A 57,671-nucleotide genomic window follows, 5' to 3' on the forward strand; every position below is an offset into this window, starting at 1 on the left:
TTTATTTTGATTAGGAAATTAAAGCCGGTAGTTCTTGGCAGTCTACAGCCCCGCTATCGCTTATAGTCCTCGCTACGCTGTGAGCTATTCCGCTCTATCGGGTTTAATTAACAAAGCCTGTTATTCTTTTGTACCTTGAGCGCTGCGCCATGCTGTTAAAACGCTAATAGCAGCAAACACTGACCATCTAAAGCCGACCGGAGCGAAAAACCCGCAGACCGAGGCACGAGGTTGAGGATTTGTAGCAAAGGGCGGGACTAAGCCCAAGCTACCAACTACTGGAACTGCTTTCCTAATCTTTTATTTAAGAATCACTCAGTTTGCGCTCTTAAAGATTAGAATCAGATTAAAATCACACAGTTAACCACTATATTTTACCAACATTTCATAAAAAAAATGTATTAAATTCTCCTCAGGTTTGGATTTATGCTTTAATTATAGCTTTATTTGCACAAAAACGTATTTCATGGCCAAAAATTTATTAATCGTCGAGTCACCCGCAAAAGCTAAAACTATAGAAGGCTACCTAGGCAAAGATTTCCTTGTGAAATCGAGCTATGGCCATATCCGGGATTTAGTGAAGGGAGATATGGCGATTGATATCAAAAATAATTTTGCCCAAACCTACGAAGTGCCCGCCGACAAGAAAAACATTGTCGCCGAGTTGAAAAAACTAGCCAAGGAAGCCGAAATGGTATGGCTAGCATCCGATGAGGACCGTGAGGGGGAAGCCATTTCCTGGCACTTATTCGAAACTTTAGGCCTAAAAGTGGAGAAAACAAAACGCATCGTTTTTCATGAAATTACCAAACCAGCAATTTTAAAAGCAATCGATAGCCCACGCGGCATTGATTATAACCTGGTAAATGCGCAACAGGCACGTCGCGTGTTGGATCGTTTGGTAGGTTTCGAACTTTCTCCTGTTTTATGGAAAAAAGTAAAACCATCGCTATCCGCAGGCCGTGTTCAATCTGTTGCGGTGCGTTTAATTGTTGATAGGGAAAGGGAAGTTTTAAACTTTAATGCCGCTGCTGCATATAAAATTACTGCCCAGTTTTCTACGGGTAAAGGAAAAGAAATGGTTAAGGCCGAATTGCCACAACGTTTCGAAAGCGAAGCTGATGCCGAAAAATATCTGCAGGATTGTGCAAATGCTAAATTCGACATTACCAGTTTAGAAACCCGTCCGGCAAAACGCAATCCTGCCGCACCGTTTACCACCTCGACCTTACAGCAGGAAGCTTCAAGAAAATTAGGTTTTTCGGTAGCCAGAACTATGCAGGTTGCACAAAGACTGTATGAAGCCGGTAAGATCACCTACATGAGAACAGACTCTGTAAACTTATCAGAAACGGCATTAAACGCCGCTGCTGCTGAGATTAAATCTGCTTATGGCGATAAATATCACCAGCACCGCGTGTATAAAACGAAATCGGCTGGTGCGCAAGAGGCCCACGAAGCCATCCGCCCTACTTATTTCGACAGACATAGCGTAGATGGCGATATTTCAGAAAAACGTTTATACGACCTGATCTGGAAACGTTCTATTGCATCACAAATGAGTGAGGCTTTATTCGAAAAAACAACGGCTCAAATTACCGCTTCAACCCGAAAAGAGCATTTAGTTGCTGAAGGTGAAGTATTAAAGTTCGATGGTTTCTTAAAAGTTTATTTAGAATCAACCGATGATGAAGAAAACGAAGAAAAAGAAGGTGGTGCAATTTTACCTCCTTTATCCAAAGGACAAGAATTATTCTTAAAAGAAATGCAGGCGACAGAACGTTATTCTCGTCCGCCAGCAAGATATACAGAGGCCAGTTTGGTTAAAAAACTAGAAGAACTGGGTATTGGTCGTCCGTCTACTTATGCACCAACCATTTCTACGGTCCAAAACCGTGGTTATGTGGTTAAAGAAGACAGAGACGGTAAAGCGCGTAAATTTACGGCGATTGTTTTGGCTGACGGCAAGGTTAGCAAAGACATCAAATCGGAAATTACTGGTGCCGAGAAACAAAAACTTTTCCCTACCGATATAGGTGAAGTAGTAAACGACTTCCTGGTTGAACACTTTAAAGGTATTGTAGATTTCAACTTCACGGCTAAAGTGGAGAAGGAATTTGATGAAATTGCACAGGGTTTACAAGAGTGGACTAAAATGTTGCACTCGTTCTATAGTCCTTTCCATACCGAAGTTGAAACCACTCTAGAAACTGCAGAACGTGCTACGGGCGAGCGTTTGTTGGGCCTAGACCCTGCAACAGGTAAAAATGTATACACCAAGGTGGGTAAATTTGGGCCATTGGTGCAGATCGGTGAGCTCGACGAGGAAGAAAAACCACGTTATGCCAGTTTAATGCGCAGCCAATCGGTAGCAACCATTACGCTTGATGATGCATTAGAGCTCTTTAAACTTCCTTTCCAACTTCCTGATTTTGAAGGCAAAGAGGTGATGATTGGGGTTGGCCGTTTCGGTCCGTATGTTAAATGGGGTGAGAGTTTTATTTCGCTTCCTAAAAATGAAGAACCTTTATCGGTAACGTATGATAGAGCGGTTGAAATCATCAAACAAAAAATGGATGATGATGCACCAATTGCACATTACGAAGGTTTAGGCGTAACCAAAGGTAAAGGCCGTTTTGGTCCGTTTATAAAATGGAATGATCTGTTTATCAATATACCTGCTAAAGGTTACGATTTTGATAATTTATCACAGGAAGATATCAATACCTTAATTGGCAAGAAAGTAGAAAAAGAAGCCAACCGCTTTATTAAAACCTGGGATGCTGAAAAAATTTCTATCGAAAATGGCCGTTGGGGACCGTTTATCCGTTTTGGTAAATTGATGCTTAAATTGCGATACAATGAAGCGACCAAACAAAAATATACACCCGAAGAATTGGTTGATATTGATCTGGAAGTGGTAAAGAAAATGATTGTAGAGCAGGTACCAAATGCTTTCGAAACAAAGAAAAAAGCACCGGCAAAGAAAAAAGCAGTCCCTGCGAAAAAGGCTGTGGCAAAGAAAAAATAAATGTGTAACGTCACTCTGAATTTATTTCAGAGTCTTTACCGAAAGATGCTGAAACAAGTTCAGCATGACGTCAAATATTGGTTATGAAATCAGATTTACCAGAAAATATAGTCGAAGATATTGCAATGGCCGTTGTGTTGATGGGCGAAACACCAGAAGTAACAAGCTGGACAGTTTATCTCGTCAACTTAAAAAATGAGCCCATAACCAATGTTTTAATTAGCTCTAAAGGTTACGGCGAAAAAGACGGCAAACAAGTTAAAACTTCAGTTTTACGTCACATGATTGGCAATATGGAGGCCAATTCTTTTGCCGGGGTAGAAGCCATTGATCCTGAAGTTTTTGGCTTAACCAACGAATATTGGTTGAGTTATTATATCGGTGGCACCATTTATGACAAAAAATTCATCTTCCTGCCTGAAAGCATCATCGACTCTAACCTGATTAAAATCCCATTGGTGAATAGGCCGGGAGTGATGATAAAATAGTCCGGAGTCATTTAGTCCGGAGTCCGAAGTCAATATCTTGGTTTAAAAATATCTCTATTGTGTTACACTCCAGTTGATGACGACCACTAATTGAGATCTGTTAATGGCAATTTATTTTAGCATCTACCAAACTAATCTTTATATAAGACTTAACCTGCAATCGCTAGTTAAAAGACTACCGACTGAGGACTTCAGACTAAGGACTAAACTAAGGCACTTTAACCGCCTGCCTGCCAAGCAACTTCCATCCCGATTTTTCTTTACTCCAAATTAATAAAATATATAATTTCACGTTTCCAGGAATGTTTTTATCGTTTGTTTTGGCATTAAGTGTGTGACGAACAAGTGCAGTCTTGTTCTGTATGATAACCGTTTGATCGGTTAAATTGATATCCACAAAATCAGATTCTCCAGAAAGTAACGAATGCAAGAATTCTTGTTTACTTTGAATCTTTCCACTCGAATGGCCGTAGCTTAAATTATTGAGGACTATTTTATCAAGAGCTAAACTATCAGGCGTAACCATCAATTTAGTTAATTTACTTACCGCATTTTCTACTTCCTTCTGCTGTGCAAAACAAAAACAGGTCGAAAATAATAGGACCGAAAAAATCAGGAGTTTCTTTATCATATCTGGTTGTATTGGGTTGATCCTGTAAACATATCCAAAACCCCGCAAATGAACAAAGCATTGGCTTTAATTTTCAACATTATTTATTTTAACGTGGATTTTAGTTAATTTTCAGATGAAATATAATGTTTTCGGTTTAACCAGGTCAATTACGGCACACCAATTGCTTTCACCGCAACATTATATTACCATTTATCTTAACGAATTTCATCCATGGAACAACCATCTACCTATCAATCATCCTCCAAAAAGAAATTTATCTTCATTGGCTTGCTCGCTGTTTCGATAGCTGCAATCGTATTTATTTATTTCAACCGAAAGAAAAAAAACCATGAAGAAAATCAGGCTTACGCAAAATATATCGAAGCCTATACTTCAGGAACCATTTCAAAAAAGAGTTTTATCAGGGTTCATCTGGCCAATGCTGCAACAGGCATGCAGGATCTGGGCAAAGCTGATTCACGTGAACTTTTCGACTTCTCCCCTTCTATCTCTGGTAAAACCTATTGGATAGATCCACAAACTGTTGAGTTTAGGCCCGACGAAAACCTCAAGCCTGGAAAAAATTACGAAGCTACCTTTAAACTATCAGAAGTTTCTGCTACAGAAAAGGGGCTTGAAGATTTCGATTTTGAATTTAAGGTCATTACGCCCGGGATTATGCTTTCTCAAAACGGACTGGTTTCGCAGAACAATACGGCTTTAGATTACATGAAATTAACTGGTGAGGTGGCCACCGCCGATGTTGAAGAAACCAGTAAGATAGAAAAAACCATATCGTTGGATTTCGACCAAAAGTTAAAGATAAAATGGCAGCACGATCCGGCAAAAAACACCTCAAAATTTACGATTGATAGCATTAAAAAAACAGGAAACGATCAAAACTTAAAAATAGACTGGGATGGCGACGCCATTGATGCCGAGCAAAAAGGATCGGTAGAAGTTCGTGTTCCGGCTATAAATAAGTTCGAAATACTAGACATAAAAGCCATTCAGGGCGAAGAAGATTTTGCACTGGTACAATTTTCGGAACCCATTGGCGTAGGACAGGATATGACGGGAATGATTTCACTTGGTAACCTTAGCGATTTAAGGTATACCATTGATGCCAGTCAGGTTAAAGTTTATGCTGCAGAAGAACTAAAAGGCAATTATAATTTAAGTGTAAACGCAGGAGTCGAAAACATCAATGCGAAAACACTTGCAAATGGCAAAGTAGCCAATCTCGTTTTTGAAGATAAATTGCCAGCGGTTACCATTGCAGGTAACGGAACCATTTTACCCAATTCGGGCAAACTGGTTTTACCTTTCGAAGCCATAAATTTAAAAGCTGTTGATGTAACCGTAATTAAAATTTACGAAAACAATATCCCACAGTTTTTTCAAACGAATAGTTATAAAGACGGGAATGAATTGCGCAGAGTGGCAAAACCAATTTTGCAAAAGACGGTACGTTTAGACGAAGACAAGGCGCTAAACCTCCATAAAAAGAATCGTTTTACGCTTGATCTGGATAAAATGATCCGTACAGAGCCTGGTGCAATGTACCGTGTTACCATTGCTTTCAGACAGGAATACAATGCCTACAATTGCAAAGCAGGAGCAGAAAAAGTTGGTGATGGTGAAGAAGAAAGCGAATATGGAGATTATGAAGGATACGGCGAAAAAATTGACGAAGACGACGATTTCTGGCAACGTTACAACAATTATTACCCATCAAATTACAGGTGGAATGATAAAGACAATCCATGTACACCTTCATTTTATACCAACCAACGCTGGGCCAGCAGAAACCTGATTGCTTCGAACATTGGCCTGGTAGCCAAACGTGGTAATGATAATAGCATGCTCATTGTGGCTACAGATTTATTAACCGCAAAACCATTAAGTGGTGTAAACCTGGAGTTAATGGATTACCAGAAACAGATCATTTTCACCACTAAAACCGATGGTGATGGTTTTGCCATTTTTGACCTGAAACGTCAACCTTTTTTATTGATCGCTAAAAACGGTTCAGAACGTGGTTACCTCAAATTAGACGATGGAAGCTCACTTCCGCTAAGTCGCTTCGATGTAGCAGGTGATGTAGTACAAAGCGGCTTAAAAGGCTTTATTTATGGCGAACGTGGTGTTTGGCGACCTGGAGATAGCTTATTCGTTTCTTTCGTTCTGGAAGATAAACTCAAAAAACTTCCTGCCAATTATCCGGTAACCATGGAGTTTTACAATCCAAAAGGTCAATTGTATAAAAGATTGATTAATGGAAAGCCTTTAAATGGTTTCTACGCCTTCAAAACGGCTACAGAAAGTGCTGCACCAACCGGTAACTGGATGGCAAAGGTTAAAGCAGGTGGTGCTACATTTACCAAAACGCTGAAAATTGAAACCGTAATGCCAAACCGCTTGAAAATTGATTTCAATGTTGGCAATAGACCATACTTGAGCGCAGGTACATCTGCCGCTACCCTATCGGCTAAATGGCTGTTTGGTGCCGTAGCCCAAAACTTAAAAGCAAAGGTTGATGTTAACCTGAATACTACCGAAACCAAATTTAAAGGCTTCGAGGGTTTTAGCTTCGATAACCCAACGGTCAATTTTGAATCGCAGGTTAAAACCATTTTCGAAGGCACTTTAAACCAGAGTGGTTCGGCTCAGATCAACACCAACTTAAACGAAAATAATACTGCACCAGGCGTTTTAAGGGCAAATTTCACTACAAAAGTTTTCGAACCTGGAGGTAACTTCAGCATCGATAATTTCAGTATCGCTTACCATGTTTACAAAAGCTATTTGGGCATCCGTCCGGAAAAAGGCGACCGTTTAAGCGGCATGTTGGTTACCGGAAAAGAACATAAAATTGAAATCGTAAATGTAAATACCGATGGCAAACTATTGAGTGGTACCAAAACCGTTCAGGTAGAATTATATAAAACACAATGGCGGTGGTGGTGGGAACAGGACGACCAAAACACCTACGCCAATTTTACCCAAAACCAGTACAACAAATTGGTAGAAACGCATCAGGTAAACTTATTCAATGGAAAAGGAAGCTGGAATTTACGTGTTGACGAACCAGAATGGGGCCGTTATTTAATTTTAGTACGTGATGTAAACGGTGGGCATGTTACTGGAAAATCAGTGTATGTAGACTGGCCAGGTTGGGCACAGCGCGAGCAAGGCAGCAACCCTACGGAGGCCTCAATGCTTTCTTTTACAGCGAATAAAGAGAAATTCACCGTTGGAGAAGACATTACCTTAACCATCCCAACAGGTAAAAACGGACGTGCATTAATTTCTATCGAAAATGGAAGCCGTGTATTAAAAACGTATTGGGTAGATACCAAAGCTGGCCAAACGCAATTTAAGTTTAAGGCTGAAAAGGAAATGGCGCCAAATGTTTTTGCCAACATTACCTTGTTGCAACCGCACGCACAAACCATTAACGACTTACCGATCAGGATGTACGGCGCTATTCCACTTTCGGTAGAAGATCCACAGACCATTTTAAAACCAATAATTAAAATGGCTGACAAAATTAAACCTGAAACCGAAAATACCATTACTGTTGGCGAGCAAAATGGGAAAGCCATGACCTACACGATTGCATTGGTTGACGAGGGTTTACTGGATTTAACCCGTTTTAAAACACCAGATCCACATGGTGCATTTTATGCACGAGAAGGTTTGGGTGTTAAAACATGGGATTTATTCGATTATGTTTTAGGTGCCTGGGGTGGAAACCTGGAACGCATTTTAAGTATAGGTGGTGATGGAAGCATCAACAAAAACCTAAACCCAGCAAAAGCAAACCGTTTTACAGCCGTAGTTAAGTTTATGGGACCTTTTGCCATTGGCAAGGGAGAAAGTAAAACACATAAGTTTAAATTACCGCAGTATATTGGTGCGGTTAGGGCCATGGTTATTGCCGGACAAGATGCAGCATATGGTTTTGCAGAGAAATCTGTTCAGGTTAAAAAACCATTGATGGTTTTGGCCACACTGCCAAGGGTAATTGGTCCGGGCGAAAGTTTCACCTTACCAGTAACTGTTTTTGCAACAGAGAATAATCTTAAAAATGTATCGGTACAACTTCAGGCAAGCAATTTAATTGTTGAAGGAACAAACAAACAGCAGCTTTATTACAAACAAACAGGTGAACAAATGACCTATTTCGAAGTTAAAGCGCCAAATACTGTGGGTATTGCCAAAGTAAAAGTGATTGCACAGAGTGGCAATGAAAAAACAGTCTACGATGTAGAAATGGATATTAGAAATCCAAACCCTTACGTTACCAATGTAGTTTCGGCAACTGTTCAACCACATACTAAATGGACCGTAAACTATTTACCAATCGGCATGACGGGTACCAATTCAGGTTCGCTTGAGGTTTCTTCTATCCCCGCAATTAATTTAGGTAAAAGATTGGCTTACTTAATTCAATATCCTCACGGTTGTATCGAACAGACCACTTCAGGTATTTTCCCGCAACTCTTTTTGGATCGATTAAGTCCATTGAATGAACAGCAGAAAGCCACAACAGAGAAAAACATTAAAGCGGGTATAAACAGGATTAAAGGCTTCCAAACTACTGATGGTGGTTTATCTTACTGGCCTGGAGAAGGTACCTCTGACGAGTGGGGAAGCAATTATGCAGGCCATTTCCTGGTTGAAGCACAAAATGCAGGTTATACCCTGCCTGTTGGTTTATTGGATGAATTATTGCGTTTTCAAAAATCAAAGGCGGCAAACTGGGCTCCAAACAGCAATAATTTTTATGGAGGCGATTTATCTCAAGCCTATCGTTTATACATGCTTGCTTTAGCCAAAAAACCAGAAATGGCCGCGATGAACCGTTTAAAAGCTTTTGAATATTTATCCGTGGCAGCAAAATGGCGCCTGGCTGCAGCTTATAAATTAGCCGGACAGAATGATGTAGCCCAAAATATGATCAGGGGTTTAGATACTTCGATTCAGGCTTATAAACAATTGGGTGGCACCTATGGTTCTGACGTTCGCGATGAAGCCATGATTTTAGAAACGCTTACCCTTCTAGGTCAGAAGGCAAAAGCAGCGAGTTTACTACAGCCTTTAGCGGCTAAACTCGGCGAAAACACCTGGTATAGTACACAAACTACTGCATACAGTTTGTTGGCCATTGCTAAGTTCTGTGGTTCAAACCAATCAGCGAATAAATTGCAATATCAATATATATTGGATGGAAAATCTGCTCCTGTGAGTTCAAATCAATATATCAACAGTACACCGGTTACTTTTAAAGGCAATACGGCATCTGTTACCAATAATGGAAACAATGTATTGTTTGTGCGTTTGGTTTTAGAAGGACAGCCTGTTGCAGGTCAGAATAATTTCTTACCTAACCGACCTGAGGTTTTAGATATGAACGTAACCTACAAACGCCTAAATGGTAAAGTACTGGATCCGACAACTTTAAAACAAGGCACTGATTTTTATGCTGAAGTAACCGTAAAAAATCCAGGTAGAATGGGCTACTATGAACAAATGGCATTAACGCAAATTTCCCCTTCAGGATGGGAAATCATCAATACCCGGGTTAATGATAACCAAAGTATTTTGGCATCATCTCCTTTTACTTATCAGGATATTAGGGATGATAGGGTTTTCACTTATTTTAATGTGAGAGAAGGCGAAAGTCTGGTGTATAAAGTACTGCTTAACGCATCCTATTTAGGTAAATATTATTTATCAGCTGTTCAATGCGAAGCGATGTATAACAATGATATTTCGGCAACTGAAGCTGGCAAATGGGTACAGGTGGTAAAGTAGAAATTGCCCGTGCTTTGTGGAAACATGAACCACAGTATAGAGAAAAACTCTTAAATAAAAACATAAGCCTCGGTCCGTGTCTCCACGGACCGAAATCTAAATAGGAATGGATAATTTATTCAAACAAAAGAGAAAGAACTATATTGAAATTGGACAAATTTACTTTTGGACAGCTACTATAAACAAGTGGCAAAGATTGCTGGAAAAAGATAAGTTTAAGCATATAATTTTAAGTTCATTTGAGCATCTAAGCAAATTGAATAAACTTGATGTTTTCGGTTTCGTTATTATGCCAAATCACATATATACTATTTGGCGGACTAACGAATTAAATGGAAAAGAAACTGTTCAAGGTTCATTTTTAAAATATACTGCCCATGAATTTAAAAAGCTTCTAAGTCAAAATGAACTGAAAAACTTTTTATCTGGTTCGATCAATAAGCATTATGAATTTTGGCAGAGAGATCCGCTAGCGATACATTTATATTCTCCAGAAGTTGCATATCAAAAACTGGATTATTTACACAATAATCCTTGTACGGAGTATTGGCAATTAGTACCGGAACCTGAAGATTATTTATATTCATCAGCTTCCTTTTATGAGAAGAACGAACCTAATTATTCGTTTTTAAAGGATTTAAGATTAGAGTTTGAATAACACAATTTATAATGAATTGGTTCGTGGAGACACGAACCAAGGCGATTAATTAAAATGGATTTCAGTAACGATTATGAACAATAGTAAAATATTTATCAAGTACAGTCTCAGTAATATCTTCATAAACAGCGATTCAGGTTAGACACAAAACAATTCGATAACACAAGTTTAAAAGAATATAAATATCAGGCCTCGATTCGTGTATCCACGAACCGAAATTCAAAAAAGTTTAAACCTCGCAGGTTTTAAAAACCTGCGAGGTTTCTATTACAAAATAATTAAATGATCAAAACCCCAAAAGCATTCCTCATTTCCGATCTCATTTGTGTTGCCTTGCTTTTGGCATTTCTTTTTTCGCTACCCTCAAAATTATTCAAAACACCAACTTCTTTTGTGATTGAGGCCAGTGATGGCAATTTATTGAGTGCTGCAATTGCCAGCGATGGCCAGTGGCGATTTCCGGTTGCGGATAGCGTACCCATAAAATTTAAGGATTGTATCATTGCTTTTGAAGATAAGCGCTTTTATAAACACTTCGGTATTGACCTTTTGGCCATGAGCAGGGCTATGCGTCAAAACTTGAGAGCAAAAAGCGTGGTAAGTGGTGGCAGCACCTTAAGTATGCAGGTCATCCGTTTATCAAGAAAACAAGACCGTACCATTTGGCAAAAGTTTCTGGAAGTAATTTTAGCCATACGCCTGGAAACAAAGTATTCAAAAGAAGAAATTATAGGTTTATACGCTGCAAATGCTCCATTTGGGAGGAATGTTGTGGGGTTAGAGGCCGCGAGCTGGCGTTATTATGGCCGCAATGCCAAAACACTTTCCTGGGGCGAAATGGCCACATTAGCAGTGCTTCCCAACAGTCCATCGTTGGTGCACCCGGGTAAAAACTCCACCCGACTGATTAAAAAAAGAAACGATTTATTAGATAAACTTGCTCAACTCAAATACATTGATCAGGCAACCGCCAATTTATCCAAACTAGAGCCAGTTCCGGGCAAGCCTATGCCTTTGCCGCAAAATGCGCCACACTTGTTAAACCGTTTTAAAGCAGAAAGAGCCAGTTTAGGGATCAACTCTACCAGAATTACCTCCACCCTGGATGAAAATATCCAATTAAAAGTAAATGCCATACTAAAACGCTACAACAACCGGTACAGGGCTAACGACATCAACAATATTTCAGCTTTGGTACTTGATGCGAAGACGGCCCAGGTGGTAAGTTATGTGGGCAATATTTATCAACCCGAAAATGTTGATCTCCAAAGTCATGTGGACATGATCAAAGCACCTCGCAGCCCTGGGAGCACCTTAAAACCATTGCTTTATGCCAGTATGATGAACGATGGTTTTATATTGCCACACACCTTAATTCCAGATATTCCTACCCAAATTGCGGGCTACTCTCCTCAAAATTATGATTTGGGTTATGACGGTGCCATTGCTGCAGATAAAGCCCTGAGCCGTTCGCTAAACATTCCTGCAGTAAAAATGCTGCAACAATACAAGTATGAACGCTTTTATGATAAACTCAAAAAACTTGGAATAGGTACACTGAATCAGCCGGCAGATCATTACGGACTATCGTTGATTTTAGGTGGCAGTGAGGTAACCATGTGGGATCTGGCCAATACCTATATGGGCATGGTACGCACTTTAAACCATTTTAACACCTATAAAGGTTTGTACAATCCAGCTAATTATAAACCTGCAAGCTATTTCATTACGGACCAAAAAGAAGAAAAAGATTATCAACGCAATTCTTTTTTGGATCACGGATCAATTTGGGCAACTTTTAATGCCATGGAAGAAGTAATGCGTCCAGGCGATGAAGGTTTATGGGAACAGTTTTCTTCATCTCAAAGGGTTGCCTGGAAAACGGGCACCAGTTTCGGTTTCCGCGATGCCTGGGCGGTTGGCCTAACGCCAAATTATGTGGTATGTGTTTGGGTGGGCAATGCCGATGGCGAAGGAAGACCGGGTTTGGTTGGCATTGAAGCAGCAGCACCGGTTTTGTTTGATATTTTCAGGCTATTGCCCAATGGAAAATGGTTCGAAACACCCACTACCAAATTAAAAAAGATCAGGATATGTAAACAAAGTGGTTATAAAGCTGGAGAATACTGTACAAATGTGACAGAAGAATTAGTGCCTGTTTCTGGAGAAAAAACTGCAGTTTGCCCCTTTCATAAATTGGTACATTTAGATCAAACGGAAACCTACAGGGTTACTGATCAATGCGAAAGCATCACCAACATGCAACATAAAAGCTGGTTTATTTTGCCACCAGCGATGGAATATTATTACAAAATAAAAAACAGCGATTATAAAATCCTTCCCCCTTTTAAAGCAGGATGCGATCTTTCTGGGGGGAATAGCGTGATGGAAGTAATTTATCCTAAAAATAACGCAATTGTTTACATTCCTTTAGAGCTTGATGGAACCAGGGGAAAAATTGTAGTGAATGCAGCGCACAGAAATTCCAGTTCTAAAATATATTGGCATATTGATAATGAATATATCGCCACAACAAGCAACTTTCATCAATTGGCAATCAGTCCGCCGCCTGGAAAGCATACATTAACCCTGGTTGATGAAAATGGAGAGCGGCTGGTGCAGGTATTTACGGTTTTGGATAAAGAGAAGAAAGGTAGAAGGTAATAAGGCGGAAGGTTTGAACGACTAAACGCGCTAAACTATATTTTTTCATGAGGTTGAACTAAATTCTATTTCACAATTGATCAAGGCTGATGGTATCATCTTTCTCCCACTTTAACGATCCTAAGTTTTATAAACCTGATATAGTGGAAATCCTTTTTAATTTGCAGTAACCCAGACTTCACTACTACCATACCCATTAAAAAGATTGTAACGATAGCAGGACTGCCCTAACTGATTATCACTGAACCTGCTTTCCAGGAAAATAAAAATCGAGAATCCCCTGCTACACTTCTGTTCGTGTTACCACTAACTTCCTGGAAATTGTTCCATAAACGATTAAATATTGCGCAATCATGTATGTAGCCATAATTAAAGCTCCGCTCTGGGGAATGGGTTGAGCAAATTTATTCACGGCTAATGCACTATCAGACAATAGGAAAAAAAGTGCCCCGTATAAGATCAGTTTAAAACTAAAAATGTTCACTTTTCCGTAACGGTTAACGGCCATCAGTGCCATTACACAAATGATAATCGCATACATGAGCACCGGAAACTGTAAGGCACCTAAATTTGGCTGAAGGTAGAAAAACAAACCTGAGCAAAAAATAGCGAATGCCCCTACAGCCCATAAAAAATAGGGCGTTTTATGGCTTGGATTCGACTTATGATCGAGGGTAAATGCCCTGATGTAAAAGATATGGCAAAGCAGAAAGGCAATTAAGCCATACATGAAAAAATTTGGTCTACCGCTTTGTAGCATTAATAAAATATCGCCGGCCAACGCAAAGATTAATCCCGTAAAAATCCTTTTATGAAAACGGCCTTTTAAGCTTGTACTGAGGCAAAGCCAGGCCAAAAGCACCACTACAATTAGCGGCTTGGAAAAGTTACGTAACTCAGCATTATTGGCATATTCTGCGTATAACTGAATTACAAATACTAAGAAAAATATAAAAGAAAATAGCTTAGTTTTCATCAGGATTAGGATTTGCCTTTTGCAAATTAAAGAACCAAATTACGGATATTAACTGGATAGCAACAAAAATTACTTGATATCCGATAGGAACTTTCAAAAATACAACCAGCAACAAAGCAAACAACAGCCTGAAATATTCGAACCTGATTTGCCATGTTTTCTGTTCTAACAACGCACCACAGGTAATTAATGTCAGGATGGTGAAAACAGATCCAGAAATCAAAGCAATCGGCTCCATTTTAGTGTAGGAAAACAATATAACCGATCCTGCTGCCAAGGCAACTAAAAACTGAACCAAAACATAAGCAGTTAATTTAGATTGGTATACCGGGTTATACTTTTTATAAGTGGCTTCGTTTATTTCGGGTGCATACTGAAAGCCGCCCAAATGTGAAGGAAACCAGCCCGGAGGTTTAAGAAAAACCTTAATTTTATCACTCAATTTAGGCGACTGTCTGGCTGTTTTAACCAGATCATCCCAATAATGTAGATTTGCCCAAATGGGATTCCAGCTGGCCAAAGGTTTGGTAATGCCATAATAAACCTCTTCCTCTTCTTTTTGAAAAGTACCGAAAAAACGGTCCCAGATAATTAAAGTGCCGGCATGGTTTTTATCGATATATTTAGGATTGGAACCATGATGTACCCTATGATGCGAGGGCGTGTTCAGGATATATTCGAGAAAACCCATATTTTTAATTGCCCTGGTATGGATCCAAAACTGATATAAAGTATTAAAAGAACTTAGGGTTAAAAACATAATCGGATCAAAACCGATAAATGCCAACGGCAGGTAAAACACCCAGCTAAACCATCCCTGAAACCAGCTCTGTCGCAGGGCTACCGTTAAGTTATATTCTTCTGATTGATGATGCACAATATGCGCTGCCCATAACGCATTTACCTGGTGGCTCATCCGGTGGAACCAATAATAAAAGAAATCAACACCGATAAATAAAAGAATCCAAACCCACATTGTTTTTGGCAGTTCGAAAAAACGCCAATGTTCAAAAATGTATTTATAGCCAAAAAACAGTGCGGTTTTCATAAAAATACCAGTAAGCTGCTGCCCTATCCCCTGACTTAAGTTTGCTATACTGTCGTTAAGCCGGTAATAATTTAGTTTTTTATAGAAATTATAGGCCAGTTCTATTCCAATCAGGATAAAAAAGACGGGTACGGATAACGCAATGTAATCTACTTTCATAATCGGCAGGAAAAATATTTGGCTAGCGGTATATAGCTTACAATTTAGAGAATTTTAAGGTCAAGATAAAATCTCGTTCATGTAATATTTGTGCTTCTTTTGTTTTAGCTATTGACTTTCGTCAAATTCACCTTAACTTTGCGGCACCATTTTCATTTAATTCATCCCATCTATGAAAAAATTATCTCTCGTTCTTTTGCTAATGGCTTCGGCATTTTTTGCAAAGAGTCAAACTTTAGTGTTAGCTAAAGACGCAGGCGATTACGTTGGTAAAAATGTAACCATTTGCGATTCGGTTTACAGTACGAAAGCTTTAGACAAATTAACCCTGATTAATTTAGGTGGCGCATTTCCGAAAGAACTGGTTACAGTAGTCATCAATAAGGAAGACCTGGGTAAATTTCCATCAGAGCCCGCTAGCATGTTTATGGGGAATAAAATCTGTATTACCGGAATCGTATCTGAATTTAAAGGTAAAAAACAGATCGTCGTAACCGATCCGAAGCAAATCGTTGTAAAATAAGCCAGAGTTTAACCGTCAAACCGAGGAATGACAGCCGATCTGGCTGCTTCAATATATAGCAATACCTGATTAACATAATTGCCCAGATTTTCTTTTACATCGTGTTCCCAGAACCGCATTACGGTATAACCTTTGGCGTTTAACTGCTCGTTGATATGCCTGTCCCTTTGCATATTCCGTTCAATCTTTGGAATCCAGAATTTTGAATTGGTTTTTAATGTAGTTTTCTTTTCCTCCCAGTTGTAACCGTGCCAAAAGTCGCCATCTACAAATATTGCCAACCGATATTTATTAATGATCAGATCTGGTTTACCAGGAAAATTATCCGGATGGATCCTGAAACGGATGCATTTTGCCCAAAGGGCTTTCCGTAGTTTTAATTCAGGCAAGCTATTTTTGGCCCTGATTTTAGACATATTACTACTGCGTTTTGCCGTAGTGTAAAAACCAGCACTTTCTTCAAAGCGTGGTACCTGAATGGTTTCCTCTGGATATGGTTTTGGATCCATGGTTAAGAAACCTTAAAAAAACGAAAATTGTTTAGAAAAGCAAAAGGTTAGAAAAAAGAGACTTTAAAAATCAACCTAAGGCACCTCCTGTTTTAAAGGAGGTGGGCTTGGCTGGAGCGTTAATATAAAGCTTTTATTTTGAAATGAAATGTCGATTTTGTTGCCTCTTCAGTCGGCAGGAAATTCATCCTGCCAACCTCATAAGCATAGATATCCTTATTATCTACTGTGAAGATTAGAAATCATTTCAATATTTCATAACGTGTTATACATATAGGCGTATTTCCTTGATGAATCGTTTTATTTCCGTGATGAATATTTTTAAGCTTTGTAGTTTTATTTATACCAAAAACTTAATGATTAGATAAGGCAGCCCCAAGGCAAGAGCACCCCCGTAAATAATATCGAGCCAAAAAAATGATCCCAAAGCACCTAAATAAATAAACCCAACAATTGGCGTTACAACTGCTTTTGATAACCACGAACTTGTTTCTGATTTTATAACCGCATTCCATAGGGTACTTGCGTCGCCGGTGCTTGGGAAAGCATGCGCTCCTATTGAAATGGCCAGATACATCAATATATAATCCAGAATATTGGCAGATTCGAATTTAAACTGCAGCGAAGCGGAAAAGCCGATGATAAAGCACAACAACGTATTGACAATAAAGGGCCCTACCGAAATAAATACCGTTTGATATACCTTTGGGGCAGGTTCGTGCAGTACATAACCAACCGGATTTTCTACCCTGAAGTAACACACTTCAAAAACGGGGACTTTAAATAACCTGCAAAATAACTGGTGGGCAAGTTCGTGAACAATTACGCCTGGAAATGTAGCGATACTGATAAGAATACCTGGAATAAACATAATCTGATTTTCTAGTTACCTGTAAATTTCTGAACCGTTAATAATCGGAATTAACCTTTTTGAGATCGTACTGTCACCTGAGCTGATTTCATGCGCCCTAATTTTGGCTAAACTTGCCAAACTCTCCTTCTTTTTGCCGGCAAAATAATCGACCATTGCTTTTGCTTCAATTGCACTATCGTTATCAGGATCTAACTCAATTGCCTTAGCCGCAAAAACAGCTGCTTCTTTATCATGTTTACGCTTCAGTTCTATCCTTGCTTTCTGCGAAAAAGCATAAACATCCTGTGCATTTATATTCAATAAGCGATCGCAAAAGGCAATGGCTTCATCATATTTCCCTGTGTTTCTTTTTACGGCAGACATCAAGCTCAAGGCCTGATAAAAACCCGAGTCTACAGCCAAAACGTTATTAATAATACGCTCTACCCGTTCATAATCTTTCATTTCGTATAAAAAATTTGCAATATGGGTTTTCAACGCAATTTCTTTAGTACTATCTGTTAAGGCCAATAATTTTTCTTTATTGTTTGCAGCGGCTACAATCCTTTTATACATCAAAGTGTCTTTAGGGAAATTCTGGTCAATATATGCTGAAGCAGCATCTACCCTATTCAAAAAAGATTCATCCTCTGTTTTCTTGTTTGCAATACGTGCATAAGCCGCACCATACGATGCAAAATCGAGATTATAAGCACTTGCTATCATCATGTATCCATTTGCTGTCAGATCATCAGGAAATTTATTGATCACAAGTGCCAACTCTTGCTGAGCGGTAACAAAATGTTTTTGATCAATTGCATTTTCGGCTTTACCCAAATGGATGGCTGCTGAAATATACAGCTGTGTTCGCACCAAACTAACAACCATTATAGCTAGAATACCGAGAGCAAAAAAATTAATCCATTTGGGAATAGGATATTTAATCAAGCTTTGCCTGCAACCTGAACATAGATTAATAGCATGGCCAGGTTCGTATACATTTAATTGGCAGTTTACGCACAAGCTTTCGTTAAATTGGCTTTCTGGAACAGCCCCTGTAGGTTGGTTTTCTTGCATTTTGAGATCACGTTAAACCATAAAGATAATCTTTTTTATGGATTCTCATATTTACTGTTATTGGCTTTAAAAGATCGAAAACTTTGTATCTATTGCTATAAAATCCATAGTTTTGGTTTTTCGATATGCCTATGTCTACTCTTTTAAAACGAAATACCCTAATTATCATCCTCTTTGTTCTGATTGTTGCATTTACTTTCTTAAGTTTTTTTATCGCGCAGCATCCGATATTCGATTTTGATATTAAAACATCCTTATTTATTCAGCAGTACCATGCAGATTGGTTGGATAAAGTGATGTTGGCCATTAGCTTTTTTGGAGAACTCCCCTATTCTTTACTGTCAGTGGTACTAGTTGCGTCCATATTTTATTGGCAGAAATATAAACGTGAGGGCTTATTTATTTCTACCGTTTTACTGTCGGGGCTGATTATTTTAGGCATCAAAAATATAATTAACCGCCCACGCCCTACCGCATTTTATGTCCGCTTAGTGGAAGTAAACCGTTTCCAGAGCTATCCAAGCGGCCATGTGCTTTCATATACGCTCTTTTTCGGATTTCTGATTATTATCATGAGCACAGCGAAAAATATCCCTAAGCTCACCAGAAACATCGTTACTTATCTTTCAGCATTTCTGGTCATCACCATTGCACCTTCTCGCATTTACCTCGGTGCACATTGGTTTACGGATACTGTAGGTGGTTTTCTATTGGGACTGATCTGCCTTTTCCCATTATGTTATTTCTATTTTAAAAAGAAAACAGATTAGTATTTAGTCTTTTTCTTCCAGTTTTGCTTTTTTCCTGATCCTGCTTAAGGTTTCGATTCGCATACCGAGATAACTGGCCAAAAACTTTACGGGCACTCTAAACTTAATCGTTGGATGGCCGATTTTAAATTGTTTATAACGGGCTTCTGCCGATGGAATACGCGATAAAATAGAGCGTTCTTGCGATACGTGATAATGTATGGCTAATAATTTTCTAGCTAAAATATTGGTTTCAGGGAACTGTGCATACATCTCATCGATAAGTCGATATGGAAGTATAAGTAGTTCTGAATCTTCCAATGCCTGAAATTGTTCCTCGTAAGTTGCTTTAAGGGTCCCCGGGTTCCTAATGCTTCCAATTACATGATTTTCGTCGGTTAACCAGGCTGTAATGTCTTTTCCTTCATCTACAATAAAACCCCGAACCAAACCTTTAACAATGAAGAAGAGGCAATCGCCATCCATATCATTAACGCAGGGCAAAAGATCGTTTTTACGAACCGAAACCTTGAATATCTCGGTCTTTACCCGTTCGATTATTTCTTTTTTAAGTGGCTGCAGCTCATTTAAAAACTTAATAAGAGGATCACTTTCATGATGGGCAGCAGTCATAATATTTTATTCCGTTTTTTAATAACCATGCAAGCTATTACTTGTATAGGGAATTTCCAAATGTTAAAACGCGTGCAACTACTAAAAAATTACCATGTGGAGAATTTATTTTTAATTCTGAAACCAAGCCTTATCTACTGGAAAAATAAATTAATTGTTAAATTTCAGTATCACAACTATATTTTAACCAAATCCTAAAAAAAATCTGATAATTTTGCCGCCATGACGAACAATAAACCGAAGGCTTTTCTTTTCGATCTCAATGGCACCATGATCAACGACATGGCTTTTCACAACCATGCATGGCATAACATCCTTACTCAGGATTTAGGTGCCAGCATTAGTTTTGATGCGGTTAAAAAGCAAATGTATGGCAAAAATCAGGATCTTTTAGAGCGTGTTTTTGGCGTTGGTCATTTTTCTCAGGAACAGATTGATCAGATCTCTATCGAAAAAGAGCATAGGTATCAGGCCGCATACAAAAAACATCTATCACTGATAGCTGGTTTAGGCGATTTTTTGGAAAAAGCAAAACAATCGGGTATTCAAATGGCAATTGGCTCTGCGGCCATTCCTTTCAACATCAATTTTGTGCTCGATAATTTAAATATCCGCTCCTATTTTAAAACGGTAGTAAGTGCTGAGGATGTGGTAAACAGCAAACCAGATCCTGAAACTTTTACCAAAGGAGCTGAAATTTTAGGCTTTGCAGCGGAACAATGTATCGTTTTTGAAGATGCACCAAAAGGTGTTGAAGCCGCACAAAACGCTGGAATGAAATGTGTTGCCCTCACAACTATGCACACTAAAGCAGAATTTGGTGCTTATAATAATATTATCGCTTTTATAAACGATTATACCGACCCTGTTTTACAGGATCTTTTCTAAAACAGATACGGCCCGTATTGCTACAGGCCGTATACTCATGTTATCATCATTGGGATGTAGGGATCACCAAAACGATTATTTGGTAAATTTGTAAATCGAACTTGTTTTATATACCTGTCCTGGTTTTAAAACCGTCGACGGGAAAGCCGGCTGATTTGGCGAATCTGGAAAATGCTGGGTTTCCATAGCAATCGCTGTTCTAAAATCATCCTTTGCTCCTGTTTTAAAGGTATTTTTGCTTTGCATAAAGTTTCCGCTGTAGAACTGTAAGCCTGGCTCTTGTGTGTAAATATCCATCACAATACCCGATTTATCGCCTTTAACTGTGGCAGCGTGAAACATGCCCATGGCTTTAGTTTTGTTGAGTACATAGTTATGGTCATACCCTTTTCCGAAAGTTAACTGCTCGTTTTTATCGTTTATGCGTGCACCAATAGTGGTTGCTTTCGTAAAATCGAATGGTGTGCCGGCTACTTTTTCAATTTTGCCAGTCGGGATTAGGGTCGAATCTACAGGGGTATATTCGTCGGCAAAGATTTGCACCTCATGGTTCAAAATTTCACCGCTTCCGTCGCCATTTAAATTAAAAAAAGCATGGTTGGTTAAGTTCACCACCGTTGTTTTATCTGTTTTAGCTTCATAATCCATTTTCAATTCATTATCATCAGTTAACGTATAGGTAACCTTAACATCTAAATTGCCTGGAAAATTCTCATCACCATCTTTCGATAAATAATGTAGTACCAATGTATGCTCGTCCGGTTGGGTAGCATCCCAAACCACATACTGATAGCCTTTTTTGCCACCATGAAGTGTATTCTGTCCGTTATTGGTAAACAATGAATAGGTTTTGCCTTCGAGTGTAAATTTGCCTTTTGCTATACGGTTACCATATCTGCCGATTGTAGCGCCAAAATAGGGTTCTGTAGATTTTTCGTAATCGCTTACACTTTTAAAGCCCACCACCACATCTACTAACTTGCCGTCTTTGTTTGGCACCAATAGGCTAACCAAACGTCCACCGTAATTGGTAAAAATGGCTTCAGCATTGTTCTTGTTTTTCAAAGTGTAAAGTGCAGTTTGTTTGCCATCAATTTCTTTTTTAAAGGAATCGGCTACAAGTTTTACAACGCCTGCAGAGTCGCTTTTTAAACTGTCGGTTGATGAAGTTTTTTTGGTTTCAGATTGACAAGATGCAAATCCGATTGCAGCCAGAACGCCCAGGCCCGCTAATGATTTTAATTTCATAGAAATGGAATACTTGGTTTAGATTTATTTAAGTTTTTAAATATAAGTATATCACTTAACTTTACAAATAAAACGATTTAGAAGATTGTGAATGCAGATAGTAAAGAATAATTTACTTTGAATCATATCAATGATACGATTTGAAGAAATTGCGATAACAAAATGTAGAGCTATGAAAGAAACTACCATTTGTTATTCACCGTGTATTGAACCTATTGCTGTTTTTTAAGAATTGCACTAGATAAAAGATATTGAAAAGATTTTTTATCCATCTTATATCATCTAACCAATAACACCAATGATGCTGAAAAACCTGTTAAAAACACTTTTAATTTGCCTGGCTTTGTCGAGTTCTGCACAAGAAAAGCCCAAGCAAGCCTCAACTTCGGATGCTGCTTCTACAAAACAAGTATTGCGTCAAAATCCTTATATCGAATTACCGCTTGGTGCCATTAAAGCCGAAGGCTGGTTAAAGGAAATGCTGATCAGGCAAAAAACTGGCGCAACCGGAAATCTTGATCAACTTTATCCATCGGTAATGGGACAGCGAAATGGCTGGCTTGGCGGCGATGGCGACCAATGGGAACGCGGACCTTATTGGGTGGATGGATTGTTACCCCTCGCCTATATCCTAAACGATAAAGAACTGATTGCCAAAACCAAACCATGGGTGGAATGGGCGATAAAAAGCCAACAGGCAGATGGATATTTTGGACCTATTAAAGATTACAGTCCTGAAGCAGGTTTACAGCGCGACAATAGCCGCGATTGGTGGCCTAAAATGGTGATGTTAAAAATATTGAAACAATATTATTCAGCGACAAATGATAAAAGAATCATTAGTTTAATGACGAATTATTTTAAGTATCAGCTCAAAGAACTCCCTGCAAAACCTTTAGACCATTGGTCGTTTTGGGCAAGATACCGTGCAGGCGACAACCTAGCGGTGGTGTATTGGCTTTATAACAAAACCGGAGATGCCTTTTTACTGGAGCTTGCAGATCTGATCCATAAACAGACTTTCGATTTTACAGATGCGTTTATCAGTGGCGATATGCTCACCAGGTTTGGAAGTATCCACGCCGTAAATCTGGCGCAAGGAATGAAAGAACCCTTAGTTTATTATCAGCAGCATCCTGAGCAAAAATATTTAGATGACATGAAAAAGGGTTTTAAAGATTTAGACAAATACAATGGTTTTGCCAATGGCATGTTTGGCGGTGATGAATCTTTACATGGCAATAATCCAACACAGGGCTCAGAACTGTGTACCGCGGTAGAAATGATGTTTACGCTAGAAACTGCTTTAGAAATCACCGGAGACCTGGATTATGCCGACAGGTTAGAAAAAATTGCTTTTAACACTTTACCTGCCCAAGCATCAGATGATTACCTCAAGCGCCAATATTTCCAACAGGCCAACCAGGTCATGATCAGCAGGCAAATGCACAATTTTGATGTAAATCACCACGGTACCGATTTATGTTACGGTTTACTTTCGGGTTATCCATGTTGCACCTCTAATATGCACCAGGGCTGGCCAAAATTCGCCCAGAATCTTTGGTATTCTACGGCTGATAAAGGTGTAGCTGCCTTGGTATATTCGCCGAGCGAAGTGAAACTTCAGGTAGCCGACGGAAAAGAAATCACATTTAAGGAAGAAACCAATTACCCTTTTCAAGAATCAATCAAATTCTTGTTAACAACGGATAAAAAAACGAAATCGGTAAATTTTCCTTTTCATTTAAGAATCCCCTCCTGGTGTAACGAGGCTACAGTAAAAATAAACGGCACTATTTTTCAAACCTCAAAAGGCAATCAGGTGGTAAAAATCAGTCGCGATTGGAAATCGGGCGATGTAGTTGAACTTTCCTTACCCATGCACATTTCTAAACATAGCTGGTTCGAAAATTCAGTTTCGGTTGAGCGTGGCCCCATTACTTATGCCTTAAAAATTGGAGAAGAAGTAAAACCGGTAAAAAACACAAAAGATCCGATTGATTACGGCGATAATTTTGATGAAATACATCCTACCACTCCCTGGAATTATGGGATATTTGATATCCCAGCCAACAAAATGGATGAAAAATTTACGGTTGAGCAATTGGGCAAAACAGGTAATTACCCATGGAACCTTGAAAACGCGCCTATACAGATTAAAACCAAAGCTAAACGTATCCCTTCCTGGAAATTATACAATGAAATGGCCGGACCAATTCCATACAGTATGACTTATCAGCTGGAAACCGCTCAGGAAGTGGAGGAAATCACTTTGGTTCCATACGGATCAACAAGATTGCGGATTTCGCAGTTCCCATTAGTTAGATAAATATTATGACATTTTGGATTAAAAACCATTGAAACTGATTATTATTGCGGCAATCAAAACACAAATATGAATCAAAACATTTCAACAGACCGTTACGACAAAATGCTTTATCGCCGTTGTGGAAACAGTGGCATAAAATTACCTGCAATATCACTGGGTTTATGGCATAATTTCGGACATGTAAACGTTTTTGAAAACAGCAAAAACTTAATCTATACCGCTTTTAATAATGGAATTACCCACTTCGATTTAGCCAACAACTATGGTCCCCCTCCTGGTTCGGCAGAAGAAGTTTTCGGAAAAATTCTTCACGACGATTTTAAAGGCTATCGCGATGAAATGATTATTTCGAGCAAAGCCGGATATACCATGTGGGATGGTCCTTATGGAGATTGGGGGTCGAAAAAATATTTGGTTTCGAGTCTGGATCAAAGCTTAAAACGCATGAAACTGGATTATGTCGATATTTTTTATCACCACCGTCCAGATCCAGAAACACCACTTGAAGAAACCATGGGTGCTTTGAGTTTAATGGTTCAGCAAGGCAAAGCGTTGTATGTGGGTATTTCCAATTACGGGGCCGAAGAAGCGGCAAAAGCAATCAAAATTTTAAAGGATAATGGTACACCTTGTTTAATCCACCAGCCCAAATATTCGATGTTTGAACGTTGGGTAGAAGACGGTTTGCTAGATGTTTTAGAAAATAACGGTGTGGGCTGTATCCCCTTTTCGCCATTGGCACAAGGGCTGCTTACCGATAAATATTTACATGGCATCCCTGCCGATTCGAGGGTGGCTACAAGTGGCATCTTCCTGAAAGAAAGCAACATTACCCCCGAAAAACTAGAAGTAATTGGCAAATTAAATGATGTGGCAAAATCGCGTGGACAAAAATTAGCACACATGGCCTTATCCTGGATTTTAAAAGACAAAAGAATAACTACTGTATTGATAGGAGCCAGTAAACCAGAACAGATTACAGATTCAATTAAAGCATTGGATAACATTGAATTTAGTGCGGCTGAAGTAAAATTGATTGACGAAATTTTAAAATAAATATAAATCGTCACTTTCCAAGTTTTTGTAAAGGACGCGTCATTTCGACTGCAGCAAAGTGCTGACTGATGTCGGGAGAGAAATCCATAAGTAAAATTAACTGAAAAATAGATTTCTACGCTGCGTTGTACCCGACAGCTATCGGGTACACTCGAAATGACGTGTCTTTTCACCCATCCTTTTAAAACCAAATCCCATAAAAACCGTTTAAGAAATGAATCCTTTACATTTCTCAATTTATGGCAAGAGCCAACAATTCTATATATAGCGCTTTAGCAGCCAACTTGTTAATTGCAGTAACTAAATTTATTGCCGGAGCGTTCACCAATAGTTCTTCTATGATTGCCGAAGGCATCCACTCTACGGTTGATACCAGTAATCAACTGCTGTTGCTCTACGGATTAAAAAGAAGCGTTAAACCACCTGATAAATCACGTCCCTTCGGTTACGGAAAAGAATTGTATTTCTGGTCGTTTATTGTTTCGATCATGATTTTTGGTTTGGGTGGTGTAGTTTCTATATCACAGGGTATAGCGCACATCCGTCATCCGGAGGTTTTGGGCAATCCCACATGGAATTATGTGGTGTTAGGCCTCTCCTTTGTATTTGAAGGTGCCTCGCTCATCATTGCCATGAAAGAGTTTAACAAAACGAGAAAAGGTTTACCCTGGTGGAAAGCCATTATCAAAAGCAAAGATCCATCTGGTTTTTTGGTATTGTTTGAAGATGGCGCAGCTGTTTTAGGTCTGTTGATTGTCTTTATTTTCATGGTACTGAGTCACAATCTAAATATGCCATTTTTGGATGGATTGGCTTCTGTTCTGGTGGGTACATTATTGATTTTTGTTTCCTTTATCCTAGCCAGAGAAAGCAGAAGTTTATTGATGGGTGAAGGGCTAACTTCAGAAACACAACAGAAAATCAAAGATTTGGCCGAAAATGATCAGGATGTGATTACCGTAACCAGTATTTTATCCCAGTATCAATCGCCTAAAGAGGTGTTGTTGGTACTCATTCTTACCTTTAAAGCTGAGTTGAATACCACCGATTTAACCAATGCAATCGACCGGTTAAGGGATAAAATAAAATCAGAGTACAATGTAATTAAGTTTGTGATTATACAGCCACAGTCGGCTGATGTAAAAGAAAGTGATTTTAGTAGCGCTATTCATTTGGAGTAAAGGCGTCTCTGATTTGATCTGTGGGCCACAGACCAATAGATTTTTTTCAGGAAGACGCAAGAAAATGAATGAAGTAGTCATTATTTCATGTAAACAGTTTTGATGTTCACAAACTCATGGATACCAAACATGCCCAATTCTCTTCCGTAACCTGATTGGTTGATGCCGCCAAAAGGTAATGCCGGATCCGACTTGACGCCTTCATTTACGAAACAAGAACCAGCGGCCAGTTTATTCCGGGCAATATCTTCCGCTAATTCCGGATTTTCGGTAAAAACAGCTGCACCCAAACCAAAATTAGTGTCATTCGCGATACGGATGGCATCCGCTGTATCTTTTGCTATAATTAAAGCTGCTACAGGACCAAATATCTCTTCATCATAAGCCAATACACCTTTTTCCACGTGGGTTAATATAGTGGGTGGATAATAGGCATGTTTACCTTCCATTCTTGGCATCTCTCCTCCTAAAATACACTTGGCGCCTTGTTCAATGCTTTTCAAAACCTGCTGGTGCAACTCATCCCGTAGTTCTGCTCTTGCCATTGGGCCCAAATCGGTATCCTCATGAAACGGATCTCCTATCTTTTTGCTTTCCATTTCTGCTTTAAACAGTTTGGTGAATTTTTCGGCTACTGATTTAACTACGATGAATCTTTTGGCTGCAATGCAACTCTGTCCGTTATTGATTAATCTGGCATTTGCACAAATTTTTGCTGCCTTTTCCAAATCAGCATCTTCCAAAACGAGGTATGGATCACTGCCACCGAGCTCCAATACCGTCTTTTTAATCAATCTACCAGCCTGCTCTGCTACTTTCTTCCCAGCTTCGGTACTGCCTGTTAGCGTAACAGCTTTAATGTGTGGATTTTCGATTACCTTTGGTATTGCTTTACTGCTGCAGATTAATGTTTTAAACACGTTTGCCGGAAAACCTGCATCTTCAATCACCTTCTCTATTTCAACGGCACAACCTGTAACACCCGAAGAATGTTTTAAAACTCCACAGTTACCGGCCATTAGCGCTGGAGCTAAAAAACGGAATACTTGCCAAAAGGGGAAATTCCACGGCATAATGGCCAGTACCACACCAATAGGTTGAAAACTCACGTAACTTTTGGAAGCACTGGTTTTCACCATCTGATCGGACAGAAATTTGGTACCATTTTTAGCATAATATTCGCAAACCGAGGCACATTTAAGCACCTCAGCTACACCATCTTTTAATGGTTTCCCCATTTCTAAAGCCATTAATTTGGCCAGCTGATCTTTACGTTCAATCAGCAGTTTTGAAACCTGCAATAACAGTTTTGCCCGGCTTTTAAAATCAGTTTCTTTATAGCTTAACCAGGATTGATGTACTTCTTCTATTTTCTGATGGATTAACGCTTCAGAATCTTCCTGATAGGTTTTGATGGTTTCCCCATTAACCGGGTTTATAGACAAAATGCTCATTTGATAATAACAAATAAGCATTTAATATTGTGTTTTTTATTTGAATATTCTATTTGAGCGAGAAAGAAGAATTGGCTAACCAATTATAATTTATCTGATACAATCAATTTATCGCGTATTTTTTGTTTCAAAACACTTGCCGCCTGGGTATAACCGCCTTCAGCACCATCCACAAAATGTATATGATCATCTTCCAGATCCCTGACGTAACACGACATAATCGATTCGCCACTTACATAAAGCGCATATAAAATCATGCCTTCTTTTTCGATTTTATCTAATTCCTTCTGCAAAGCTAAACGCTGTTGCTCAGTACCTGTAATTACGGTATTGATCCTTCCATCTATGACCAGGGTATCCGACATTTCTACCAGTTGCTTGAGGTAATTTTTACCACTTTCCGTTCTAAAATAAATATAACCATAGATATTAATGAACCATGATTTGATTAATTCGAAAAGTTTGATCTTCCCTAAACGGTGACGCATTTCCTGCCCAAGACTGTTAAAACTTGTCCTGAAAATTAGTTTAGATACAGAAATCGGCTGACGTTTTTCCGCACTACCATAAATCTGATCGAGATGATGAATAACCTTACTAAATACTTTGGATTGTATTGCACAATCTTGGGCAATTACAATCAGCGTGACTACCTCTTCACTATTTTCGGGCGGTTCGATTTTATCCCAACGGCATTGCATGCCACTTAAGTCAATTTCATCGCTTGTCGTATCATGACCAGATAACAGATAATCATCACCTTTAATGATCTGTTCTGCATAGGCCAGTCCATCGCCTAAAACAATGGGAATCGAAAATGTTCCTGAACTACTAAACCTGCTGATTTTAAGCGTATGGCCTTTTTTATAGATTTCGTCAACTGCGACAATCCCCGCCCTTAAATCGAGATTAAAATTTTGAAAAGTATTATCCCGATATTTCAACAAGGATTTCATTACATCGGTTACAATGTTTGGCGGAACAATAAATGTAGCGCCATCGCCACCAAAGAAAAAAGGAACCGAAATATTGGCTTTAAACGCGATATTGAGCACCGTAACAATACTACCTGTTGCAATGAGATTTACATTTTCATGCAGGCCCGCATTTACAGCAGCGGTTGAACTTTTGATATCAGTTATAATTACATGCCAATCTGCAGGCACTTCTTTAAACAACTGATTTTCTACCAATAACTGAGGTAATGGAATTTTATTTATTGGCAGATTAGAATAGAAATGATCTTGATTATCGGACATAAAATCAATTGAAACATCCTAATATACGCAATTTGAAAACACCGCTGAACACAAAAAATTAAGCTTATTTAGAACAAATAAAAATTACCTTGTTATTATCGAGCAAAAACACTTCCTTTGCGCCAACTAAGAATTAATCTAAATAAGATGACTAAAAAATTTACTATACTTTTAAATTTTATAGCCTTTTTTCTGTTTTTAGCAGGAAATACAATGGCTCAAACCAAGGTCGGGTCAGTTTCAGGTACGATTAAAACCAGCGATGGCAATCCAGCCGGTTATGTAAGTGTTGGTTTAAAAAACACCAATAAAACTACTCAAACAGATGAAAAAGGAAATTTTTCCATCAAAAATGTAGTGCCGGGTAATTATACCCTTAAAACATCAGCTATTGGGGTATCTGCTCAAGAAAAATCGGTAACTGTAGTTGCTGGTGAAACTACTCAGGCTGATTTTATGATCGCAGAGTCTTCTTCACAATTGGATGAAGTTGCCATTAACGGTTACAAAACACCAAATAGAAAGCCTGTTAACTTAGGTAAAATCGCGATCGCGCCAATGGATCTTCCACAAGCCGTTCAGATTATCGGCAATCAGGTCATCACTGATATACAGGCAAATCGCTTAAGTGATGTGCTTAAAAATGTAAATGGTGTTGCTTTTGGTGAAAACAGAGGTGGTGTAAGTGGCGAAACGTTTTTTGCCCGTGGTTACAGTTTAGGCGCCAATAATATTTTTAAAAATGGATCACGTGCAACCAGCGGTGGTATGCCAGAAACAAGTACTTTAGAATCAGTTGAGATTTTAAAAGGAAGTGCTGCTTTGCTTTACGGCGGCGTTAGTGGTGGTGCGGTAGTAAATATGGTAACCAAAAAACCTAAATTCGAATATGGTGGCGAAGTTTCGATGCGTGGTGGCAGCTACGATATGTACAAGCCTACTGGCGACATTTATGGTCCGATTACAAAGAATTTAGCCTTTCGTTTGATTGGTACTTACGAAGATGCTGCAAGTTTTAGAAACAGCGTGACTTCAAACAGGGTTTATGTAAATCCATCTTTGCTTTATAAAGTTAGTGAGAAAACAGACATTTTATTACAGGGCGATTATTTGAAAAGCAACATGACCCCAGATTTTGGTATTGGTACAGTGGAAAATCAGATTGCTGATATTGGTCGTAATGCTTTTGTAAATGCACCCTGGGCGTACAACAAAACCAATACTGCTACCACTCAATTAAACATAAACCATAAATTTAACGACAATTGGAAGCTGAATATATTGGCTAATGCACAATCTTACAACCGTAATTATTTTAGTGCCGAACGTCCGTTTGCTGATACTAAAGTGGCAAATAATCCACTTGCTTACGGTTTAGCTTTACGTAACGTTACCCGCTCTAAAACAAAAGAATTTACATATAATGAGCAGATTAACTTAAATGGTTATTTTAAAACAGGAAGACTAAGCCATACTTTATTGGTTGGTGCTGATGCAGATCAATCGCGCACAACCAGTGGCGGCTTTACATTCAACAATAATTTAGCTGCTTTTAACTATGGTACTGTTAACCTGCTTGATCCTTCAACTTATTTTGGATCGGGTATTGAGCCAACCGTAAATGTAGTTTCAGAAACTTTTGCACCATTATACCGCATGGGTACTTTTGTACAGGATTTAGTTTCAATTACCGACAAATTTAAAGTTCTTGCTGGTATTCGTTATACTTTCCAAAAAACGCCTAGAACGGTTACAACAAATTTAGCAACAGGAGTACAAACATTAAGTGTAAACAGTTTAAACAAATCTAAAGTAGAAAGTGCTTTCACCCCAAAATTGGGTTTAATTTACCAACCGCTAAAAACCACATCTGTTTATGCCAGTTATTCGAGTAATTTTGTTCAGAATACAGGTACCGATATTAATTTAGCGCCACTAGATCCTTCAACTTTGCAACAATATGAAGCTGGCGTTAAAAACGATTTATTTAAAGGCAGATTATCGGTTAACTTAACCTGGTACAGAATTGCCAATGACAAATATGCGCAACAGGCCCTTATCAATGCACAAGGTGTACCAAACGGCGATGCAAACATCAAGGAACTTAACGGAAAATCGTTAAGCGACGGATTAGAATTAGATATTACAGGTACAATTGTAAAAGGCCTAAATTTTATTGCGGGCTATAGTTATAACTTTATTCGCTATACCGAAACACGCGACAGAACTGTTTTAAAAGTAGCAGCTCCAACGCAAACCGATCCTAATGCTACCAAAGATGTTATCGTAGGCGGCGTAATAGAAGGACAAAGGTTAGTTGGCTCGACCAAGAACACGGCAAACGGAACTTTATTTTACACTTTCCAGGAAGGTAGTGTTAAAGGTTTAAAACTTGGGGCCTCAGCTTATTATACTGGTGCCCGTAACGGTGGTTACAACGATACTAAAGTTCAAACCTATAGTAGATTAATTCCTTTAAGTGCATTTACTACATTTGATTTATCAGCGGGTTACAACTGGAGAAAAATGTCCTTATTAGCTAAAATTGCGAACATCACGAATGAGTTGAATTATTTTGTGCATGAGAACTACAGTGTGAATCCAATTCCACCACGCCAGTTCATGACTACATTATCTTATAAATTCTAATGTAAGGATTAACGCCAAAAGCTCCAGATCAATTGATTTGGAGCTTTTGGCTTTTACATCGTAGGCGATTGTTCATATATCGCCCATTGCTGATCTTTAGTTTTTGTTTTCTTCGATAAAATAATTGCGGAGTTTGTAGTACCCTTATTATCTTCAGGAGTAATGTACAGATCAGTTCCTTTGAGTTTAATGAAGTAAATATCTTTTCCCGCAGACTCAAATTCGTATTGCTGATTGTTACTACCCAAAGTTAAAGGCTGCTCTTCCAAAACAACATCAGATTGCTTAGGCTGAAAGGTTTTTCCAGTAAAGAGATTCTTAAGCTGATAAGTATTTCCTTCAACAGCAATAAAATTCCAGGTCATACACTTCCAATTTTGTGGATCGTAAGCCACTAAAGGCGTTCCGTTTTTGTTACTGGCATCTTTAACCCGCAAAAGCATACCTGTTGATACGTTTTTTATGGCGTAATTTCCTTTAATGGTTTGCGCCAAAACAGCATGATGAATCAGCAAGGCAAAGCCAATCGCTATAAGACATTTTCTCATAACGCTAATATAATCAATTTGTTAAGCCAAGAAAAGAATTAAAGTATAATCAGAATGGTACCTGATTTGAGTAATTTGAAATAATAATGAAATTCGCCTTGGCGGTTTATTTTTTCGATTTCACAAACTTTACCCGATTTACCGTATTCATCAGATAACAGATCGCCAACTTTAATGTTATCCAAAAAATTCACATTAATAGAGGCTCTTTTAATGAGTGTAGCGTTTTTTTCCATGAGATTGCCGTTTAGGGTATTAACGGAATCTAAATCATTCTGGTTTTGTAGTATCATAAATTACTTATAGTTAAGTAACGAAGATACGTAATTGTAGCTTTAATTAGTAATACACAAGCTCATAAACACGCTTCATATACAAAGCTTCATCTATCTTGGTAAAAAATTCGAACCATTCTTCTCTGGTAAATACCAAACTGATATCTGGAAAAGGCGTTGATAAAATAACAACCTGCCTTCCATCTGGCCTGTTCTCTAAATAATCATCAAAATCAAGTTTTTTGGTCGCTACATAAAAAGCGTCAAACTGATCGAAAGAAAAGTTCATTAAAATACCTGAACGCCATATATTTAAAACTTTGCAATTGTTGCATTGGGCAATGGTGATGTTTTGATTTTGGGCTAGAACAGTTGTTTTACACATGGGCATTTAATTTTTATTTAATCGATAGATTTCACAAATATCATATTATTTAGAATAATTCCAAATAATAATTTGATTATTAAAAATTAGGCAAAAAAAAGTCTCCGATTAAATCGGAGACTTTTCTCGTTAGGCAGCATCATAGATGATCACCTTTTCGAAATAAACCTTAAATTCATCCAAAAAGGCTTTATGTAATGGATGAACCTGATATACATCATGTGCAGCTAGGTCTTCAAATAACAGAAGCAAACTGAAGGTGTAGGTGGTGTCTACTACAGCACGCTCAATCGGTGCCGGTATGCCAATATGGAAAGTTTTTACAACTTCAATGTTTTCTAATGTTTGTAAGCTATTGCGGAAGGCAACTTTCTGCTCATCGGTGGTATCGGCTTTAAGCCAGAATAAAACGTGGTGTGCGATCATTTTTTAATTTTTTCCAAATATAATGAAACACACAAAAGATCATCATTTTTATCCAAAAACACTTTTCGCTTTATTAATTGCCTTTTTTAAATCGATTCCTTTTCCCAATACCCCTTTAAACAGGTCACCTTCAACCTTTAAACGGTTAATGGCATTAAAAATATTAAAATCCTTCATTTTTAAACCTGGTTTAACTTCGTCCCAATGCAAAGGCATGGATACCGTTGCACCAATTTTTGGACGTAAAGAATAAGGCCCTGCGATAGTTGCACCTGGCCTATTCTGCAAAAAATCTAAATACATCTTGCCTTTTCTGGCGGCTACCATGCGTTCTAGTGAGGTATAATCGGGTATCTGCTTGTGCACGAGGTTAACAACGATTTTGGCAAACATCTGACTTTGATCATAACTGTATTTGGCATTTAATGGAATATAAATGTGGATGCCCGTAGAGCCCGATGTTTTACAATAACTTGGTACATCTAAAGCATCTAATACCTTTTTGGTTTCGAGCGCCGCTTCTACCACCTGATCAAATGTATGTTTATCGGGATCAAGATCTATCACGCAATAATCCGGATTATCGGGTTTTTGTACCCGGCTAAACCAGGGATTCATTTCGATGCAGCCCAAACTGGCCATCCACAGTAATGAAGCTTCATCTGTACCTACCAGATATTCTTTTTTTTCTCCTTCGCCATTTTCATAAGGAAAGGTTTCTGCCCAATCGGGCGCTTTTCCCTTTACATCTTTCTGATAAAAACTCGGCCCGTGGATTCCACCTGGAAAGCGGTTAAGCGATTGTGGCCGGTCCTTTAGATAGGGCAATATGTAATCCGCTACCTGATAATAATAGTTAAACATATCCCTTTTGCTTACCTTATCCTCAGGCCAATATAACTTACTGAGGTTGGTAAATTTAAGCTCATGTCCTTTAATTTTTCTTACCTGGGTTTCATCTTTCGGATTTAGCAAAGTTTTAGGTTGCTTGCCTTTAGGAGGTTTTATCGCCTTTGCATGTTGATCTTCGTCTTTGGTTTCGACTACGATTTCAGCTGTTGGCGCTTCTTTTTCCCGAACAACTTCTTTGGCTTTTTTATCCTCGCGCATCCCTTGAAAAGATGGATGCCGAAAAACGCCATCGTCGGTTATTTCGGTAAAAGCAACCTCGCAAACCAATTCGGGTTTTAACCAGGTAGCTTTGGCCTTGGGCGGGTTTGGCCTAAAGCGAGAAGGTTTGTTTACATCGGGTATGCTTTCGAACGGACTTTTATCCGTAATTAACGGTTTAAACTGCTCCATCATTGTTTTTTGCAACTTATCCGAAAATCCTGTGCCCACTTTACCCACATATTGCAATTTCCCTTTTTCGTATACGCCTAACAATAAAGAACTGAAAGATTTAGAGGTATCCTCATTTTTGGTAAAGCCTGCTATTACCACTTCCTGTCGTTTATGCACCTTTATTTTTAGCCATTCTTTCGATCTACGGTCGGAGGCATAGGTACTATCTGTTTTTTTAGCAATGATCCCTTCCAGCCCCATTCTTTCGGCAGCATTGAAAAAGTCTACACCACTGGCTTTAAAAACCTTTCCTAACCGCACACGATCATCGTCTGTTGGTAATACATCGTTCAATATGGCTTGTCGCTGGTAAAGCGGCAGCTCCATCAGGTTTTTACCTTCGTACCAAAGGATATCGAACACATAAAATACCAGTTCGCCGTCGGCTTCACTCCGCCAGTTTTGCAACGAACCGAAATTAGATACGCCTTTATTATTTAACACTAAAACCTCCCCATCCAATACAGCATTGATTTTCCACTCACTAAGCAGGTCGTAAATGGGATAAAATTTTTCGTTAAAGGATTTATTGTTTCTGGAGAAAAGTTCAACTTTCCCCTTATTGATAAATGCCAGCGCGCGGTAGCCATCCCATTTCACCTCGTACTGCCAGTTGGGATCATCAAAAGGTTCATCAACCAATGTGGCCAACATCGGTTTTATGCCTTTCGGAATGGCGGTTTTGGGGGCTTTCTTTAGAATAGCTTTTACATCTACCTGAACATCGTCGCCTACCGATGCTGTTTCTTTGCTGACTTTTTGCTTAGGACTTTTTTTTTCAGATTTTAATTTTTGCTCTTTTCCTTCTTTCCAAACTTTATCGGATGTCTTCTCCATCTTTTCAATTGTTTTTCCCGAAAGCACAGATTTATCTTCTTTGGTGATATCTTTAGTTGAGGCATAATCGTCTTTATGTTTAATCAACAACCAGCCATTTTCGCCCATGCCATGTGTTTTAACCAGGGCAAATTCGCCATGCAGTTTCTCTCCATTGAGTTTGATTTTTAAAGACCCATCCTTTAACTGTTCCAAAAGATGTTTTTCCTGTGCCTTTTTGCCTTTTATGGCTTCAATTGGCTCATAAGTACCCTCGTCCCAAACAATTACAGTACCTCCGCCATATTCACCTTCGGGGATGATGCCTTCAAAGTCTTTATAATCATAGGGATGGTCTTCTACCATCATGGCCAAACGTTTCGTCTTGGGATCTGTTGATGGTCCTTTGGGTACCGCCCAGCTTTTTAGAACACCCTCCATCTCGAGTCTGAAATCGTAGTGCAAACGCGAGGCATCATGCTTTTGGATTACAAAATGTAACTTGTTCCGATCGCTGCTTTTACCCGATTTAGGTTCTGCAGTTTTTGAGAAATCGCGTTTGGCAACATATTTTTCCAGACTCATAATTAATGCTTTATTTTTTTAAAAAATCCTCAACAGCGTTTGCCGATGTACCTACCGTTTGTACAGCTGCTTTCAGTTTATCCTTGCTCACGCCAAATTTGTTTGACCAATAATCTAGCTCATAACCTTCGTTAATGTTGATCCTGGTACGATCAGCAGTTCCGTTTTTTTGTTTATCATCCATAATATATTTGATTAGACAGCTATAAAACAGCCACATAACAAAAAAGGTTTTAAAAGCCGATATTGAAAACGGATATTAAAACCTTAAAACGATAAATTTTAGCTTAAGCTATATTGTAGATACTATTTCTGGCTCTGCCTCTTCTGCATAAACTAAACTATTTTTGGTGGCATTATAAATGATTCTCAGCCACACCAGGAAATAAGGAAAGCTAAGGATGGATAATGATAAACGGTGTGCTTTAGCATAAGTTGGAAAAAGCAGCAAAGGAAAATTACAGGCTATGAACAATAAAATTGGCAATAAAACATTTTTAAGTGCCTTGTTATTTTCTTTTACATACCAAATACCTACACCGGTTATGGAAATGATAAAAGTGCAATCTTCAGCGCCTGTACTAAAAAGCACCGGGAACAACAATACCGAAGATAAGATCATCAATTGAAACTTAGGTTTATGAAAACGGGAAATACGGCTAAAAGGCAGCATAAACAACAAGGCCCCAAGGCCAATAAAAAGTAAATTGGGTATTTTAGGGGCATTGAACAATTGCCTGAAAAAGCCCATAATTGAAATATCGATACCTATTCCCGTAACATTATACATGTTTTTCCCCACTAACGAGTTTTTCCAATCAACATAGCTGTGTACGATAAAACCCGGTGAGGCAAATAACATCGGCAATGTAAAAATTACTATAGACCAAAGGATGAGCCACAAAATAAACGCAGGCTTTTTCCTGGCAAAAAAGAAAAACACCAGACCAACGATGCCATAAAGTTTAATAAATGTGCCCAACACAATACAAAGTGCCGACCATATCCCTTTGTCTTTATTAATTTGCGTATAACTTAAAATCATTAGCGCTCCGGCACCTGCATTAAACTGCTGGTTAAGCATCGATTCGATTAAACAGGGCACAGCAATATAACCGATCATCACTTTTTTATCTTCACTTAAAGGCAGGGTCTGAATCGCTTTAAAAAGCAGAAAACAATTAAAAAGGTTCCAGAATAACAAACCGATCCAATTGTGCATTAAGGCAAATGGCGCAATTAAGACACTAAAAATAGGCCCATAATGATTCGCATCATCATGTATGGCCGGATAAAAGCCATAAAACGATCTTTCGTGTAAAAGATTCCTAAAGGTATTTTCAAAAATAAGGTAATTGTTATACCGGTGGGTTGCCCACGAATCGATTACAAAACTAAGCGTAATTAATATCCATATGAATAATACAAAACGATTGTCGTGATAAAATTTCCTATGCGATAAAGCGTCGGAAGGTTGGGATAGAAAATGATTTGGCATTTGTAAAAAATATATTACAATGCAATTATAAATAGGCAAATCGACAAAACCTAATGTTTTGTAAGGAAAATGTTACTCTTTTGTAAATAAATATTTAGCCCTAAAAGGATGCTTCTAATTCGATTTTTTAATCTACATTTTATCCATTTTGGTCGACTATTTAGCGCAAATTGAAACAAACTTTCAAATGATGCTTTACATCAGCCAAATTATTTTAGAATTCTTTGACAAAACTCAAAAACCAAATCAGAATTAGTGATGTTTCTAGATTATTACTAACCAAAAATTTGTAAAAAGATGGAATATCAAGTTAATTCGATGAATGCCAGAAAAGAGTTTATTGAGATTGCGGATGAAAAAGACCGCGATTACTGGGCTACACGCCTGGGGATAACTGGCGATAAACTGAAATCAGTTGTTAAAGCGATACAGAGTATGGAGTTTTCTGTATTAAAAGAATATTTAATGATGGAAAAAATTAAATCAGGAAGTACTTATCAACGATTTGCTAACCAATAAACCTCACATGAATTTTGAAATAAATGAAGGCAAAAATCAGTTTAAGGTTTTAAGCCAAACCATTACCGACTGTACCCATTTGATCGACCTGCCTGTTGCTCAAAATATTTTTGATCAAAAGCAAAAAGGAAATGATGTAAGTCACCCAAAAGCAGAAATTAAAATCCTAAGCGTATTTTACCATAAGAATGGTTTATCAAATCTTTTATAGCATAAAGTTATTTAATAAAAGACTGATATAAGCTATTGATGGCTGACCGACTAAAATCAGGAAAGCCATCTGTATAGGTGGCATTGATACCATTGGTAATGATGACGAAGCCAAATTTTTCTTTTGGATTGAAAAACATGGTACTATACAAACCATAAGCAGAACCTGTATGTCCTTTTAGTTTAACTCCAGGGATCAGGTTATCGGCAGTTCTGATGGCAAAGCCATAGCCTTCATCATCGCTTAGCGCGGTCTGCATCTTTTTAGCACTTTTTTTACTGATAATCTTAACACCATTAGCCGTGCCGTAGTTCATATGCATGATCATGTATTTGGCCAGATCGGTTGCCGAAATTTTCATCCCGCCTGTAGGTGAAAAAATAGGCGTTGTATAGCCCATAATATAATTTGCAATTTCTGTTCTTCTTGGTGCATAAGCCGTTGGCGATGGTGTATAGATTTTGGTATCAGCATGGTATTCGTACAGATTAACAAAACGAGTACTATCTAACGAATCGACACAATAACCAGCGTAAAGTCCTAAGGGTTTTAAAACATGGTTTTTTACGTAATTATCGAAACGTTCGCCCGATTTCTTTTCGATGATGGTGCCAATCAGATTAAAATTAAGGTTACAATAATCGAATTTCGTACCTGGGGCATAATCATTATAACACTTCGCCCAATCTGGGTTTTTATCAGGATTGATCACATCCAGATTTAAGTATCCCTGCGAATCGTTTAAACCAGACGTATGCGACAGAGCCATCTTTAAGGTAATCTTCTGATCAGGAAATTTAGGATTACGGATTTTAAAGCCGACCAGATCTCCAAAATCATCATCTACGCTTATTTTACCGGCCTCCACAAGCTGCATAATAGAAGTCGCCGAAAAAGATTTAGAAATCGATGCAATCCTGAAAATATCCTGGTCAGTTAAGGGCTTTTTGTTTTCCAGATCCTTAAGGCCGAATGAATGGCTATAAATGATTTTGCCTTCCTTTACTACCGCAACCGAAGCCCCTATGGCACTGTATTTCTCCATTACGGCTTTAAAATCTGATTCAGCTTTTTCGTTCTGGGCTTTTAATTGTGCAATTGAACCAATCATTAAAAAGGTGGTAAGAAAATACTTCAGGGATTTAAGTTTCATAAGTGGAGCAAATAAGACCTAAATATAAGGCATGATGTAAAGCAAAGTTACGACGTAGTGAAAAATTTACCTGGCATCGTTCACTTCTAACCAATGTCCGTCTGGATCTTTAAAATAAATCTGTTTTACGCCATCCACCCGTAAGGTAACTCCTTTTTCTTTTCCGGCCCAATCTTCAAAACTGATGTTTTTGGCGTTCAGTTTTTTCACAAATTCATCAACCGAAGGAACGCTAAAACATAAATGTCCGTTTTTATCGAAAACTTCATTGCCTTTTGCACCCTGTATTAAATGCAGCTGTCCAGCCGGACCTAAGGTGAACCAGGTATGGCGGTTATCTTTAAAAGGCTCTGGAATAATTTTAAGGTTAAAAACACCTTCGTAAAAAGTTGTCGCGGTCTTTAGATCGGCCACATAAACAGCAATATGGTTTAAAACTGCAGGTACAATTTCAGGTTTGTGTTGCGCCATGGCTTTTTGAAAAATGATAGAAAATAAAATAGCGGTAAGTAGGAAGACTTTTTTCATGTTTAAATATCAAACTTATAATGGAATAATTTTCAAAAAAGATAAAAAGTTTACTGGAAAAAGTACAAACCTGGTTTGCGCTCGTTTCAAAACGAGTGCGCAAAAATAGCCTAACGATTTTATCGTTATAAACGATTGACTATTCAACGCGCGTTGGAAATGAGCGTTAGCTAAAATATAATTTAACTTTTTTTCTGGAGATGCTTCGACTACGCTCAGCATGACATCGTAAAAGTATATTAAGAATTATTTAACACCATTGAATGCAACAAACCGAGTTCCGTGATTCTGTGTTTCCGTGGCAAAAAAAATACAAAAAAGGTCTTAGCGAGACGCTAAGACCAGTAAGGACGCAATGACCAAAAAAGAAATGAGCACAAACAAACATCTGTGTTTATCTGTGTCCATCCGTGGTTAAAAACAAACTAATGTGCTAAACTTTCAAATTCTGCATCTGTTAAATCAATCTCGGTTGCTTTTAGATTCTCTTTTAAATGTTCTACTGATTTTGTACCCGGAATCAATAGAATATTCGATGATCTTTTCAATAACCAGGCAAGGGCAATCTGCGCAGTTGTGGCCTTATGTTTTTCCGCAATGGCCTTGATCTTATCTTCCAGTTTATGCGGACCGGAAGCCAATGGAAACCATGGAATAAAAGCCAAACCTTGTTCAGCCGTAAAATCCAATACATTTTCCCACTGCCTGTTGGCCAGATTGTACAAATTCTGAACCGAAACAATCGGCAGGATATCCTGAACTTGTTTAATCTGATCAATGGTTACTTCAGATAAACCGACATGTTTTATTTTCCCTTCCTTTACCGCCTCGATAACTGGAGCAAGGGTTTCGGATATATTAACTTTAGGATCAATACGGTGCAGTTGCCATAAATCAATCGAATCTACTTTTAATCGCTCTAAACTTCCTTCTATATCCTGTCTGATTTTTTCAGGATTGCCATTAGGAACCCAGTTATTCGGACCCGGCCGGTCAAAACCACCTTTGGTGGCTATAAAAACATCTTTTTGAAAAGGTGATAAAGCTTCGGCAATAAGCGATTCGTTAAATTTTGGCCCATAGGCTTCGGCCGTATCAATAAAATTAACACCATTTGCCACGGCTTCCTTCAAAACGGTTATTGCATTTTTGCGGTCTTCCACTTCACCAAAAACGCCGTTACCTGTTAATTGCATGGCGCCATAACCTAAACGGTTCACTTCCAGGTTGCCAAATTTAAATGTTTTGTTTCCCATTTTTATTTTAGATATAATGATCAATCTGTACACTAAATTAACCCCAAGTGTATGCCATTGTTTGCAAAATAAATTTTATGATAAATAAATGAATAATGAAAAAAAGCTGCTCTGGCCTGCGCTCACTTCCAAACCAGTGCATCAATAGCCTAACGAGTTTATCGTTATAAACGATTGACTATTCAACGCGCATTGGAAGCGAGCGTTAGCTAAATTTAGTTTTTTGGAGGTGCTTCGACTACGCTCAGCATGACATCGTGAAAGTATATAAGAATTATTTAATACCATTGAATGCAACAAACCAAGTTCCGTAACTCTGTGTTTCCGTGGCAAAAAATGCAATAAAAAGGTCTTAGCGAGACGCAAAGACCAGTAAGGATTCGTTGTGCTCAGAATGACAAAAAAGAAAAGGCTGCTCCAATTGGAACAGCCTTAGAATTATAAGGATAATATGACTTACATGGTTATAATTTATCTAGTTCCATCCACCACCAAGTGCATGATAGATGTCTACTACAGCATTTAACTGTTGTTTTTTGGTTTCAATCAGTTCCAATTTAGATTGTAAAGCATCACGTTGGGTCATCAATACCTCAAAATAATCTGCCCTTGCCGATTTAAATAAATCGTTCGAAATATCGATCGATTGGGTAAGTGCCACTACCTGTTTCGATTTGAGGTCGTAACTTTTTTGCAGGTTACTAATTTTCGACATCTGGTTGGCTACTTCAATATAACCGTTCAGGATTGTCTTTTCGTAATCGAATACAGCCTGTAACTGTTTTGCATTTGCGGTTGAATACTCGGCTTTGATTGCATTTCGGTTAATAAGTGGTCCCGCTAAATCTCCTGCTAACGAGTAGATTAAAGATTCCGGTGTTCTCAATAAATAAGATGGTTTAAAAGCTTGGTAACCAATTGCAGCTGAAATACCCAATGAAGGATAAAACTGCGCTTTGGCTACTTTTACATCTAACTTAGCAGCGGCCAATTCGAGTTCTGCCTGTTTAATATCCGGACGGTTGGCCAATAACTGCGATGGCAAACCAGTTTGTACCGTTGGCGGTACCAAATCGGTAAAGCTAGATTTATCCCTGATAATCGGTTGCGGAAAACGGCCCAAAAGGAAATTAATTTTGTTCTCTGTTTCGGTGATATTCTGTTGAATATCAAACTCCAAGCTTTTTGAACTTAATACTTCAGCCTCAAATTTACGTACAGCAAGTTCATTAACCCTGCTGGCCTGTTTTTGGATCTTCATCAGTTCTAAAGCATTTTTCTGCAGCTCGATGTTCTTTTTAACGGTTTCTAACTGATTATCAGCAGCCAGTAACTCATAATATGAATTGGCTACTTCAGCAATTAAATTGGTGACCACGAAATTTTTGCCTTCAACCGTTGCCAGATAATGACTCACAGCGCCTTTTTTTGCATTGCGCAATTTGTGCCAGATATCGGCTTCCCAATTGGCCTGTAAACCAAAGTGATAATCAGGCAATACCTCAGGTACTTCTTTGCCAGGTGTAATTTCAGTAGAAGCATCACCGGCACCCGAACTGGTATAACGGCCAACCTTATCTAATCCGGCACCCACACCATAAGTTACACTCGGTAAAAGCTCTCCTTTTTTTGCTTTGATCTCATTTTTGGCAATCTCGATATCCTGAAGCGTAATATTCAGCTCCTGGTTATTTTTTAATGCAGTATCGATCAGGTTTACCAGATTTGGGTCGGTAAAAAACTGGCGCCATTGTATACGCGCTGTGCTTACAGTATCCTGCGAACCATTAAAGGCAGCAGGTACAGCTTTATTTTCGGTACGTTGGGCCACTTCTGGCAATTTACATGCGGTATATGCGGCGCATACCAGCACCAATCCAAGCCCTTTATAAATATTTTTCTTAAACATTATCTTCAATTTCTTCAGTTAATGGATGTTCTTCTTCAATTTTGATCAGCTTATGTTTGGCTGCTATTGATCCGAAGATATAATACAGTCCAGGGATTACCACTACCCCGAAAATGGTACCGAAAAGCATACCTCCTGCTGCTGCAGACCCGATGGTACGGTTACCGATTTTTCCAGGTCCGGAAGCAATCATCAAAGGAATCAAACCTGCAATAAAGGCGAAAGAGGTCATTAAAATCGGACGGAAACGTACAGTGGCACCTTCCATTGCAGCCTTTAATACCGATGCGCCCTGCGCATGCCGTTGTGCGGCAAACTCCACAATCAATACTGCGTTCTTCCCAAGTAAACCAATCAACATCACCATGGCTACCTGTGCATAGATGTTGTTTTCCAGTCCCAATAATTTAAGGAAAAGGAATGCACCAAAAATACCCGCTGGTAAAGAAAGGATTACCGAAAGTGGTAAAATAAAACTTTCGTATTGTGCCGCCAAAACCAGGTATACGAAACCTAAACAGATCAGGAAGATATAAACCGCTTCGTTACCTCTTGATACCTCATCCTTCGAAATACCTGCCCAATCGATACCGAATCCCCTTGGAAGCGTTTTCTTGGCAACTTCGGTAATGGCATTAATGGCCTCTCCCGAACTGTAACCTGGAGCACTCTGTCCGCTAATCTCAGAAGCATTGTACATATTATGTCTGGTAATCTCCGATAAACCATACACTTTCCGCATTTTGATAAAGGCAGAGAAAGGCACCATTTCATCGCGGTCGTTTTTAACCGACAGCTTTAAAATGTCCTCTGGTAAAGCCCTGTATTGAGGCAATGCCTGTACGATTACTTTATACTGGTGATCATATTTAATAAAACTCGTTTCGTAATTACTCCCCACAAAAGTGGAAAGGGTATTCATCGCGTTATCAATACTCACACCTTTTTGTTGCGCAATATCATTGTCTACATCCAACATATATTGCGGAAAACTTGCACTGTAGAAGGTAAATACCGACGATAATTCTTTACGTCTATTGAGTTCTTTAACAAAATCGTTGGCTACGGTTTCCATTTTTTTGTAATCACCACTTCCTGCTTTATCCAATAAACGAAGTTCGAAACCTCCCGCAGCACCATAACCAGGAACTGCTGGTGGCTGGAAAAATTCGATGGTTGCCCCAGGGATCGATTTCGATTTCTCTTCCAATTCTTCAATAATCTCTACTGCCGAATGTTTACGGTCGCTCCAGTCTTTCAGGTTGATTAAACAGGTACCTGAGTTCGATCCTGTACCTTCGGTAAGAATCTCATATCCCGCCAAAGATGAAACTGATTTTACACCATCAATATCTTCGCACATTTTCTGCAGTTTCTCCGCAATCTGATCGGTACGTTCTAGAGTAGATCCCGGAGGTGTTTGGATAATGGCATACACCATTCCCTGATCTTCGTTCGGGATAAAACCTGAGGGAACACTTCCACTCAAAGCCCAAACACCCAAACAAAATGCAATCAGGATACCAAAGGTTAAGATCTTACGGCTAACCATTTTGGTTAACACAAACTCATACTTGCCCGAAAGTTTGGCAAAACCATTGTTAAAACCATCTAACAGCTTATCAATAATCGTTTTCTTTTTCTTCGAGCCATGATTGTTCTTCAACATGATGGCACACAAGGCTGGCGTAAGTGTTAGTGCCACAATACCCGAAAGTATAATTGCCGTTGCCATGGTAATGGAGAACTGACGATAGAAAATACCTACTGGCCCCGACATGAAAGCCACCGGAATAAATACCGATGCCATTAAAAAGGTAATGGCGATAATTGCCCCACCAATTTCTTTCATGGCCTCTTGTGTAGCTCTCAATACAGAAAGTTTCCGGTTATGTTCCATCTTGGCATGCACCGCTTCGATTACCACAATCGCATCATCTACCACTACTCCAATGGCCAGCACCAACGCGAACAGGGTGATTAAGTTAAGCGTGATACCAAAAAACTGCATGAACACAAAGGTTCCGATTAAGGATACTGGAACTGCGATGGCTGGAATAAGCGTAGAACGCCAGTCGCCAAGGAACAGGAATACCACTAAACCCACCAGAATAAAGGCTTCCACCAGGGTGTGAATTACTTTCTCAATTGAAGCATCGAGGAATTTAGAAACGTCGTAACTTACTTCATAATCTAAACCTTTAGGGAAAGAGCTCTCTTTGATTTCGGCCATTTTAGCCTTCACATCCTTAATTACCTGACTGGCGTTACTGCCATACGACTGTTTCAGTACAATCGCCGCAGAAGCCTTGCCGTTTAAGGTAGAATATAAATTGTAAGCCGATGCACTAAAATCTACATCCGCTACATCTTTTAAACGAAGCAATTCGCCATTGGCACTTGCCCGTAACACCACATTTTCGTACCCTTCTTTTGTACTAAAACGACCGGAATATTTTAACACATATTCGAAAGCTTGTGAACGTTTACCAGAACTCTCCCCTGTTTTGCCTGGTGAGGCTTCTAAACTTTGCTCATCAAGCGCTTTCATTACTTCATCAACCGAAATTTTATAGGCCTGCATACGGTCGGGTTTTAGCCAGATCCGCATCGCATAATCCCTATCGCCCAGAATATCTGCGAAACCTACACCATCAACCCTTTTCAGCTCAGAAAGCAAGTTGATATCAGCATAGTTGTACAGGAAGTTCTGGTTCATTTTAGGATCTTTACTATACAAGTTGATATACATCAACATGTTAGATTCCTCGCGGGTGATTTTCACGCCCTCACGAACCACTAAAGGTGGAAGTTTATTGGTAACGGCTGCTACACGGTTTTGCACGTTAAGCGATGCCTGATTGGGATCGGTACCAAGGTTAAATACCACCTGGATAGAGGCTTCACCATCGTTACCTGCATCAGAGGCGATATATTTCATGCCCGGTACACCGTTAAGTGCACGCTCGAGCGGAATAACCACCGATTTAATCAACAACTCGTTATTTGCCCCAGGATACTCTGCCGTAATATTTACTTTCGGTGGAGAAATAGAGGGGAATTGTGTCACTGGAAGATAGCTGATGGCCAGCACACCAAGAAACACAATGATAAGCGATATTACTATAGAAAGGACGGGCCTTTGTATGAATTTACTAAACATAAAATAAGTATGGAGGGTTTAGATTATTCTGTTTTCAATCTCAATTGTTTCATCACTTCCTGAGGCTGCTGGAATTTGAAGGCAATTTTATCATCGTCTTTAACCTTCTGTACCCCTTCGAGCAAAATTTTATCACCAGTGGTGATGCCATCGCCAATGATATACAAATCTGGCACCTCGCCTGCAATGGTGATCACCCTCGAGTGTACTTTGTTGTTTTTATCCACCACAAAAACATAGGTTTTATCCTGAATATCGTAAGTGGCTTTCTGCGGGATGACCAAAGCATTTTTAAGTGGAACAACCATCTGGATTTTACCGGTTTCGCCGTTTCTCAATAAGTTATCCGAATTGTTAAACCTGGCCCTGAAAGCAATATTTCCAGTCTCGTTATCGAACTCACTTTCGATCACTTCCACTTTACCTTTCGATTTCAACAGTTCGTTATTGGCCAATAAGAGGCTCACTTCCTGCTGACCTTTTGCTTTTGCAGCACTTTGATAGCTTAAATATTCTGGTTCGGATACGTTGAAGTAAGCGAAAACCTGACTGTTATCGGATAAACTGGTTAACAATGCGCCCTCATCAACTAAACTTCCTAATTTTAAAGGAATACGGTCAATGGTACCATCAAACGGTGCCCTGATTTCGGTATTGGATAAGTGGAATTTTGCCAATGAGGTTTCGGCGTTTGCCGATTGCAGTTTGGCTTTGGCCATGGCCAGTTCATTTTTCGAAACGATATTTTTATCAGATAACATGCGGGTGTTTTCCAATTCAATTTCCGCCGATTTTGTTTCTGCTTGTGCTTTTAAAAGTTCTGATTGTGCCGCCTTAGGCATAATCTTAAATAAAATCTGACCTGCTTTTACGTGCTGGCCCTCATCTACATAAATATTTTGTAAATAGCCTTTTTCCATGGCCCTTACTTCAATGTTACGAACAGATTTGATCTGTGAAACATATTCCTTGGTAAACGAAGTATCCATTCTTAGCGGCGTGGTTACCGCATAAGTAGCTACTTCTTCTTTTTCTTCTTTTTTCGAGGTACAACCCGTTACGTAAAGCAAAGTACACAAGCCTAAGCATATGACAACTCTTTTCATTTTTTTTTGTTGAATGGTTAAATCTGATTTATTTTTTTTCTTTAATTAGTTTCCGTTGGGCAACCGATTTATGATAAAAACAATAGGTAACCGCAACGCGGAACTTGCTTTTGATCTCAATAAATTATGGTTACGCAATGATTTAATTCGAAAGCGAAATAAATGCATATTTATGAAGTTATAATGAAGTTGATCTTCAGATTTGAATTCTAAAAATTGTGTTTTGCGGCGGAAAACAAAGATTTACCCTCATAAATCTGCTATTTATGAGCACTTTACACTGAAACACCAAATAAACAGTAAGTTTTGCAACACAAAACAGCTCACACTAGCCTAAAAACTTCATTTTAGTAATGATTACTTAAATTTTAAGATAGTTGCCAAACCTAATTTATTGACCGTAATTTAACAAAAGCTTAATTGAATGATACACATCTGAGCATTGAAGAACCTCATGCATCCAATCATAATTTCATCCTGAGCTTATCGAAGGATCTTCATCACTAATTTCTCAGGAAATCACATATGGCATGCAATATTCCTGTACGTTTAGTCATCCTAAACGGAGTCGATAGATTATTTGGAGACCAAGGCCTGTAATCAATAGATTGGCTTCGGTCCTGCTGTGCGTTGCTCCCGAAGAAACCTGTGAAACAAGCAAGCATACAATAAAAAGGTAAAAACTAGGACTTAAACCGGAACCCACTTCCATCAGGGATATTTAATTACGGCCGGAAGCAGAAAAACCATGACATCTTAATTACAGGTATTGGGTTCTGGTAAAAAACAAAGAAACCTAAATTTTAAAATCTAGGTTTCTTTTATATTGAGTTGGTACTAATTAACGCAACTTTTTAAAAGCTGCACGAAGTTCTTCAGCGAACAATTGCGGCTGTTCCCATGCGGCAAAGTGACCACCTTTTTTCACCTCATTGAAATAAATCAGGTTATGATAACTTTTCTCTGCCCAGCTTTTTGGCGCACGGTAGATTTCGCCAGGAAAAACGGTAATGGCTGCAGGAATGGAAATATCGACTGCGTTAAAGTTGTTGGCATTATTCTCCCAGTACAATTGTGCAGCAGAAACTGCAGTATTGGTAAGCCAGTAAAGTGAAATATCATCAAGCATTTCATCCTGTGTTAAGGCCTGCTCTGCATGGCCTCCACTGTAAGTCCATTCATTAAATTTATCCAGAAAGAAAGCGGCAAGGCCAACAGGAGAATCAGACAATCCATAACCCAAGGTTTGTGGACGGGTTACCATCATTGCAGCATAACCTCCACCTTTCTTATATAGATAGTTCAGCGACTCGAAGGCTTCATTTTCTTTTTGAGAAAGCCCTGCAGGAGCAGCTTCGCTATTATTAAGGGCTTTTGCTACATCTGCAGGAACTGTAGCAGGCATATTTACATGTATGCCCAAAAGTCCTTCGGGTTTTTGTTGCGCCATTTTATCTGCAACAACAGATCCCCAATCGCCACCTTGTGATACATACTTTTTATAGCCAAGGCGTTTCATTAACACATCCCATGCCCTTGCAATATGATCAGCATCCCAACCTGTACCTGTTGGTTTGCCAGAAAAGCCATAACCCGGCATTGATGGCAATACAATATCGAAGGCATCCTCAGCACGACCACCAAAAGCCGTAGGATCGGTTAAAGGACCAACCAGCTTAATCAGTTCGAAAATTGATCCTGGCCAACCGTGTGTAATAATCAGCGGCATAGCATTTGGATGTTTTGATTTGATGTGTACAAACTGAATATCAAGTCCATCTATATTCGTCACAAACTGAGGAAGTGCATTTAATTTCGCTTCTGCTTTGCGCCAGTCGTATCCTGTTCCCCAGTATTTAACCAGTTTCTGGATCTGTTGAAGTTTTACCCCCTGGCTTTGGTCGCTTACGGTTTCTTTATCTGGCCACCTGGTAGCCAATATCCGTTGGCGAAGTTCTTTTATAGCCGTTTCACTTACCTTAATATGATAGGGACGGATTTCTGTGCCCTTAACAGCATGCGTTTGAGCAAAGCCAGGTACGGAGCTAAAAATAAGTGAAGCTGCAACTATAGCTCCGGCTAAAAATCTTTTCTGTTTTTTAATGGTTTTCATGTCATTCGTTTTTATTTGTTGCTCAAAACTATTTCAAAAGGTATCTTTTCACCAGCAAAATACGGTCAACTGGACATAATGGGCGGGGAGTTAGCAAATTGTAATACTGAAATGGACAATATGTTTGTTGGCTCTAACGCGAATATTTCTAGGATATACCCAATACTAGGTATTGGTTTAACAGACACCATGTAATAGATTTACTTCCTTAAAGGCAGTTAATGGCTGACCAAAATTAAACCAAACAAATACCATGAAAATCCATCTAAAACAACTGCTCTTGTTTTCAATGTGCTGTGGCATTATGTGTAACATTGCCCTTGCCCAACGCAGCCTCGCCCCGCCTAATCTCAATTCATCAACTCAGTTGGGCATGTCGGCAAAGGCTTCCATCGAATTTTTAAAAGGTATACCCCAACTGCGCCTTGGCCTTAATGCCGGTATAGGCCAGGGGCTTTTTGAAAATGCACTTTATCCTTCTGTGAATATCGAGTGGCAGATCTATTACCGTGGATTGGGTACAAGATCCGGATCTCCTGATGCAAAGAAAAATTTCACTTCCGATATCATGATCGCAGCTACAGCGACCACAGGGATCAATTACATCGTTCCAAAAATGACAAATGAAGAACTCAATTGGAGAAATAAACCGCTTTACTATTTTACTGAATTTGTTCACCCAGCACTTGAAAATCCCTACCGCTATTCCATGTCGGTTGGTACGAATGTGATGTTTGCCCTGGATCCAGGTAAAAAAACGATACAGCGCATAGGTTTTGTTAACGCGCATATAGGTGCCTTTCAGTTTAACTACTACAATGACGGTGGTGGATTTCAGGATATCGGCATTGGAGATGGAGAAGACCGATACTTTACCGGTGGTGGATTTGCCGCAGTTAACCTTAATGCCAAAAACGACCTCAATCAATTCTCTATCAGTTATCATAAATTTTCTGGATTTCAGGAAGAGGCTTTTGATCTGGCCGGCAATATGAACCTTATGTTCGTAAACTACAAACGCACTGAAGAAGGGTATTATAACAAGAGTTTCTGGAGTTTTTCAGCAGGAGATGTTTCAAGAGGTGTTTCAGCTTTTTTTAGAATCAACAATCCTTATAACAGATGGGATTTCCAGAACATGATTCACTATAGTGGAAACGATGCCTATCATCAGGTGCCCTATAGCAAACACTATTCTATAGGCGCATCTTATTTTCAATCAAGAACAAAATTCGGAACCAAATGAAAAAACTAATCATCATACTTATTGCATTGGGTTTATCTGCATGTAACATCCATGAAATGAGCACTAAGATCAGAAACAAAAGTCTTGTATACTACAAAGAGCAGGATTTCGCTACAGATAAAGCAGCCAACAAAATAGACAGTATCGTTATCGACGAAACCTATACGCTATACATCCGGGCAATCTGCAGAGAAAAGCCAGAGGATGGGTTTTACGCTAAAAAAAGTCCAAACAAACCAGCCAGCGTAGTGAAATGCGATTGTGAAGATCAATCGATTACTTATAAAAAAGAGCGGCAAGAGATTCAATATCTATTGATTTCCGAAAAGAACGATAGGGTAATATACATTACAACCATCCCGCCAAGAGTATATGCAGGCATGTTGACCTATCAGAACAATCTATTCAATATCCCAAACTTTGTCAATATCAATTACTTTAATACCTTTTTCTTTGGCAGCCTGGGTAATGGAGAGCTCCTTTTCCAAACCAAAAACCGCAAAGAGGCACGAAGCAATAACCAGAATATTAACTTCAAATGGGCATATCACCTATCTGATAAAGGGAATTACCTCGAAATTGACAGGCTCATTGAACAGAAAAAAAATTACGAGAAGCACCTAAATCCTAATGAAATTCTACAACCAGCCATCCGCTTTTATAAAAAGGAAAACTACCGGATTGGGCTGTGCGATGATGAAGATGCGACTCAATTAACCACAGCAAACAATAACTACCTTGAAAATAAGACGATATACTTTACTACTTGCCTTAATAATGGAAAAGCGGTCATTAACAAGATTGCCTTTACTTTTAATGAGAGTATTCTTTTACCCAAGCAACAAACCGTAAAAAAAATATACTTTGAAAATTTACGGCTCAAGTCTGCCCCTATCCTTTCGATAGCGCAACGAAAGACAAAATAAATGACAATTAAGCACAAAGCTTTTAACAAAAGTAAAGGCTTTGTGCTTTGGTATCGAAATGGCTATTGTTGGCAATTGTTCATAAAATCAAACTAGTTTAGTTTAGCGACAAGCATTTTTGGAAATTTCTGAGCAACCGCTATCAACTCATTCAATGAAAGCGGCTTGAGCTCTTTTATTTCAGTTTTATATTTGACTAGGCTGCCATTATTAACCAATTCGTTAACGATCAGCTCATTGGGTGCCTGCAAACCATCATTCGGATTCCAAATCTCATCCTTACTGTAATCGTTTTGTTTAATGTTGTTAAAGCCATTCGCTTTGAGGCTATTGATCAGATTGCCAGCCGCAGCTGCTGCCCCAAAGTTATTGCTTATGCTAGGCTGTTAATGACTTATGTAAAACAGTGTTTTAACTTAAAAAATAAAATGAAAAACTGGCTAAAAAATTATCGTTGGCACATATTCGCTTGGTCCATTTTCATTCTTTATGAATATCTTTTTGTTGTCTTGATCCTTAGAGTAAAAGGTTCAATATTCAATTATCTTGTCCATTACACGATCAATATAAGTCTTTTTTACATCCATGCCGAACTGGTACTCAAAAAGTCCTTAAGACGTTTAAATATAGCCTATCTTAAAATGGCAATGTTAATTATCATGGAAATATGCATATACACGGGGATTACTTATCTTGCAAACCGGTTTCTTTCAAGATCGAAGTGGCCTTCAATTACTGACATTACAATTACAGACTTAAAATTCATGTCCTCAACATTATGGAGAGGAATATATTTCATACTCTTTGCAACGGCCTATTTTTTCATCGAGCGCTATATTAAGCAAAAGCAACGAACAGCCGCACTTGAAAAAGATGCCATTAAAAAACAGTTAAAACAAAAAGAAATTGCCATCGAACTTGCTAACGCCAAAAACTCCTACCTCAAAGCCCAAATTAACCCCCATTTTCTGTTCAACACGCTAACCTATATTTATAACATAACAGCACCCACAAGACTGAGCCCAGGGCCGCAGAGGCTGTAAGGCACCTTTCGAAACTGATGCGTTATGCACTTGAATGTGAACATGGTCCAGAGCTTATGCCGCTGGAAGAAGAGATCCGACAGGTAGAGAACTTGTTAGAGTTGAGCAGAATCAGGCAGCCCGATCTTTTTATCGAATTCAGCTACAGCGGGGAAATAGAACAAATCCGCACCATACCATTGGTTTTGCTTAGCCTGACCGAAAACATGATCAAACACGGAAACCTCAGCCAACCTGAAGATCCTGGAAAAATCATCCTGAAATTAAAACACGGAGTTCTTACTATTGAGACATCTAACCCGACCAACACCGGCCTGAACGACACGGGTTTCCACACAGGCCTTGAGAACATCCGGCAGCGGCTAAGGCACACCTATGGAAAGCTTGCCGGGATTACCTGCGGAGTCAGAGATAAATATTATGAAGTATCAATCAGTATTACACTGTAGAAGCATGAAAAAGCCTCATTTATTCCCTGATGCTGTTGCTACTTACCATAATCTTCCAACCTGTTCGCCTACCGCATTCCGATGAAGTATGTACCCAAGCCGGCCACATCTTTCTGACACCAGATACTCAATATCAGTGGGTACATCGCCAATGATGGAGTAACGGATCTTATATTTTTGATTATAACTTAAATGGATCGTGAGGCAATGTGCTGTTGACCTTCTTCCATGAAGATTGGAGAGATGAAACTCCTGCAGTTCTTTTGCTGCTGTAAGCAACCTGTTGTTCATGATCCTCGCCAGCGCTGGCTCCTGCTTAAATTCCACCTCTATAATAGCGACTACCGTAACCTTCATTAGGCAAAATTACCATCTTCAGCGCCATTTACAAACCCTGTTAGGGTAACTCACTGGAAACGAGAAACATTTTAGTTATGCACAAATCAACGGTATTATGATGACAGGAAGTCAAGATGTGATCTGGCAAAAAATATATTGATACATCTTATCCATATCTTCTTAAACTATTGGTCTTTATCGTCTGATAAGCTATAATATTTGGATTTATCACAAAACAAAACAGGCCATTGTAAACCAACCAAAGCATAAAAGATGGGTAGCCGATAGAGAAATTTTGACAAACTATTTAACAGATGAGTAGCAACCTATATTCACCATTTTTTTCAATTGGTGCCCGATGAATACAAGGTAAAGTCTGTTTTTCACGATGATCTACAGCTAATCTCCACAAATGCCCCAATCCCAAATTTACAGGCCTTGCACCAGGTTTAGGTTGATAATGCAGATCAAAATAATGTTCTATCAAAAAGGCTTCAAAATCTGCATCCGCACCATCATACAACTCTTTAAGCTTTTGCCGGATTTCCGGGATCAGGATTTTTTGTTCAACCTGATGATTAGCTACGATTTCACTGGCAGCGCCATGATAGGTACATAGAAAAGTATCCGTACCAATAGGCGAACGGTCTACATGAAACGAATATACATCTGTTGAAATAAAGTCCAATTCCTCATCCCGTTGGTAACTTTTGAGCAAATTGAGAGCAGGCGATGCGCCCGAATCTGTTAACAACCGAAAATCACTTAAAATAATTTCCCTTGCCATACGCCCTTCTTCCGATAGCTGCAGCGCATAAAGGTCTTCCATCGAAACTTCTGTTAGGTCTTCTTTTAATTGAAGTTTAGATACAATTTCCGCAAAGTCTCCAACCAGGTTCCTATACCAGCAAACTGCGTTCATATCTCCTTGAAAATTTATCCCTATAAGCTGAGAAAAAGTAGATACCACCGCAATCTGGCTGTTGTCAGAAAATCTATTATCCATATCTAAAAATAAACAGTTTAGCCATTTAATTCCGGGCAAAAATAAGGAATAGTTTATACGATAGGTGAGGATAAAATTCGTTTCTCAAAAACCTTACTGAGTAATATATTCTTTTATCCAACCAGATATAGATTAAAACAATCGGCGCGAACAACTAATGTCCAGCCCTAACCGCTTTGTCAAAGGAGAATACCAGGCTCTTCTGATCTATCACAGCCAAGGGAATCTCCCGGCTTTCCCTCCCATTACTTGCGGTAAAATAAACAGATGCCCGATCCGTCTGTCCCTTTTTAAGCCCCTCTTCGAATAAAGCAATCCCAAATAAAGTGCTGTCTGTTTTGGAAGAAGCAATGATACTTACTGTACCAAGGTCGTATTTCCCGTTATTTTTTATGGTTACCATTCCATTTTTATAGGTGTATGAAAGCCCTTTAACGGTCTCCAGGTAGGTTTTATTCTTACTGGCAACCGCCTGATAGGTTTGTGCCTTTCCCGAAAGTGCACCGATCAATAAAAGAGAGGCAAGCGAGAGTTTTTTCATGTGTATTTTTTTTATAAAAATAGTCCAAAAGAAAAAGATTCCAAAATGCGGAAGTTTAATACCAAGAAATATGAAACAAAAAAGCCTTTTAATCCATCGATTAAAAGGCCTTGAAGGAATTCGCATCCTTTTTGGTGTCGGGATGGCAGGATTCGAACCTACGACCTCCTGCTCCCAAAGCAGGCGCGATACCGGGCTACGCTACATCCCGAACTTTGGTATCGATCTTTTTTTTTATCCTGTTTTAAAAGTGGATAAACTTTTTGTCGGGATGGCAGGATTCGAACCTACGACCTCCTGCTCCCAAAGCAGGCGCGATACCGGGCTACGCTACATCCCGAACTTGGTATCTTCTTTTTTTTTATCCTGTTTTAAAAGGAGATAAACTTTTTGTCGGGATGGCAGGATTCGAACCTACGACCTCCTGCTCCCAAAGCAGGCGCGATACCGGGCTACGCTACATCCCGAACTTGGTATCTTCTTTTTCCCTCTTGCGGAGGGATTGCAAAGTGACGGTTTTAAATTGATAATTCCGCTTTTATTTGCAATTATTTTTATTTCTGCGGAGAGGGCGGGATTCGAACCCGCGGTACCGTTACCAGTACGACAGTTTAGCAAACTGTTCCTTTCGGCCACTCAGGCACCTCTCCTTTTCCTTCAAAATTTTGTCCTACCGACCTTGTTTTGAGGTCTGCAAATATAGTAAAACAAGTTATCCAACAAAAAAAAATTACAAAATTTGTTGATAATCTATCCGCACATGATAGATGCTCATCAGCATCGTCTTGAATATCAATTTGATAGTCTCAATATCTTTTAACGTTAAATCGCAGTCATCAAGCTGATTTTGCTCCAATTTATAGTTAATTATGCGTTCAACGATGTCATTTATGTTCTGAGCATCGGGATTTTTCAGACTTCTTGAGGCAGCTTCCACCGAATCGGCGAGCATTAACACACCAGTTTCTTTGCTAAAAGGTATTGGTCCGGGGTAGCGGAAAATGTTTTCGTCGACAAATTTTTCGGGTGTATTTTTCAAAAAAGACTGATAAAAATAATCGACCCGGGTATTTCCATGATGCGTTCTGATGAAATCGATAATCGCTTCAGGGATCTGGTTCTTTCTTAAAATTTCAATTCCTTTATGCACATGCTGAATAATAATCTGTGCACTTTGCTCATAAGGCAATTTATCGTGCGGACTCACGGCGGTATTCTGGTTTTCGATAAAATATTGTGGATTATCGACCTTACCAATATCATGGTACAGCGCACCCGCTCTTACCAGCACCGAATTTCCCCCTATTTTAAATATCGCGGCCTCTGCAAGGTTTGCTACCTGCAAAGAGTGCTGAAACGTTCCAGGCGCTTTAAAAGCAAGCTCCCTTAAGAGTTTATTATTCGTATTCGTTAACTCGATCAAGGCCACATCTGATGTGATACCAAAAATCCGTTCGAAAAGATAAATTAACGGATAAGCCAGGAGCGATAAGAGTACACTAAAAATAAAAGGAATAAAATTGATCCACTCAATTTCTCGGAAAGAGCCTTCTCGCAATAAGGCAATGCCCACAAACGAAACAAAGTAAGCCATCAGGATAAACAAGGCCGAAACCAAAAATCTTTCGCGTTTAACAAAGTTTTTGATACTAAATATGGCAACCATCCCCGCGGTAACCTGATAAAACACAAATTCGAAACTATTGGCCACAAAGAAACCGGCAATTAAAATCACCAGCATGTGCAGATAAAGCGCCAAACGTGTATCAAAGAGAATCCTGATGATAATCGGTACCACGCAGAATGGAATGTAATACAAACTTGGGATTTCCATTTTAATGGCCCAAGTGAGCGCAAGCAACATTCCTGTGGTGACAATCAGGATTAAAGAAAGCTGACGGTTATCAGCAAAAATATCTTTTCTAAAAAGAAAAAGGAACGACATTAAAATGGTTAGTATAAAACCAACCAATATCACTTGCCCCAAATAAACCAGTGCCCTACTGCCAATTGTTTTGGTCTGGGCATCGTAGGTGGCTTTGTATGATTCAAGCTTTTGATAAATTTCTTCATCAATCACATCATTCTTGGCAACAATAAGTTCACCTTTTTGCACCATTCCTTTTGTGGTAGAGATATTATTAACGGTATTATCCTGTATGGTTTGGGTCAAACGTTCATCAAATACAATATTTGGGGTAATGTGATCAATTGCCAGATTTGCAACCAGATCGCCCATTACCTGATTTGGTGCCTTAAAGTTATCTTTAAAAAAATTAAGCGCTGTTTCGGCTGTAAAAACATCCTGAGTATTTTTTTCTTGTGCTATATTATTCTCCATTAAAGAGAAATCATAGTTTTTACCTCCCGCCTGGTGCTTTACGTTTAAACCGATAATTCCTTTCTGATAAATACGCT

46 protein-coding genes and 4 tRNA genes (1 of these 50 running past the window's edge) are annotated in these 57,671 nt (G+C 38.9%); 18 read left to right on the forward strand and 32 right to left on the reverse strand.

Going from position 1 to position 57,671, the window contains the following annotated elements; all coding sequences use genetic code 11:
- Positions 1 to 466 precede the first annotated feature (466 nt).
- Positions 467 to 3,031: a type I DNA topoisomerase gene (gene topA, locus R2S57_RS09735; protein WP_316844858.1), complete on the forward strand. Its 2,565-nt coding sequence runs from the start codon at positions 467 to 469 to the stop codon at positions 3,029 to 3,031.
- An 83-nt stretch (positions 3,032 to 3,114) separates the two neighbouring features.
- Complete coding sequence (locus tag R2S57_RS09740) at positions 3,115 to 3,519, forward strand: hypothetical protein (protein ID WP_316844859.1); 405 nt, start codon at positions 3,115 to 3,117, stop codon at positions 3,517 to 3,519.
- 208 nt (positions 3,520 to 3,727) lie between these two features.
- Here R2S57_RS09740 and R2S57_RS09745 read toward each other — a convergent pair whose 3' ends face one another.
- A complete protein-coding gene (locus R2S57_RS09745; RefSeq protein ID WP_316844860.1) occupies positions 3,728 to 4,150 on the reverse strand; it encodes a nuclear transport factor 2 family protein in 423 nt (140 codons plus the stop codon).
- Between the two features lie 213 nt (positions 4,151 to 4,363).
- Here R2S57_RS09745 and R2S57_RS09750 point away from each other — a divergent pair, with 213 nt between their 5' ends.
- The 3 genes from R2S57_RS09750 (at position 4,364) to pbpC (ending at position 13,277) form a co-directional block, all read left to right on the forward strand.
- Positions 4,364 to 9,955, forward strand: coding sequence for an alpha-2-macroglobulin family protein (locus R2S57_RS09750; RefSeq protein ID WP_316844861.1), 5,592 nt, complete (start codon positions 4,364 to 4,366; stop codon positions 9,953 to 9,955).
- Positions 9,956 to 10,061: 106 nt separating this feature from the next.
- Positions 10,062 to 10,613, forward strand: a complete 552-nt coding sequence (locus tag R2S57_RS09755) for a transposase (protein WP_316844862.1) — start codon at positions 10,062 to 10,064, stop codon at positions 10,611 to 10,613.
- A 282-nt stretch (positions 10,614 to 10,895) separates the two neighbouring features.
- The gene (gene pbpC / locus R2S57_RS09760) at positions 10,896 to 13,277 is read left to right on the forward strand and encodes a penicillin-binding protein 1C (RefSeq protein WP_316844863.1); all 2,382 of its coding nucleotides are present in this window, start codon (positions 10,896 to 10,898) and stop codon (positions 13,275 to 13,277) included.
- Between the two features lie 283 nt (positions 13,278 to 13,560).
- Here the strand turns inward: pbpC and R2S57_RS09765 are convergent, their stop codons facing one another.
- Positions 13,561 to 14,253 (reverse strand): lysoplasmalogenase, encoded by a 693-nt coding sequence (locus R2S57_RS09765; RefSeq protein ID WP_316844864.1) that lies wholly within the window; start codon positions 14,251 to 14,253, stop codon positions 13,561 to 13,563.
- Positions 14,243 to 15,460: a sterol desaturase family protein gene (locus R2S57_RS09770; protein ID WP_316844865.1), complete on the reverse strand. Its 1,218-nt coding sequence runs from the start codon at positions 15,458 to 15,460 to the stop codon at positions 14,243 to 14,245. Before R2S57_RS09770 ends, R2S57_RS09765 begins: the two co-directional genes overlap by 11 nt.
- A gap of 172 nt (positions 15,461 to 15,632) precedes the next feature.
- Between R2S57_RS09770 and R2S57_RS09775 the strand changes: the two genes are divergently transcribed.
- The gene (locus tag R2S57_RS09775; protein ID WP_316844866.1) at positions 15,633 to 15,983 is read left to right on the forward strand and encodes a hypothetical protein; all 351 of its coding nucleotides are present in this window, start codon (positions 15,633 to 15,635) and stop codon (positions 15,981 to 15,983) included.
- Positions 15,984 to 15,991: 8 nt separating this feature from the next.
- Here R2S57_RS09775 and R2S57_RS09780 read toward each other — a convergent pair whose 3' ends face one another.
- The 3 genes from R2S57_RS09780 to R2S57_RS09790 form a co-directional block, all read right to left on the reverse strand.
- A complete protein-coding gene (locus R2S57_RS09780; protein ID WP_316844867.1) occupies positions 15,992 to 16,492 on the reverse strand; it encodes a very short patch repair endonuclease in 501 nt (166 codons plus the stop codon).
- Between the two features lie 340 nt (positions 16,493 to 16,832).
- Positions 16,833 to 17,363, reverse strand: a complete 531-nt coding sequence (locus R2S57_RS09785; protein ID WP_316844868.1) for a metalloprotease family protein — start codon at positions 17,361 to 17,363, stop codon at positions 16,833 to 16,835.
- 15 nt (positions 17,364 to 17,378) lie between these two features.
- The gene (locus R2S57_RS09790) at positions 17,379 to 18,233 is read right to left on the reverse strand and encodes a hypothetical protein (RefSeq protein WP_316844869.1); all 855 of its coding nucleotides are present in this window, start codon (positions 18,231 to 18,233) and stop codon (positions 17,379 to 17,381) included.
- Positions 18,234 to 18,553: 320 nt separating this feature from the next.
- Between R2S57_RS09790 and R2S57_RS09795 the strand changes: the two genes are divergently transcribed.
- The gene (locus R2S57_RS09795; protein WP_316844870.1) at positions 18,554 to 19,192 is read left to right on the forward strand and encodes a phosphatase PAP2 family protein; all 639 of its coding nucleotides are present in this window, start codon (positions 18,554 to 18,556) and stop codon (positions 19,190 to 19,192) included.
- 3 nt (positions 19,193 to 19,195) lie between these two features.
- Here R2S57_RS09795 and R2S57_RS09800 read toward each other — a convergent pair whose 3' ends face one another.
- The gene (locus R2S57_RS09800) at positions 19,196 to 19,804 is read right to left on the reverse strand and encodes a Crp/Fnr family transcriptional regulator (RefSeq protein WP_316844871.1); all 609 of its coding nucleotides are present in this window, start codon (positions 19,802 to 19,804) and stop codon (positions 19,196 to 19,198) included.
- A gap of 222 nt (positions 19,805 to 20,026) precedes the next feature.
- On the opposite strand from R2S57_RS09800, the gene R2S57_RS09805 reads away from it, so the two are divergent.
- Positions 20,027 to 20,692, forward strand: coding sequence for an HAD family phosphatase (locus R2S57_RS09805; protein ID WP_316844872.1), 666 nt, complete (start codon positions 20,027 to 20,029; stop codon positions 20,690 to 20,692).
- A gap of 75 nt (positions 20,693 to 20,767) precedes the next feature.
- Here the strand turns inward: R2S57_RS09805 and R2S57_RS09810 are convergent, their stop codons facing one another.
- Positions 20,768 to 21,940: an aldose epimerase family protein gene (locus tag R2S57_RS09810; RefSeq protein ID WP_316844873.1), complete on the reverse strand. Its 1,173-nt coding sequence runs from the start codon at positions 21,938 to 21,940 to the stop codon at positions 20,768 to 20,770.
- A 298-nt stretch (positions 21,941 to 22,238) separates the two neighbouring features.
- Here R2S57_RS09810 and R2S57_RS09815 point away from each other — a divergent pair, with 298 nt between their 5' ends.
- The 3 genes from R2S57_RS09815 to R2S57_RS09825 all read left to right on the forward strand — a co-directional run bounded on the left by R2S57_RS09815 (position 22,239) and on the right by R2S57_RS09825 (position 26,506).
- Positions 22,239 to 24,269, forward strand: a complete 2,031-nt coding sequence (locus R2S57_RS09815) for a beta-L-arabinofuranosidase domain-containing protein (protein WP_316844874.1) — start codon at positions 22,239 to 22,241, stop codon at positions 24,267 to 24,269.
- Between the two features lie 66 nt (positions 24,270 to 24,335).
- On the forward strand, positions 24,336 to 25,325 hold the full coding sequence (gene mgrA / locus R2S57_RS09820; RefSeq protein WP_316844875.1) for an L-glyceraldehyde 3-phosphate reductase: 990 nt from the start codon (positions 24,336 to 24,338) through the stop codon (positions 25,323 to 25,325).
- A gap of 239 nt (positions 25,326 to 25,564) precedes the next feature.
- Positions 25,565 to 26,506: a cation diffusion facilitator family transporter gene (locus R2S57_RS09825; protein WP_316844876.1), complete on the forward strand. Its 942-nt coding sequence runs from the start codon at positions 25,565 to 25,567 to the stop codon at positions 26,504 to 26,506.
- A gap of 80 nt (positions 26,507 to 26,586) precedes the next feature.
- Here the strand turns inward: R2S57_RS09825 and R2S57_RS09830 are convergent, their stop codons facing one another.
- Together R2S57_RS09830 and R2S57_RS09835 are read right to left on the reverse strand one after the other, a co-directional pair.
- On the reverse strand, positions 26,587 to 27,960 hold the full coding sequence (locus tag R2S57_RS09830) for an NAD-dependent succinate-semialdehyde dehydrogenase (protein WP_316844877.1): 1,374 nt from the start codon (positions 27,958 to 27,960) through the stop codon (positions 26,587 to 26,589).
- Between the two features lie 83 nt (positions 27,961 to 28,043).
- Positions 28,044 to 29,219, reverse strand: a complete 1,176-nt coding sequence (locus R2S57_RS09835; protein ID WP_316844878.1) for a DUF3095 domain-containing protein — start codon at positions 29,217 to 29,219, stop codon at positions 28,044 to 28,046.
- A gap of 147 nt (positions 29,220 to 29,366) precedes the next feature.
- Here R2S57_RS09835 and R2S57_RS09840 point away from each other — a divergent pair, with 147 nt between their 5' ends.
- A complete protein-coding gene (locus R2S57_RS09840) occupies positions 29,367 to 31,868 on the forward strand; it encodes a TonB-dependent receptor (RefSeq protein WP_316844879.1) in 2,502 nt (833 codons plus the stop codon).
- 53 nt (positions 31,869 to 31,921) lie between these two features.
- Here the strand turns inward: R2S57_RS09840 and R2S57_RS09845 are convergent, their stop codons facing one another.
- From R2S57_RS09845 to R2S57_RS09875, 7 genes are all read right to left on the reverse strand, one after another.
- Positions 31,922 to 32,416 (reverse strand): RICIN domain-containing protein, encoded by a 495-nt coding sequence (locus R2S57_RS09845; RefSeq protein ID WP_316844880.1) that lies wholly within the window; start codon positions 32,414 to 32,416, stop codon positions 31,922 to 31,924.
- A 38-nt stretch (positions 32,417 to 32,454) separates the two neighbouring features.
- The gene (locus R2S57_RS09850) at positions 32,455 to 32,652 is read right to left on the reverse strand and encodes a hypothetical protein (RefSeq protein WP_316844881.1); all 198 of its coding nucleotides are present in this window, start codon (positions 32,650 to 32,652) and stop codon (positions 32,455 to 32,457) included.
- 103 nt (positions 32,653 to 32,755) lie between these two features.
- Positions 32,756 to 33,076 (reverse strand): hypothetical protein, encoded by a 321-nt coding sequence (locus tag R2S57_RS09855; RefSeq protein WP_316844882.1) that lies wholly within the window; start codon positions 33,074 to 33,076, stop codon positions 32,756 to 32,758.
- Between the two features lie 129 nt (positions 33,077 to 33,205).
- Positions 33,206 to 33,502, reverse strand: a complete 297-nt coding sequence (locus R2S57_RS09860; protein WP_316844883.1) for a Dabb family protein — start codon at positions 33,500 to 33,502, stop codon at positions 33,206 to 33,208.
- 48 nt (positions 33,503 to 33,550) lie between these two features.
- A complete protein-coding gene (ligD, locus tag R2S57_RS09865; RefSeq protein ID WP_316844884.1) occupies positions 33,551 to 36,247 on the reverse strand; it encodes a DNA ligase D in 2,697 nt (898 codons plus the stop codon).
- Positions 36,248 to 36,257: 10 nt separating this feature from the next.
- Complete coding sequence (locus R2S57_RS09870) at positions 36,258 to 36,431, reverse strand: DUF3606 domain-containing protein (RefSeq protein ID WP_316844885.1); 174 nt, start codon at positions 36,429 to 36,431, stop codon at positions 36,258 to 36,260.
- Positions 36,432 to 36,539: 108 nt separating this feature from the next.
- Positions 36,540 to 37,745: a glycosyltransferase family 87 protein gene (locus tag R2S57_RS09875; RefSeq protein ID WP_316844886.1), complete on the reverse strand. Its 1,206-nt coding sequence runs from the start codon at positions 37,743 to 37,745 to the stop codon at positions 36,540 to 36,542.
- A 297-nt stretch (positions 37,746 to 38,042) separates the two neighbouring features.
- Here R2S57_RS09875 and R2S57_RS09880 point away from each other — a divergent pair, with 297 nt between their 5' ends.
- Both R2S57_RS09880 and R2S57_RS09885 read left to right on the forward strand, forming a co-directional pair.
- Positions 38,043 to 38,264 (forward strand): hypothetical protein, encoded by a 222-nt coding sequence (locus R2S57_RS09880; protein ID WP_316844887.1) that lies wholly within the window; start codon positions 38,043 to 38,045, stop codon positions 38,262 to 38,264.
- Between the two features lie 7 nt (positions 38,265 to 38,271).
- Positions 38,272 to 38,475, forward strand: coding sequence for a hypothetical protein (locus tag R2S57_RS09885; RefSeq protein WP_316844888.1), 204 nt, complete (start codon positions 38,272 to 38,274; stop codon positions 38,473 to 38,475).
- 7 nt (positions 38,476 to 38,482) lie between these two features.
- Here the strand turns inward: R2S57_RS09885 and R2S57_RS09890 are convergent, their stop codons facing one another.
- The 7 genes from R2S57_RS09890 to R2S57_RS09920 all read right to left on the reverse strand — a co-directional run bounded on the left by R2S57_RS09890 (position 38,483) and on the right by R2S57_RS09920 (position 49,703).
- Positions 38,483 to 39,628, reverse strand: coding sequence for a serine hydrolase domain-containing protein (locus tag R2S57_RS09890; protein WP_316844889.1), 1,146 nt, complete (start codon positions 39,626 to 39,628; stop codon positions 38,483 to 38,485).
- Positions 39,629 to 39,694: 66 nt separating this feature from the next.
- Complete coding sequence (locus tag R2S57_RS09895; protein WP_316844890.1) at positions 39,695 to 40,156, reverse strand: VOC family protein; 462 nt, start codon at positions 40,154 to 40,156, stop codon at positions 39,695 to 39,697.
- Positions 40,157 to 40,581: 425 nt separating this feature from the next.
- Positions 40,582 to 41,412 carry an aldo/keto reductase gene (locus R2S57_RS09900; protein ID WP_316844891.1) on the reverse strand — a complete coding sequence of 277 codons (831 nt, stop codon included), beginning with the start codon at positions 41,410 to 41,412 and terminating at the stop codon, positions 40,582 to 40,584.
- 475 nt (positions 41,413 to 41,887) lie between these two features.
- Positions 41,888 to 43,321, reverse strand: a complete 1,434-nt coding sequence (locus R2S57_RS09905) for a TolC family protein (protein WP_316844892.1) — start codon at positions 43,319 to 43,321, stop codon at positions 41,888 to 41,890.
- Positions 43,314 to 46,484 carry an efflux RND transporter permease subunit gene (locus R2S57_RS09910; RefSeq protein WP_316844893.1) on the reverse strand — a complete coding sequence of 1,057 codons (3,171 nt, stop codon included), beginning with the start codon at positions 46,482 to 46,484 and terminating at the stop codon, positions 43,314 to 43,316. Before R2S57_RS09910 ends, R2S57_RS09905 begins: the two co-directional genes overlap by 8 nt.
- Before the next feature lie 23 nt (positions 46,485 to 46,507).
- Positions 46,508 to 47,590, reverse strand: a complete 1,083-nt coding sequence (locus tag R2S57_RS09915; protein WP_316844894.1) for an efflux RND transporter periplasmic adaptor subunit — start codon at positions 47,588 to 47,590, stop codon at positions 46,508 to 46,510.
- An 841-nt stretch (positions 47,591 to 48,431) separates the two neighbouring features.
- Positions 48,432 to 49,703: an epoxide hydrolase gene (locus R2S57_RS09920; protein ID WP_316844895.1), complete on the reverse strand. Its 1,272-nt coding sequence runs from the start codon at positions 49,701 to 49,703 to the stop codon at positions 48,432 to 48,434.
- A gap of 253 nt (positions 49,704 to 49,956) precedes the next feature.
- Here R2S57_RS09920 and R2S57_RS09925 point away from each other — a divergent pair, with 253 nt between their 5' ends.
- From R2S57_RS09925 to R2S57_RS09940, 4 genes are all read left to right on the forward strand, one after another.
- Positions 49,957 to 50,949: a hypothetical protein gene (locus R2S57_RS09925; protein WP_316844896.1), complete on the forward strand. Its 993-nt coding sequence runs from the start codon at positions 49,957 to 49,959 to the stop codon at positions 50,947 to 50,949.
- Positions 50,946 to 51,875 carry a hypothetical protein gene (locus R2S57_RS09930; protein ID WP_316844897.1) on the forward strand — a complete coding sequence of 310 codons (930 nt, stop codon included), beginning with the start codon at positions 50,946 to 50,948 and terminating at the stop codon, positions 51,873 to 51,875. The genes R2S57_RS09925 and R2S57_RS09930 overlap by 4 nt, the downstream gene beginning before the upstream one ends.
- 293 nt (positions 51,876 to 52,168) lie before the next feature.
- Entirely contained in the window at positions 52,169 to 52,918 is a 750-nt protein-coding gene (locus tag R2S57_RS09935) for a histidine kinase (RefSeq protein WP_316844898.1), read from the forward strand.
- A 17-nt stretch (positions 52,919 to 52,935) separates the two neighbouring features.
- Positions 52,936 to 53,367 carry a hypothetical protein gene (locus R2S57_RS09940; RefSeq protein WP_316844899.1) on the forward strand — a complete coding sequence of 144 codons (432 nt, stop codon included), beginning with the start codon at positions 52,936 to 52,938 and terminating at the stop codon, positions 53,365 to 53,367.
- Between the two features lie 42 nt (positions 53,368 to 53,409).
- Here the strand turns inward: R2S57_RS09940 and R2S57_RS09945 are convergent, their stop codons facing one another.
- The 8 genes from R2S57_RS09945 to R2S57_RS09980 all read right to left on the reverse strand — a co-directional run.
- Positions 53,410 to 53,724: a hypothetical protein gene (locus R2S57_RS09945; protein WP_316844900.1), complete on the reverse strand. Its 315-nt coding sequence runs from the start codon at positions 53,722 to 53,724 to the stop codon at positions 53,410 to 53,412.
- A 289-nt stretch (positions 53,725 to 54,013) separates the two neighbouring features.
- Positions 54,014 to 54,712 (reverse strand): DUF1826 domain-containing protein, encoded by a 699-nt coding sequence (locus tag R2S57_RS09950; protein ID WP_316844901.1) that lies wholly within the window; start codon positions 54,710 to 54,712, stop codon positions 54,014 to 54,016.
- Between the two features lie 154 nt (positions 54,713 to 54,866).
- Positions 54,867 to 55,253 (reverse strand): hypothetical protein, encoded by a 387-nt coding sequence (locus R2S57_RS09955; protein ID WP_316844902.1) that lies wholly within the window; start codon positions 55,251 to 55,253, stop codon positions 54,867 to 54,869.
- A 137-nt stretch (positions 55,254 to 55,390) separates the two neighbouring features.
- A tRNA-Pro gene (locus tag R2S57_RS09960) sits at positions 55,391 to 55,464 on the reverse strand.
- Positions 55,465 to 55,519: 55 nt separating this feature from the next.
- Positions 55,520 to 55,593 (reverse strand) — tRNA-Pro (locus tag R2S57_RS09965).
- A 53-nt stretch (positions 55,594 to 55,646) separates the two neighbouring features.
- Positions 55,647 to 55,720: transfer RNA gene (locus tag R2S57_RS09970), tRNA-Pro, on the reverse strand.
- A 96-nt stretch (positions 55,721 to 55,816) separates the two neighbouring features.
- A tRNA-Ser gene (locus R2S57_RS09975) sits at positions 55,817 to 55,903 on the reverse strand.
- Positions 55,904 to 55,983: 80 nt separating this feature from the next.
- A protein-coding gene (locus R2S57_RS09980) for an HD family phosphohydrolase (protein WP_410479071.1) crosses the window boundary here: on the reverse strand, positions 55,984 to 57,671 show its 3' portion. Its footprint extends 391 nt past the window's final position; the window shows 1,688 of its 2,079 coding nt (coding positions 392–2,079); the start codon falls outside the window, past its right edge — the gene reads right to left on this strand; its stop codon occupies positions 55,984 to 55,986.

The sequence above is a fragment of the Pedobacter psychrodurus genome (genome assembly GCF_032678585.1).
In the GTDB taxonomy this organism is placed as follows: Bacteria; Bacteroidota; Bacteroidia; order Sphingobacteriales; family Sphingobacteriaceae; genus Pedobacter; species Pedobacter psychrodurus_A.

Excerpts from the sequence above, each read along its gene's own strand:
- R2S57_RS09945 (WP_316844900.1), bottom strand. The coding sequence starts at position 53,724 with ATGAAGGTTACGGTAGTCGCTATTATAGAGGTGGAATTTAAGCAGGAG.
- R2S57_RS09955 (WP_316844902.1), bottom strand. The coding sequence starts at position 55,253 with ATGAAAAAACTCTCGCTTGCCTCTCTTTTATTGATCGGTGCACTTTCG.
- R2S57_RS09780 (WP_316844867.1), bottom strand. The coding sequence starts at position 16,492 with ATGGATCCAAAACCATATCCAGAGGAAACCATTCAGGTACCACGCTTT.
- R2S57_RS09775 (WP_316844866.1), top strand. The coding sequence starts at position 15,633 with ATGAAAAAATTATCTCTCGTTCTTTTGCTAATGGCTTCGGCATTTTTT.
- R2S57_RS09845 (WP_316844880.1), bottom strand. The coding sequence starts at position 32,416 with ATGAGAAAATGTCTTATAGCGATTGGCTTTGCCTTGCTGATTCATCAT.
- R2S57_RS09925 (WP_316844896.1), top strand. The coding sequence starts at position 49,957 with ATGAAAATCCATCTAAAACAACTGCTCTTGTTTTCAATGTGCTGTGGC.
- R2S57_RS09875 (WP_316844886.1), bottom strand. The coding sequence starts at position 37,745 with ATGCCAAATCATTTTCTATCCCAACCTTCCGACGCTTTATCGCATAGG.
- R2S57_RS09900 (WP_316844891.1), bottom strand. The coding sequence starts at position 41,412 with ATGGGAAACAAAACATTTAAATTTGGCAACCTGGAAGTGAACCGTTTA.
- R2S57_RS09835 (WP_316844878.1), bottom strand. The coding sequence starts at position 29,219 with ATGTCCGATAATCAAGATCATTTCTATTCTAATCTGCCAATAAATAAA.
- R2S57_RS09840 (WP_316844879.1), top strand. The coding sequence starts at position 29,367 with ATGACTAAAAAATTTACTATACTTTTAAATTTTATAGCCTTTTTTCTG.
- R2S57_RS09785 (WP_316844868.1), bottom strand. The coding sequence starts at position 17,363 with ATGTTTATTCCAGGTATTCTTATCAGTATCGCTACATTTCCAGGCGTA.
- R2S57_RS09910 (WP_316844893.1), bottom strand. The coding sequence starts at position 46,484 with ATGTTTAGTAAATTCATACAAAGGCCCGTCCTTTCTATAGTAATATCG.
- R2S57_RS09930 (WP_316844897.1), top strand. The coding sequence starts at position 50,946 with ATGAAAAAACTAATCATCATACTTATTGCATTGGGTTTATCTGCATGT.
- R2S57_RS09805 (WP_316844872.1), top strand. The coding sequence starts at position 20,027 with ATGACGAACAATAAACCGAAGGCTTTTCTTTTCGATCTCAATGGCACC.
- R2S57_RS09885 (WP_316844888.1), top strand. The coding sequence starts at position 38,272 with ATGAATTTTGAAATAAATGAAGGCAAAAATCAGTTTAAGGTTTTAAGC.
- R2S57_RS09915 (WP_316844894.1), bottom strand. The coding sequence starts at position 47,590 with ATGAAAAGAGTTGTCATATGCTTAGGCTTGTGTACTTTGCTTTACGTA.
- pbpC (WP_316844863.1), top strand. The coding sequence starts at position 10,896 with ATGATCAAAACCCCAAAAGCATTCCTCATTTCCGATCTCATTTGTGTT.
- R2S57_RS09850 (WP_316844881.1), bottom strand. The coding sequence starts at position 32,652 with ATGGAAAAAAACGCTACACTCATTAAAAGAGCCTCTATTAATGTGAAT.
- R2S57_RS09830 (WP_316844877.1), bottom strand. The coding sequence starts at position 27,960 with ATGAGCATTTTGTCTATAAACCCGGTTAATGGGGAAACCATCAAAACC.
- R2S57_RS09860 (WP_316844883.1), bottom strand. The coding sequence starts at position 33,502 with ATGATCGCACACCACGTTTTATTCTGGCTTAAAGCCGATACCACCGAT.
- R2S57_RS09825 (WP_316844876.1), top strand. The coding sequence starts at position 25,565 with ATGGCAAGAGCCAACAATTCTATATATAGCGCTTTAGCAGCCAACTTG.
- R2S57_RS09755 (WP_316844862.1), top strand. The coding sequence starts at position 10,062 with ATGGATAATTTATTCAAACAAAAGAGAAAGAACTATATTGAAATTGGA.
- R2S57_RS09770 (WP_316844865.1), bottom strand. The coding sequence starts at position 15,460 with ATGAAAGTAGATTACATTGCGTTATCCGTACCCGTCTTTTTTATCCTG.
- R2S57_RS09880 (WP_316844887.1), top strand. The coding sequence starts at position 38,043 with ATGGAATATCAAGTTAATTCGATGAATGCCAGAAAAGAGTTTATTGAG.
- ligD (WP_316844884.1), bottom strand. The coding sequence starts at position 36,247 with ATGAGTCTGGAAAAATATGTTGCCAAACGCGATTTCTCAAAAACTGCA.
- R2S57_RS09790 (WP_316844869.1), bottom strand. The coding sequence starts at position 18,233 with ATGGTTGTTAGTTTGGTGCGAACACAGCTGTATATTTCAGCAGCCATC.
- R2S57_RS09800 (WP_316844871.1), bottom strand. The coding sequence starts at position 19,804 with ATGACTGCTGCCCATCATGAAAGTGATCCTCTTATTAAGTTTTTAAAT.
- R2S57_RS09795 (WP_316844870.1), top strand. The coding sequence starts at position 18,554 with ATGTCTACTCTTTTAAAACGAAATACCCTAATTATCATCCTCTTTGTT.
- R2S57_RS09750 (WP_316844861.1), top strand. The coding sequence starts at position 4,364 with ATGGAACAACCATCTACCTATCAATCATCCTCCAAAAAGAAATTTATC.
- R2S57_RS09745 (WP_316844860.1), bottom strand. The coding sequence starts at position 4,150 with ATGATAAAGAAACTCCTGATTTTTTCGGTCCTATTATTTTCGACCTGT.
- R2S57_RS09855 (WP_316844882.1), bottom strand. The coding sequence starts at position 33,076 with ATGTGTAAAACAACTGTTCTAGCCCAAAATCAAAACATCACCATTGCC.
- R2S57_RS09905 (WP_316844892.1), bottom strand. The coding sequence starts at position 43,321 with ATGTTTAAGAAAAATATTTATAAAGGGCTTGGATTGGTGCTGGTATGC.
- R2S57_RS09740 (WP_316844859.1), top strand. The coding sequence starts at position 3,115 with ATGAAATCAGATTTACCAGAAAATATAGTCGAAGATATTGCAATGGCC.
- R2S57_RS09890 (WP_316844889.1), bottom strand. The coding sequence starts at position 39,628 with ATGAAACTTAAATCCCTGAAGTATTTTCTTACCACCTTTTTAATGATT.
- topA (WP_316844858.1), top strand. The coding sequence starts at position 467 with ATGGCCAAAAATTTATTAATCGTCGAGTCACCCGCAAAAGCTAAAACT.
- R2S57_RS09895 (WP_316844890.1), bottom strand. The coding sequence starts at position 40,156 with ATGAAAAAAGTCTTCCTACTTACCGCTATTTTATTTTCTATCATTTTT.
- R2S57_RS09920 (WP_316844895.1), bottom strand. The coding sequence starts at position 49,703 with ATGAAAACCATTAAAAAACAGAAAAGATTTTTAGCCGGAGCTATAGTT.
- R2S57_RS09950 (WP_316844901.1), bottom strand. The coding sequence starts at position 54,712 with ATGGATAATAGATTTTCTGACAACAGCCAGATTGCGGTGGTATCTACT.
- R2S57_RS09810 (WP_316844873.1), bottom strand. The coding sequence starts at position 21,940 with ATGAAATTAAAATCATTAGCGGGCCTGGGCGTTCTGGCTGCAATCGGA.
- R2S57_RS09940 (WP_316844899.1), top strand. The coding sequence starts at position 52,936 with ATGCGTTATGCACTTGAATGTGAACATGGTCCAGAGCTTATGCCGCTG.
- R2S57_RS09815 (WP_316844874.1), top strand. The coding sequence starts at position 22,239 with ATGATGCTGAAAAACCTGTTAAAAACACTTTTAATTTGCCTGGCTTTG.
- R2S57_RS09870 (WP_316844885.1), bottom strand. The coding sequence starts at position 36,431 with ATGGATGATAAACAAAAAAACGGAACTGCTGATCGTACCAGGATCAAC.
- mgrA (WP_316844875.1), top strand. The coding sequence starts at position 24,336 with ATGAATCAAAACATTTCAACAGACCGTTACGACAAAATGCTTTATCGC.
- R2S57_RS09765 (WP_316844864.1), bottom strand. The coding sequence starts at position 14,253 with ATGAAAACTAAGCTATTTTCTTTTATATTTTTCTTAGTATTTGTAATT.